A 57,671-nucleotide genomic window follows, 5' to 3' on the forward strand; every position below is an offset into this window, starting at 1 on the left:
GCCGAAACCATCTTTCAGCTTTTCTACATGTGTAGAAAAGAATTATCCGGTATTAGCCCCGGTTTCCCGGAGTTATCCCAGTCTCATAGGCAGGTTGCCCACGTGTTACTCACCCGTCCGCCGCTAATCTTTGGGAGCAAGCTCCCAAAGATCCGCTCGACTTGCATGTATTAGGCACGCCGCCAGCGTTCGTCCTGAGCCAGGATCAAACTCTCCAATAAAGAGTAAGATTAGCTCTTAAAAGTTAAAACTTAGAATAAAACGTTGACGTTTGTTGTTCTCTTGTTCAGTTTTCAAGGTTCAATTAAGCACTTGATTATCATACTATATCATTTCACCGTTGTCAACTTCTGCGAAAAAACTTTTTTAATCGTTATTTTCAAGTCGTTGTTGTCGGCTACATGTATTACTATATCATCTTGATTCGCAGAAGTCAACTTCTGTTTTAAAATTATTTTTTCAATAGGCTTCAACATCTGAAGCCAAGGATTACATATTACATAATTCTTTTATAAAAAACAAGAGGTTTATAATATATTTGTACAACTAAAATAATAAACCGCGAGAGTTATCAAATATAAAAGCAAGGCACGAATGGCCTTGCTAGTTAATTAACTATAACTTTTCCAACCATACCTTCCTTGACATGGTACCTACATATTAGTTCGTATGTACCGGTGTTTTTTGGATTTACAGTAATTGTTTTTTCTTTTCCCGGCTGAACTTCTGCGTCAATTCCGAGCTTTTCCACTGTAAAGGTATGCTCTTTCTTACCTTTGTTTTTCAATATCAACGTTGTCGTTTTTCCATTGGGAATAGTAATGGCTTTCGGATTAAAGTAATCATCGTTTAACTCGACCTCAATCGCTTTCTCCATCTCCATAGGTTGCGTCACATCACCGACTTTGGCAAACACACCGAATGGTGTTGTCATAACCAGAATCATCGAAAGCAAAACGACTAATAAGGTTAACTGCTTTTTCACAGACAATCCCTCCTTTCCTAAGAACTATTTTCTTCAAATTCATAAAATATTATCACTTTAAATTTGTTTCGAACGTCCTTTTAATAAAGCTTTTTACAAAGATTATAGATTAACCTATGAAATCAACTTCACACTGCACTTATTTCTGTAATAAATTGTCCTTATTTCGTTAAGTCAAACATCTAACAATACTATAAAATAATAATACAAGAACATTTGTTCTAGGTGGGGAGGGAAACTAATTGAAGGAGTGGGAAGCTTCGTACATAGCTGGAATTATTGATGGTGAAGGTTCTATAACTTTAACAAGAATGCATAAAGGAGAATTTAGGAGACCTTGTATATCAATTTCCTCAACTGATAAAGAATTATTAATTTACATAAAAAGCTTAACAGATGGAGTAATAAACAATAAAAAAAATTATAATCCTGCAAGACATAAAGACTCCTACACATTAACTATTAAGAAAAAAGAAAAGGTGTTTAATGTATTAGAAAAAATACATCCTACATTATTAAAACAAAAACTTCAATTTGAAGAGGAATTTTTTCGATTATAGCTTTTTAGACAAAATAAAAACCACCAAATATGTATTTGGTGGAGACGGTGGGACGTGCTATTCCATTCTTTCGAGATGGCACTGACTATATCTTGAACCTGTTAGTTACAGGTTCTTCGGCGTATTATGCAGATCGTAGTTTTGCTTGCTTCACAAGCAGGATGCTGCATCCTAGTACTACCATGTTGGTAGCCTATAAGTCGATACACGGCTGTTGAATTGCTTCACATACCGCTCGGCATTGCCTTATCGCCACAAGTGCGACTTAGGTTTCACCGATAAAGCCGAATTTTCACTTGTATGTTACCACACAAGGCGACTATGAACTAATCGAACCCACGTCCAAAGATATCGCCACTTAAGCGTCTACGAGTGTAGTCGACATATTCGTATTTCGCTGAGCCATCTGCCTATCGACAGGCGCCCGGTCAGCTAGTCTGGTTGTTCTCTTCCTTCACCCTCAGACGGTGGGATCCGGCGTAGTCCACTTAAAGTGAGTCCCTTACCCTACCACATGGACGATGGAGGGAGGAACAGCTACGCGCTATTAAGCAGCGAAAGCTAAGTTGTTGTTTGTTTTGCCAGTTATAGGCTTTGACGTTTTAACGAGGCCGATCCCCTCGACTCGCAACCTAAGCTCGAACTACCCCTGTCGAATCCGTAACGTCCCCTCATTGAAAGGTGCGCTATTGGTATTTCACGCTAGCGTACGTTAGGAAAGTCTGAAGGTAAGCTTCAGAGCTAAGATTATGTTTGTCAGTTACCCGACATAAGTTATTATAGCATACTTCTTCATGATTTCAATTGTAAGTTTTTGTAAGTAACTTACTTTTGTCTTTCTCGGAAAGCACGTTCGATATCACGCTTTGCTTCCTTCTTCTTCAGGTCTTCACGCTTATCGTAGTTCTTCTTCCCTTTTCCAAGACCTATTAAAATCTTTGCATAACCATTTTTCAAGTATACCTTCAAAGGAACTAGCGCGTAACCCGCTTCCTTTGTTTCGCCTAATAGTTTATCAATTTCTCTTTTATGAAGCAATAACTTGCGTTGGCGAAGAGGGTCGTGGTTATAGCGATTTCCTTGCTCATATGGGCTAATATGGGCATTTAATAGATAGATTTCTCCGTTTTGAATTCTTGCATACGAATCTTTTAAGTTTATACGACCATTACGAATCGACTTAATTTCTGTTCCTTGGAGAACCATTCCTGCCTCATATGTTTCTTCAATAAAGTAGTCGTGATTTGCCTTTTTGTTTTGGGCAACGACCTTCCCCATTCCTTTTGGCACGATATTCTCCTCCTTTCGTGCTCGTCTGTTTCTCTATTGTAGCAAAATTCCCCAATAGAGGGAAGAAGAGAGCCATGCTGAATGGCTCTCTCTGTATGTTTACCTTTTTTTCTTACGCTTTGCTTTTGGTGCATTTTCAAAATGCTTCTTTTTCTTACGGGCAGAACCAGGGCCAGAACCTGATCCACCACGCGGCTTCGAGCCACCAGATCCGCCTCTTGAATCCCCAGCACCTGCTTTTCTGCGAGGCTTTTTCTCGGTACTGCCTGTTTTAAATACCCTCGGCGTACGATCTCGATCAACTGGACGAGCCCCCTTCATACCAACGACTTCAAAGTCAATGGAACGCTCGTCTTTATCAACCTTTACGACACGTACAGTAATTTCGTCTCCAATTCGGTAGACTTTCCCGGTACGTTCACCGATCATCGCATAGTGACGCTCATCAAAGCGATAATAATCATCCGTCATATAGCTAACATGAACCAAACCTTCAATCGTATTCGGCAGCTCAACAAACATTCCAAAGTTTGTCACCGAACTAATCATGCCATCATATTCCTCACCGATTTTATCCATCATATATTCCGCTTTTTTCAACTCATCCGTCTCACGTTCGGCATCAACCGCACGACGTTCCATCTTAGACGTATGCTCTGCAATGTCTGGTAAGCGTGCATCCCATTTTTCACGCGTTGCTTGATCCAGCTTGCCCTCTATGAGATACGTCCGAATGAGACGGTGAACGATTAAGTCTGGATAACGACGGATTGGTGACGTAAAGTGCGTATAGAACTCCGTTGATAGTCCAAAGTGACCAAGACTTTCTGGATCGTACTTCGCCTGTTGCATCGAGCGAAGCATGACGGTTGAAACAACCATCTCTTCCGGCTTCCCTTGTACTTCTTCAATGATTTCTTGAAGCGCACGAGGGTGAACCGAATTCGCTGTTCCTTTTACGATATAGCCGAAATTCGTGATAAACTCGAAAAACTTACGTAGCTTATCTTCCTTTGGATCTTCGTGGATACGATAGATAAACGGCACGTCTAGCCAATGGAAATGCTCAGCAATTGTTTCGTTTGCTGCAAGCATGAATTCTTCTATTAACCTTTCAGCAACGGAACGCTCACGAAGGACCACATCAGTTGGTTTGCCATCCTCTTCAACAAGAACCTTTGCTTCTTTAAAGTCAAAGTCAATGGCTCCTCTGGTCATCCTCTTATTACGAAGGATAGCTGCCAGCTCTTCCATCATCTCAAACATTGGGATGAGTGGCTCATAACGCTTCAAGAGCTCCTCGTCTTTGTCGGTTAAGATTTTATTCACGTCACTATAGGTCATACGTTCTTTTGTTTTGATCACACTTTGGAAAATTTCGTGATTAACGACTTCCCCTGTCGATGTAATCTCCATTTCACAAGAAAGCGTCAGACGGTTAACCTGCGGGTTCAACGAGCAAATCCCGTTGGACAGACGATGTGGGATCATCGGAATGACTCGGTCCACTAAGTATACACTCGTCCCTCTATCTGCTGCTTCACGATCAATGGGAGACTCCTCAGTTACATAATGTGATACGTCAGCGATATGTACACCCAGCTTGTAATTTCCATTAGGAAGCTTTGTAACTGTTACAGCATCATCCAGGTCTTTTGCATCAGCACCGTCAATGGTAACAATATCTTGGTCACGAAGATCGCGTCGACCTACGAGATCTTTTTCATCTATATCATCTGGTGTCTCATTTGCTTGCTTGATGGCTTCTTCCGGAAATGGCCCTGGAAGTCCATGCTTATGAATGACAGAAAGAATATCAACCCCTGGATCATTTTTATGTCCCAGAATTTCAATAACTTCCCCTTCTGCACTTTTTCTTCCTTCTGGATACATCGTTAGATGCACAACAACCTTATGCCCTTCCACAGCCCCTTTTGCAGCAGCTTTAGGAATAAAAATATCACTTGTAAACTTTTTATCATCTGGAATAACAAAGCCAAAATGCTTGCTTTCTGTATAGGTTCCAACCACTTGCTGAATCCCACGTTCAAGAATTCTTACGATCGTTCCTTCTCGTCTCTGGCCAGATGTTTCTGAGTTTACACGCGCTAAGACTATATCACCGTGCATCGCATTATTTGTTTCATTTGGCGGGATAAAAATATCATCCATTCCTGGTTCTTCAGGAATAACGAATGCAAATCCCTTCGAGTGACCGGTTAATTTTCCTCTTATCAGGTTCATCTTGTCAGGCAAGCCGTAACGATTGCTTCTTGTTCGGACGACAAGTCCCTTTTCTTCCATATGTACAAGTGCTTTAACAAAATCTTTAAAATCACCAGAGTCCTGGATCCCAAATGCTTCTTCCAGCTCCTGTACGGTTAGAGGCTTGTAGGCTTCATCCTTCATATAATGAAGAAGTTTATCGACGTGTTGTTTAATACTTTCGTCCATAGTAAACCCTCCTTTTCATTTATTCTTCCCAATTTAAACTTTCTAAAAACTGAAAAATGTCTTCGTGTAACTGTTCCTTCTCTTTGTCTAAAGTGATGACGTGTCCAGATTCTTCGTACCATTTAATAGACTTTTCATCAGATTCAATTCCGTTGTAAATAATATTGGCACTGTCTGTATTGATCATATGATCATGGCGTGCTTGAACGACAAAGGTTGGAGCGTAAATATGATCAACATGATCACGAACATCAGCAATTAGGTTTTGCAGTGCCTTCAACGTGTTCATTGGCGTCTTTTTAAAGTCATCCATCTCTGCTTCGACTTGTTCAGCTGATTTTCCTTCACGTTTTTTGAATTCACGAGCGTAATCAAGAATTCCCTCATACATGACTTCTTCACTTTTTATGTACATCGGGGCACACATTGGAACAATTCCCTTAATAGGTACAGTGTAACCTAATTTCAGTGAAAATACGCCACCTAGAGAAAGCCCAGCCACAGCTATTTCCTTGTGTCCCTTATTTTTCAGATACTCATACGCCTCTGTCACGTCCTGCCACCAGTCTTCAGGTCCCGTATGGACAAGCTCTTCCGGTGGAACTCCATGTCCTTTGTAGTGCGGTGCATGACAGGTGTAGCCTCTTTTTTCTAAAAAACGCCCTAGCATTCGCACATCTGCACTGTTTCCTGTAAATCCATGCAGGAGAAGAACCGCTCGTGGTCCCCCTTCAAATGTAAATGGCTTTGGCATAGCAATTTTCATATGTAAAACTCCTTTAAACTGTTCATATCTATTTAGTTATTGTAATCATAGTTTGCAACTACATTCCAATGATATGTTTGAACTTGTCACAACACCACAAAAAAACCTGACCCCGAAAGTGGCCAGGTTTGTAGACTCTTAAAAAACGTACGCTAGTAAAATCGTTAAGATAAAGAAGAATACCGATAGAACGATTGTCGCACGGTGGAGGTATAGGTCAAGTCCACGTGCCTTTTGCTTCCCGAATAACTGTTCCGCTCCACCCGAGATAGCACCAGAAAGACCTGTACTTTTTCCAGACTGAAGAAGCACAACCACAATCAAAGCGATCGAAACGACCACAAGTAATACAGTAACTAATGTTTCCATAAAAAGTCCACCTCCTAAAACGCACATTGCAGTAGTTTAAATGTACCATAACACGAGTGTATAAACAATAGTTTTCCTTTTTGGAGGAAATGAGAGGATGGTAACAGAATTGGTAGAGGAGAAATTTTTGAAGGAGTCGTCTGATGTAACTAAAAGACTATTATCCAAATTAGTAATAGGCTTTTACGGCTCAAACAAAGGCAGAATTTATTACCTAATAGGAAGTATAGAAGATATATCGGCGACTTTTCCTACTATATCATTGACTTTTTGCATATATCAGATATTTTACTGATTATCAACGAAATCCAAGCACCTCATTAAAAAACCGCAACCCTCTTCAGGCTGCGGCCTCCTCTATATTTGAGCATTCATTTCTAATAATAATTTTTTTTGAGTTTTCAAACCAGAAATATGAGCAAATACCAGCACAATAACAATAAGTCCAATCGTAAAGAAAAACTGAGGAATCATTTTGCCAAGAAAAACGGCTTGATAAAAAAATCCTCCACAGCACCCTCCTAGAAGCGGTCCTATGACTGGAACCCAAGCATATTTCCAATTCGATGTCCCTTTTCCCGGAATCGGCAACAGAAAATGGACAATTCTTGGCCCTAGATCACGGGCTGGATTCATGGCGGATCCAGTTGTTCCACCAAAAGCCAAACCTAATGTAATAATCAAAAAGCCCACCATGATCGGTTGAAGGCCCTTCGTAAATTCGGTAGCTCCTAGTGAGAACAAGCCAAGAACTAAAACGAAGGTGGCAAAAATCTCGCTTAATACATTGGCAAACGAATGTGGAATAGCTGGTCCCGTAACAAATACACTAAGCTTTACATTCGGGTCTTCCGTTTCTTGCCAATGAGGCAAATAATGCAAAAACACCGCTATCGCGCCAATCATCGCTCCGATAAACTGAGCAACTATATAAGCCGGCACAAGAGCCCAGGAAAATGCTCCTGTAAAAGCAAAAGCTAAGGTAACAGCAGGATTTAAGTGAGCTCCACTATATTTTCCAACCGTAAAAATCGCTAACGCTACAGCAAATCCCCAAGCAAATTGAATGGAAAACAACCCCGGATTATAACTATATGTTTTTTTCAGTGAAGCACCCGCGCACACACTGCATCCTATAAAAATTAAAATAGCCGTACCTACTATTTCCCCAATAAAAGCAGTCATTTCTAACACCTCTTCTAGTAAATAAAACCATGAGCTTGATAGTTTTAATTTACTACATTAACAATTGGGTCTACAGATGTTCTTTTTCCTTATAATAACGGAAAAAATATTCGGCTCCAAAAACAAAAAAAGGAGCGGCACAAGGCCGCCCCCTAAATCGAATTACTTCTTCAAGTTATAAAGTGATTTCATTCCATCGTATACAGCTAGTTCGCCAAGCTCGTCTTCGATGCGAAGAAGTTGGTTGTACTTAGCAATACGGTCTGTACGGCTCATAGAACCTGTTTTGATTTGACCAGCGTTTGTTGCAACTGCGATGTCAGCGATTGTAGCATCTTCAGTTTCACCAGAACGGTGAGAAACAACTGCTGTGTAACCAGCACGCTTCGCCATTTCGATTGCTTCGAAAGTTTCAGTAAGTGTACCGATTTGGTTCACTTTGATAAGAATTGAGTTAGCAATTCCTTTTTCAATACCTTCAGCAAGCTTCTTTGTGTTTGTAACGAATAGGTCGTCACCAACTAATTGAACGCGGTCACCGATGCGCTCAGTTAATAGCTTGTGGCCTTCCCAGTCGTTTTCGTCTAAACCATCTTCGATTGAGATGATTGGGAATTCGTTTACTAATTCTTCGTAGAAGTTAACCATTGCTTCAGAAGATAAACCAGTACGTCCTTCTCCAGCTAGGTCATATTGCTTTGTTTCTTTGTTAAAGAACTCAGAAGACGCAACGTCCATACCTAAGAAAATGTCTTTTCCAGGCTCGTAACCAGCGTTTTTGATTGCTTCCATGATTACTTGTAGAGCTTCACGGTTAGAACCAAGGTTAGGAGCGAATCCACCTTCGTCACCTACAGCTGTGTTAAGACCTTTGTCAGAAAGAACTTTCTTTAAAGAATGGAAAATTTCAGCACCCATACGGATTGCTTCTTTGAAAGTAGGAGCTCCTACTGGTAAGATCATGAACTCTTGGAAGTCAACGTTGTTGTCAGCATGTGATCCACCGTTGATGATGTTCATCATTGGAGTTGGAAGTTGCTTCGCGTTGAATCCGCCAAGGTAACGGTATAATGGAAGACCTACAAATTCAGCAGCAGCGTGAGCAACAGCCATAGAAACACCTAGGATTGCGTTAGCACCTAGCTTGCCTTTGTTGTCCGTTCCGTCTAATTGGATCATCGTACGGTCGATTCCAACTTGGTCAGTTACGTCCATACCGATGATTTCTTCAGCGATGATGTTGTTTACGTTATCTACGGCTTTTTGAACACCTTTTCCAAGGTAGCGTGACTTGTCGCCATCACGTAGTTCTACTGCTTCGTGCTCACCAGTTGATGCACCAGATGGAACGATAGCGCGTCCGAATGAACCAGACTCAGTAATTACTTCTACTTCTACAGTTGGGTTTCCACGAGAATCTAATACTTCACGAGCGTATACATGTTGAATATATGGCATGATAAAATCTCTCCTTAAAAGTTAATTTTATAATTTTTTTATGGTCAGTTTCGCCAAAGGCGTAAACTGCCTTTTTTACTATTGAAAAATGGTCAGTAACGCTTGCTTCCACCATGTGCTAGCAGGTCCGGCTTCTACATGCGAACGTTTTACTTCTTTAATAATGTTTTTCCAGTCATTTCAGCTGGTTGTGCTACGTTTAATAGTTCAAGCATCGTTGGTGCAAGGTCGCCAAGGATTCCGTCTTCACGAAGCTCTACGCCTTCCTTTGTAACGATAACAGGAACAGGGTTAGTGGTGTGAGCAGTCATAGGGTTACCTTCTAAAGTGACTACTTCATCAGCATTCCCATGATCCGCCGTGATTATCGCAGTTCCACCTTTTTTAATGATGAGATCAACGACACGGCCTAGGCACTCATCCACCGTTTCAATCGCTTTAATTGTTGGTTCTAACATTCCAGAGTGTCCAACCATATCAGGGTTCGCATAGTTCAAGATAATCGCATCGAAGTTATCTTCCTCGATTTCTTTTACTAATGCGTCTGTTACTTCGTACGCACTCATTTCTGGTTGTAAATCGTATGTTGCCACCTTTGGTGAGTTGATCAAGATACGCTTTTCACCAGGGAACTCCGCCTCACGTCCACCGCTCATGAAGAACGTAACGTGTGGGTATTTCTCTGTTTCAGCGATACGAAGCTGAGACAGATTGTTTTGAGATAACACTTCACCGAGTGTGTTATCAAGGTTTGTAGGTTCGAAAGCCACATATCCATCAACCGTTTCACTAAAATGTGTTAAACACACAAAGTTTAAGTGTTGTGGATGCTTATCGCCGCGGTCGAACGAACGGAAATCTTTATTTGTGAACGTGTTAGAAATTTGGATGGCACGGTCTGGACGGAAGTTATAGAAAATAACTGCGTCGTTATCAGAAATCGTTGCAACCGGCTCACCGTTTTCCTTTTTCAAAACAGAAGGAAGAACGAATTCGTCGAAAATTCCGTTGTTGTAAGAGTCTTCTACCACATCCATAGCGCTTGAGTAGGCAGGACCTTCTCCGTACACCATTGCACGGTAAGACTTTTCTACACGCTCCCAACGCTTGTCACGGTCCATTGAGTAGTAACGACCAGAGATCGTTGCAAACTGACCTACACCGTATTCTTTCATCTTCTCTTCTGTTTGCTTGATAAAGTCACCAGCAGACTGAGGTGCTACGTCGCGGCCGTCTAAGAATGCGTGAACGTATACGTTCTTCACACCTTCCTCAGCAGCTAGCTTAAGTAGCGCAAATAAGTGCTGAATATGACTGTGAACTCCACCATCGGATAATAATCCAAATAAGTGTAGATTTGTTCCGTTCTTTTTCACGTGGTTGATTGCATTTAAAAATGTTTCATTACGCTCGAATTCACCTTCACGAATCGATACGTTTACACGTGTTAAGCTTTGGTACACAATACGTCCTGCACCGATGTTTAAGTGGCCCACTTCAGAATTACCCATTTGACCCTCAGGTAACCCTACCGCTTCCCCAGAAGCAATTAGCTGTGCGTGTGGATAGCTGTTCCAAAATCGATCAAAATTTGGTTTGTTCGATTGTGCAACTGCATTTCCCATACGCTCGCCACGAAGTGCGAAGCCGTCAAGGATGATTAACGCAACAGGAGACTTACTCATTCTTACCTGCCTCCAATAATTGTACAAACGAATCCGCTTCTAAGCTTGCTCCACCAACTAAAGCGCCGTCGATATCTGGCTGTGCCATGTACTCAGCGATGTTACCTGGTTTTACACTTCCGCCGTATTGAATGCGAACAGCTGCTGCAACTTCGTTAGAGTAGTTATCAGCAACTACTTGGCGAATATGTGCACATACTTCGTTTGCATCTTCAGCAGTGGAAGATTTACCTGTTCCAATTGCCCAGATTGGCTCATAAGCAATAACTGTTTGCTTTACTTGCTCATCTGTTAAGCCAACAAGTGCTTTTTTCACTTGATCGCCCACAAGTGCATTTGTTTCACCAGCTTCACGTTGCTCTAACGTTTCCCCACAGCAAACGATTGGTGTGATACCATGCTTGAATGCAGCAAGAGTTTTCTTATTTACAGACTCGTCTGTTTCATTGAACATTTCACGACGCTCAGAGTGACCAATGATTACATATTGAACACCGAGGTCAGCAAGAGCTGGTGCAGAAACTTCACCTGTGAATGCTCCGCTTTCTTCAAAGTGCATGTTTTGAGCACCGATTTTCACTTCTGTTCCTTTCGCTCCATCAACTAAACGCTCTAAAAATAAAGCTGGAGCACAAATGACAGAATCCACTTTTTCAGAAGAAGGAACGATTGACTTTACTTCATTCAAAAAGCTCGTTGCTTCTGAAAGAGTTTTATGCATTTTCCAGTTACCTGCAATAATAGGTTTACGCATGGTATTCATCCTCTCTAAAAATATTACTTATCGTTTAACGCAACGACTCCAGGAAGAACTTTTCCTTCCATGAACTCAAGAGAAGCTCCGCCACCAGTAGAAATATGGCTCATCTTGTCAGCAAGGTTGAATTTTTCAACAGCTGCAGCTGAATCTCCACCACCGATAACAGAATATGTACCTTCTGATGATGCTAATGCTTCTGCTACTGCCTTCGTTCCGTTTGCAAATGATTCTAATTCGAAAACACCCATTGGTCCGTTCCAAATAACAAGCTTAGACTCTTTAATTACATTGCTGTAAAGTTCAGCTGTTTTTGGTCCGATATCAAGCGCTTCCCAATCAGCAGGGATTTCATCAATTCCTACTTCTTTTTTGTTTGCACTATCTGAGAAGTCGTCAGCAACGATTGCATCAACTGGCATATAGAACTTAACGCCTTTTTCTTCCGCTTTCTTAATGAAAGAAAGAGCTAAATCGATTTTATCAGCTTCTAAAAGTGACTTACCAATCTCGTGACCTTGCGCTTTAATGAATGTGTAAGCTAAGCCACCACCGATGATTAAGTTGTCTACTTTATCTAAAAGATTGTCAATAACACCAATCTTGTCTTTTACTTTTGCTCCACCAATGATTGCAGTGAATGGTCTTTCCGGATTAGAAAGAGCTTTTCCAAGAACATCAAGTTCTTTTTCCATTAATAGACCCGATACAGCTGGTAGGTGGTGAGCGATTCCTTCTGTTGAAGCATGAGCACGGTGTGCAGCTCCGAATGCATCATTCACGTATACGTCAGCTAACTCAGCAAATGCTTTTGCTAATTCTGGATCATTCTTTTCTTCTCCAGCATAGAAACGAACATTTTCTAATAAAAGAACATCGCCTTCAGCCATTTCAGAAACTAAAGCTTTTACGCTCTCTCCATAAGCTTCGTCCGCCTTCTTCACATCTTTACCAAGAAGCTCAGATAAACGACCAGCCACAGGAGTTAAACGCATTTCTTCTACTACTGCACCCTTTGGACGACCAAGGTGGCTAGCAAGGATTACTTTTGCGCCTTGCTCAGTTAGGTATTGGATTGTTGGAAGAGCTGCACGAATACGAGTTTCGTCAGTAATCTGTCCATCCTTCATAGGTACGTTGAAATCCACACGGCAAAATACTCTTTTACCTTTTAAATCAATGTCTTTTACGCTTTTCTTGTTCATCGGAAAATCCTCCTATTTAGCATAAGCTTGAACATTAGAAAAGGAGGGGGATTTGTTCCCCTCTCCCCTTTTTACACCTATTTTGCTTCAAAATGGAAAGAGTTAAACCCAAAAACCATTTCTTGTCGCAATTGAAGATTTTATTCCTTTAGATTAAAGACCTTTAGAAGCGATGTATTCAGCAAGGTCAACTACGCGGTTAGAGTAACCAGACTCGTTGTCATACCAAGAGATAACTTTCGCCATATTGCCTTCCATAACCATAGTAGAAAGAGCATCGATTGTAGAAGAAGCTGGGCTACCGTTGTAGTCAGTAGAAACTAGTGGCTCTTCAGAGTAATCAAGAATTCCTTTTAAGTCACCTTCAGATGCTGCTTTAAGAGCTGCATTGATTTCGTCAACTGTTACATCTTTGTCAAGTTCAACAACTAAGTCTACTAAAGAAACGTTAGGAGTTGGAACACGCATAGCTCCACCGTTTAACTTACCTTTAAGTTCAGGAAGAACTAAAGATACAGCTTTAGCAGCACCAGTAGATGTAGGGATGATGTTTTCAGCTGCTGCACGAGCACGACGTAAATCTTTGTGTGGTAAGTCTAAGATTTGTTGGTCGTTTGTGTAAGAGTGAACTGTTGTCATCATACCACGACGAACACCGAAGTTGTCGTTAAGAACTTTAGCAAATGGAGCTAAACAGTTTGTAGTACAAGATGCGTTAGAGATAACGTGGTGGTTAGCTGCATCGTACTTGTCGTCGTTAACACCCATTACGATTGTGATATCTTCATCAGTTGCAGGAGCAGAGATGATTACTTTCTTTGCACCAGCTTCTAAGTGTAATGCTGCGTCAGAACGCTTTGTGAAACGTCCAGTAGATTCTACAACGATATCTACACCAAGATCTCCCCATCCAAGTTGTGCTGGGTCGCGCTCAGCTAGAACTTTTACTTTCTTTCCGCCAACTACTAGGTAGTCACCGTCAACAGTTACGTCTTCGTTAAGCTTTCCGTGAACTGTGTCATATTTTAAAAGGTGAGCAAGTGTGTTTGCATCTGTTAAATCGTTTACTGCTACAACCTCTACGTTAGAGTTTTTTAGTGCTGCGCGGAAAACATTACGTCCAATTCTACCAAATCCGTTAATACCTAATTTTACTGCCATGATTTGTTTCCTCCTTTGATTCAATAAGGATTATTTTTTATTTAAGGGCGTTAACCCTGTAATAACTTTGTTGCGGCTCCTTCATCCGTTATTAATACGGTGTTTTTTGGAGCTTGCTTCATATAAGAGCGAATTGCTTTTTCCTTTGAAGCCCCTCCAGCAACAGCGAGCACATGCCCTGTCTTTGCTAGATCATCGAGCTGAAGTCCAACTGTTCTTACTTTGTGAACCACTTCTCCTGCTTCGTTAAAGTAATACCCGAATGCTTCACCAACCGCTTGCCTTTCTTCGATTTTACTCAAGTCCTCCACGCTAGTCCGCCGGCGTTGGGCCATTGTCATAGCGTCTCCTACTCCGTGTAAAACCATGCTTGCAGATTTGATTAAACCAAGAACTTCTTTAATATGAGGTTCCTTCAACATCATGTGGTACGTTTCACTGCTTACTTGATCAGGGACATAGAGCACCTTGTGGCTTGATTTGGTTCTTTCAGCCATTTTGGCACAAATGGTATTGGCTTGATTTTGAACATCTTCCCCAATTCCTCCGCGTCCTGGTACAAAAAGTATATCTTTGCCGAGGTCTGGAGTTAGCATCTCTGCTACAGTTGCCATTGTTGTACCACCAGTAACTGCGATGATATTTTTTCCCTGCAACGAATTTTTCATACAAAGAGCACAAGCTCTTCCTAATTCGCTTTTTACCCATGGTGACTCATCACTGTTACCCGCTACAATGATCACTTGCTGAATACCAAGTTTCCTTCGGAGTCTTTCTTCCATTATGTCGATACCTGATATCTCACGCATAACCGCTTCTAATCCCTCTAGTAAATCCCTTCCATCTTCAGTAAGACTCATTCCTACACTTGATATAGTAATTAAATCTTGTTCTTTTAAGAAGGAAACTTCACTTCTGAGGACTCGTTCTGTTACACCGAGACTGACAGATAAGCTTCGACGACCAACTGGCTCCATGGAACCTATGTACTGTAAAATATGAAAACGTTCCTGCATAACAGAGAGCAAATCAGGTAATAATCTTTTTTGGATATCAATGATCGACTGCATATTGATGTCTCCTTCATCCTATATGGACATTATATGTCCCTCATAGACATAATGTGTCCCGCTGAAGGTAAAAAAAATCACCCCTGCTACAAAACTTATTCTAACAGGTGCGATTTCCCTTTTCAACTCATATACGGTGTATTTTTTTTGTAAGCGCTTCGTTTATGAACATTTTGTCTAACTGTCCATATTGAACTTCCTCCCCGTCCAACACCACGACAGGAATCATTAATCCATACTGCTCGTTCCATTCATCATTCGTATCAATATCCTTCTCGATGATTTCAAACCGCAAGCTTTCCTGGAGTTCGGTGAGAATCGCTTTTCCTTTTTCGCATAAAGGACATCTTTTTCTAGTATAAAACTCAATAATCATTAGACAATCCCCTTTTAAAATCTCTTTCGCTTTGACGAAGATGGAATTCCGAGCTGATCCCGGTATTTGGCCACCGTCCGTCTGGATATTACAAATCCATCGTTTTCTTTTAGTATATCTAAAATTTCCTGATCGGAATAAGGCTTTGCTTTATCTTCCCCATCCACCAATTTCTTAATGGCATCCTTCACCTGGTTGGAAGAAGTGGCCTCTGAGTTGGTCGTAGAAACCATGTTTGTAAAGAACGATTTCAGCTCAAATGTTCCAAACGGGGTTTGCATATACTTTTCACGGACCGCTCTACTAACAGTGGATTCATGCACTTCAATTTCCTCCGCAATTTCTCTCATCGTCATCGGTTTTAAGTGCAACGGCCCTTTTTCAAAAAAGTCTTGCTGTCTTTGTACGATCGCAAGCGACACCTTTGTAATGGTTTCTTTTCGTTGCTCTAAGCTTCTGACAATCCACGAATAGTCCTGTTGCTTTTCTTGCAAGTATTTGTTGAGACTTGCATCTTTAACGGATGAAAATTGCTGATAATACTCCTGTTGGAACGTAAGCTTAGGGAGCACGTCATCGAACACACTGATTTCAAAATGTTTCCCGTCCCATTTGACCGATACATCTGGAATCACATAGGACGGTGCTTCTTCATGAAAGCCAGCCCCTGGGCGCGGGTTTAATGTTTGAATCAAATCAAAAGCCGCTTGAATATCAGAAAGACTGACGTTTAGTTGTTTGGATAGTGTTTTCCATTTCTTTTCCGCAAACTCCACAAAATGATCACTGACCAATTTTTCCGCTAAAGGATTTCGGTTCGGAATACGGATGAGCTGTAAGAATAAACACTCCCCTAATGACCGCGCACCTACACCTACTGGTTCAAGGTCTTGGATAATAGCAACTAATGAGTCTACTTTCTCGTGTGAAATGCCCAATGAAGTAGCAAGTGTTACGTTGCTCACTACGATGTAACCGTTTCCATCAATATATTCTAAAAAAGTCTTAAGTAGCTTCACTTCCGAGTGGTTCACTACTTGAGCGTATAAATGGTCATAAAGGCTCGTGGCAGTTTTTCCTATTTGCTCAATCCAGTTTTGCTGATCTTTATCTATGACTCTCGTTTTTTTCGGTCGATCTTTGCGAGGATCCATCGTTTTAACATGGGAGGTTTCAATCTGAATAAGGGGATTTTCCAATGCTTTGCTTTCTAAAAAAGCCGTAAGCTCCTGGGAAGAATACTGAAGTAGCGTAATCGCCTGAGATAGTTCTTGCGTCATCTTTAATTTTAACGTCTGCTGTTGCCACAAACCTGCTTTTAAATTCATCTTCTCACCCCCACTATCTATTTTACATGAAGATAAGAGGGAATTGAATGGGTAGGTAATAAAAAAACACCTGTCTATAGTGACAAGTGTTTCTTCATATAAAAGACGCCCTCGGAGGGAATCGAACCCCCATTTCAAGAACCGGAATCTTACGTGCTATCCGTTGCACCACGAGGGCAGAAAAGTGCTTATATGTAAAATAAGCGCTCTTACATCATACTAGATGATTCGCAATGCTGTCAACGACTAGTCGTCCCCTGTTTCCGCTCTACTTCCTATACTTCTCTATAAATTTCTCTTCTTCTTTCATACTTAACAGGCCGGTCGCTTTTCCAACATTTCCGTCCTGTAATTCCCATATCGTATTATGGTCACTGACTGCCTGGGAAAAATCCCCTTCAAGCCATCTTTCGAGAATCTTGATGTACGTGTTCGCATATTTATATTCCATTTGATTGGCAACCACCACATCATAGAGACGCTTGACTCGTTCTTCCGTTATAAGAATGGCTCCCCATTTCTTTTCGGCTTCCACCTTTTGATGTGACATATGATGAATAGCAGATTGTACTTCGAATTCTTTTAAGTCACTTGGAAAGACTTGCTCCACGTTTTCGTCAATTTGAATCTCAAGTCCTCCACCTTCAACGGATGCCTCTGCTTCCTCTGCCTGCTTGAGAACCCTGTCCGTTCCACCGCTTGATGGAGTGGCATTTGTCCAATACGAAAATACTCCAAAACCAGCCATGATCACTAGGCCTGTACTAATTGCTGCGATTTGTATTTTGTTAAGTTTGAAGGTCTTTTTCGTTTCCACGTTTCCCACTCCCTTTGCTAACTTTTTGGCATTTGTGATGTTGATTTGCTCGATTTTTTTGGGTTAAGGGTGCTTGGGGTGGCTTTTACGGATGTTTCTTGCAGATTCATAGAGTTTGTTTGTTGATTCTTTGAATTTATTTGCGATTTTGAGATTTTATTTGTGATTCTGGGATTTTATTTGCGATCCTCAAACTTCACCTGCGATTACCAACTCTCATTCGCGTTCAACCGATCCCACTACCTCAAACCCATCCACCACTATGTAAATCCCCCATTATTATTACCCTACATTTTACAACAGTTCCCATTTCCAGTATAGCGGAAAAGCTCAATTTCTTGTTTAAAAAACTGCCCAGTGGGTATGATGGAAAGTGGGTTTAAAAGTACATAGCAATTTGTGTCGAACAATTCTGCAGCTATTTGTTTGACCTTTATTGACCATGAGTGTATCATGAAAATACATACAGTTATACTTTAAACATACTTAATCAATTGTATGTTTGACTCTCAATTAAAGGAGGAAAAAGAAATGAATTTAATCCCTACAGTTATTGAGCAAACGAACCGTGGAGAGCGTGCATACGATATTTACTCACGCCTATTAAAAGACCGCATTATCATGCTTGGAAGTGGAATTGACGATAATGTGGCTAATTCAATCGTCGCTCAGTTATTATTCTTAGAAGCGGAAAATCCTGAAAAAGACATATCCATCTACATTAACTCACCAGGCGGAAGCATTACGGCTGGTATGGCAATTTACGACACCATGCAGTTCATTAAGCCTGACGTTCAAACCATTTGTATCGGTATGGCAGCATCAATGGGTGCATTCCTTCTTGCTGCTGGTACAAAAGGTAAGCGTTACGCTCTTCCAAACGCAGAAGTAATGATTCACCAACCACTAGGTGGAGCACAAGGTCAAGCAACGGAAATCGAAATCGCTGCGAAGCGTATCCTTTTCCTTCGTGAAAAGTTAAATGGCATTCTTGCTGAGCGTACTGGTCAGCCAATCGAAGTCATTTCTAAAGACACAGACCGCGACAACTTCATGACAGCTGAACGTGCAAAGGAATATGGCCTAGTTGACCATATCATTTCACGCAACACGCTTGAAACGAAGAAGGAAGAAAAATAATATTTCAACATTAAAAAACTCGCTCTCATACTGGAGCGAGTTTTCTTTATTATGCTTCTTTTTGAACGTATTTTTCTAATGCTTCAAGTGCTGCATCTTCATCCGTTCCATTAACGATTAAATTTACAGATGAACCTGAGCTAACAGCTAAACTCATAAGCCCCATGATGCTCTTTGCATTTACCTTCTTGCCGTCTTTTTCTAAAAACACTTCTGACGAAAAACGATTTGCTTCTTGTACAAACAACGCTGCAGGGCGTGCCTGTAAACCAGTCTTCAACTTTACTACCACTTGTTTCTCCACCATACTTGCTTTCCTCCCCTATCCATATCTTTTATCTATATCATTACATGGTTTTACTCACATTTTCCCCGACTCGGAGCTTTTCAGCAATTTCGTCAATTTTACGAAGACGATGATTGATACCTGATTTACTAATATTCCCTCCAGATACCATTTCCCCTAGTTCCTTTAACGTGACATCTTGGTAAGCAATACGAAGCTCTGCTATTTCTCTAAGCTTTTCAGGTAGAATATGAAGACCTACGGTATCTTGTATAAACCGGATATTTTCAACCTGTCGTAAAGACGCACCAATCGTCTTGTTTAAGTTCGCAGTTTCACAATTGACCAACCGGTTCACCGAGTTACGCATGTCACGTACAATCCGAATGTCTTCAAACCTTAGCAGTGCATTATGGGCACCGATAATATTTAGAAATTCGGTGATTTTTTCAGCTTCCTTTAAATACGTAATGAAGCCCTTTTTTCTTTCTAGCGTTTTGCTGTTTAAACCAAATGTATTCATCAATTCACATAAAGAGTCGTTATGCTCTTTATAAAGTGAAAAAATTTCGAGATGATAAGAGGAAGTTTCCGGATTATTCACCGAACCCCCTGCTAAAAATGCTCCACGTAAATAGGAGCGCTTACAGCATTTCTTTTTAATAAGTACCTCAGCAATATTGTGAGCAAACACAAATCCTTCTTCTAGGATAAATAAATCCTCTAAGATACTCTTTGCATCCTGTGAAAGTCTTACAATATACACATTGTTCTTTTTCAATCTCATTTTCTTTCGAACTAGGAGTTCTACTTGAACGTCGTAATATTTTTTTACCAACGTATAAATTCTTCGTGCAATCGCAGCATTTTCCGTTTGGATATCGACCACTAGTTTTCGATTAGAGAAGGACAATGAGCCATTCATTCGAATCAAAGCGGACAACTCCGCTTTCCCGCAGCATTCTTTTCCTTCAATGTTCGTTAACTCTTTTTTCGTTTCCGAAGCGAATGACACATCTTCACCTCCTACACAAACGGTTGCTTATGTTCTTCTACGCTTTAGACCGCTTGCGGGTTTCATTTATTAATAGAGAATATAAAATATTTGCTACTTCCCTTGTGTCATGGCGAATCACTCCATTTTCAAGGCTCATGATTTCTCCCTCTACCACTTCGAGTCCTAAATCATATAGAGTAGTTAAATCAAAGTGTACAGGTTTTGCTAGCTCTTCGCTATAGCGAGTAAGAACCTCTTCTGGGATATGTTCCCTATTTACTAAAATAGTGTTCATAAACTCGCTCTTCATATGTTCGTAAATCGCTTTCACATGGTCGCTTGCGGAATAATCAAGCGTCTCACCCGCTTGAGTCATTAAGTTGCAAATATATACCTTCTTTGCCTTTGCACGACACACTTCCTCGCCAAGCTTTGGTACAAGAAGATTAGGCAAGATACTAGTATATAAGCTTCCTGGTCCAATTACGATCAAGTCCGCTTTTCGAATAGCTTGAAGAGTCTCTGGAAGCGGAGTCGCATCACCAGGTGTTAAAAACACTCGCTTAATCCGTTTTCCGGAATAAGGAATTTTCGATTCCCCTGAAACGATTGTGCCGTCCTCCATTTCTGCATGCAACACCACACTTTGTGTAGCAGCAGGAAGCACCTTCCCACGCACGTTCAATACCTTGCTCATCTCTTGGATAGCATGAGTGAAATTCCCTGTAATGGATGTCATCGCTGCTAAAATCAAATTACCAAGCGAATGACCAGATAATTCATTAGCAGTCGCAAAACGGTGCTGAAACATTTCCTCAATTAACGGTTCTACATCTGATAATGCCGCTAGCACATTGCGCACATCTCCCGGAGGAGGAATGTCCATTTCATCTCGAAGGCGTCCAGAGCTACCGCCATCGTCAGCAACCGTAACGATGGCCGTAATATCAACGGGAAACTTCTTTAAACCGCGAAGCAACACCGGTAGCCCTGTTCCGCCCCCAATAATCACAATTCGAGGCTGTCGAATCTTCGTCATGTAGTTTGTTCCTTTCTCCTTTCGATGTCACGATGAGTGATTCGAGTTTCATAGTCTTTTTCAAAGTGGTGCGCAATGGTTTCAGTCAATGCGACCGAGCGATGCTGCCCACCAGTACATCCGATGGCTACCACAAGCTGAGCTTTCCCCTCACGTTTGTAATGTGGAAGCATAAACGCTAACAACTCTGTTACTTTTTCTAAGAACTTCGTCGTTTCATTCCACTTTAATACATACTTTGAAACGTCCTCATCAAGACCCGTCTTTGGTCTCATCGACTCAATATAGTGCGGGTTCGGTAAAAAGCGAACATCGAAAACTAAGTCTGCGTCAATCGGAATTCCGTACTTAAATCCAAAGCTCATCACATTGACTGTAAAGATCGTTTGCTTATTCGCTGAAAACTCCGTTAAGATTTTCTCGCGCAATTCTTTCGGTTTCATTTGTGAGCTATTGTAGATTAGCTGTGCTCTTCCCTTTAATTCTTCTAGCAGCTCTCGCTCCAGCTGAATGCCTTCTAATGGAAGTCCGGACGGAGCAAGCGGGTGAGTACGTCGAGTTTCCTTGTAGCGACGAACAAGCGTGGAATCATCCGCATCTAAGTATAGAATTTGCGGTGTCACCCATGATGTTTCTGCAAGATCATCGAGCGCTTTGAATAAGTGGTCGAAAAACTCTCTCCCCCTTAAATCCATTACAAGCGCTACCTTATTCATCTTATTTCCGGACTCTTTCATAAGTTCAAGAAATTTTGGCAATAAGGTTGGTGGCAGGTTATCCACACAGAAAAAACCTAGATCTTCAAAACTTTGAATGGCGACTGTTTTCCCTGCACCAGACATCCCTGTAATAATCACCATTTGTGTATCTTGTGTCGCTCCAGTACTCATAAAAATTCCTCCTTAGCTAGGATCAAGACGATATTGAATTAACTGAAAATCGGTTGTATATGTAAAAGTGCCATAGATGATTCCTTGACCGTGGATCATGTAGTCCAATATATGATAATCCCCTTCTGCCATCGGTAAATCTTTAATCTGATGAAAGTCATGCCAAGCAAGCTTTCCTTCCTCTGACTCATCCAGATTGATTCCATCAGCTTCTGTTCCGAAGAAGGTGAACATCATCCATTCTGAAACAACTTGGTCTCCATCTTTCATGATAAATGTAAATATGCCCTTAATATTGGGGTTTCTCAAGTAAATACCCGTCTCTTCACGGTACTCTCGAATACAGCAGTCTCTCACTGATTCACCGGGCTCCATTTTTCCACCGGGAGCCACCCACCAGCCACGTCTAGGCTTTTGGAGCAGCAAGACTTTATTATCCTTTACCAATACACAATTTGTCACTCGTTGCACGCTTCAATCACCTCAGGGACTAGAATTAACGACTTTTATTCTTACTATTATACTATTTTTACAAAGGGCTCACAATGAATAGGAAATGGACATATATAAAAAAAGAGCACAGGACATGTTCCTGTGCCAAAGATATATATCTTAAAAGGGGGTCAATTTCAATTCTTATTCTACACGAACAATGTTTCACTACTGTTACAGTATAATTAATTGCAGATTACGTTTTGTTAAGAATCGATGAAGTGATGCACTTATAAGAAAAAGCTAACCCAAACAGGCTAGCTTTTCCATTGTTATGCTTTTTGCTTTAATGATTCCATTAGTTCTTCTACATAGTGTTGCGCAGCTTGAGCAGCGATACTTCCGTCACCTGTTGCAGTAACAATTTGACGAAGTGTTTTTTCACGAATATCTCCAGCAGCAAAAATACCAGGAACTTTCGTTTCCATACGGTCATTGGTTTCAATGTATCCGTCGCTGTTAGTAATGCCAAGGTTTGCAAACGGTTTTGATAGAGGAACCATTCCAATATAGATGAATACGCCATCTGCTTGGAATTCCTGCTCAGCTCCATCTTGTGTTGACACAAGAGTAACACTTCCAACCTTGCCATCTTTGTCATTGATTTGCTTCACTGTGTGATTCCAGATGAAATCAATTTTCTCATTGTCAAACGCACGTTGTTGAAGAATTTTTTGGGCACGAAGCTCGTCACGACGGTGAACGATCGTTACTTTAGAAGCGAAGCGTGTTAAGTACACTCCTTCTTCCACCGCAGAGTCTCCTCCACCCACAACAACAAGTTCTTTTCCTTTGAAAAATGCGCCATCACAAACCGCACAGTAAGAAACTCCACGGCCACCAAGCTCTTTTTCACCAGGAACGCCAATTTTCTTATATTCAGCACCAGTTGTAATAATCACTGCACGAGCTTTGTACTGCTTCGAACCAGCTACAACCGTCTTATACTCTTCACCATCAATTACTTCTTTTATATCACCATACGCGTACTCAGCACCAAACTTTTTTGCGTGATCAAACATTTTTGTAGAAAGTTCAGGTCCTAAAATATGGTCAAAACCTGGATAGTTTTCAACCTCTTCTGTGTTCGCCATTTGTCCACCCGGCACACCGCGCTCAATCATTAATGTAGAAAGATTCGCACGTGATGTATACACAGCAGCCGTCATCCCAGCAGGACCAGCACCGGCAATAATGACATCGTAAATTTTTTCTTCAGACACGTTTTTTCACTCCTTTTAAAAAAGAAAACAATACTTGGATTTAGTATTTCCTTGTTACCCTTATCCTATAAAACAAAGTGAGTGGAGTCCAAATATATGCTCACTAAATGAGCCCTTTTACAATTTTGACATATTTCTGAAGGGTGGAGCTAGATAGACTGTACAGCTTAGCTACCTGCTGCTGTGATGTTCGTTCGCCTCGTTGCTTTCTCCACATATATTCGGTCGCAGCTGCCAACGCCTTTGAGTTGTTTGCTTGCACATTTTCTTTCATAAGACCTGGCAAAATGGTAAACCATAATAGAAACAAGCTCGATTGTGTCGTTCCAATTGGTTGATGTTGCTTGTAAAGTTCCATTGCTGTCTCATGCCCTGAACGCATGATAGGTTTTTCACAAGTTTCCATGCTTAAAAGATCGACGTATTCCTTTTCAATCGAGAACTTCGGCTTCATAGAAGTTAAAAGTTTATCTTTTTCTCCCGATAATGAAGCAAGGAATAACCCGAATAAACGCTCTTCTATAAAGCTGCTTTCTAGCTTTTGATGAATCGCTTTTGGAATATGCTCAAAGCCAGCTGCTTCTGGCTTATTTTTTTCCCATGGTTCATGCCCTTCTTTTTCAGGGCTAAATTCAAGAACTCTTTTCCAGGCTTGCTCAGCCATAGATTGACGATCTGTATGATACGCAGAGTAGGATAGCCAGTAATAAAACGGTCCATCTCCTTCAAAACCTACTCGTTGAAGCTTTCTTAGCCAACCGTAAGCGAGTTCATACTCTCCAACTAGCGCAAAGCTTGCACCAAGTTTGAATTGATGTTCGTGCAGCATTGGCTTAATCTTTTTCAACACTTCTTTCAAGCTGTTTACTTTCTCTTTATCCTTCAGATAAAAAGCAAACACAAGCTTGTTGCACAGCGCATGCAGGTTGCCTGGATTTTTCGAGAGTACATCCTCAAGAATGCTGTCCGCCTTGTCTGTTTCTCCTAGATAGAAATAAGCAAGGGCTAGATTGTTGTAAGCTGACCAATATTCAGGAAATTCCTCGATCACCTCTTCTAAAAGGTCAACCGCTCTTGGAAAATGTCCCGACTCTAATAAACGGCGCGCCTCATCCTGTTTTACGATTAAGTCATCCTCTTCGTACAGGTCCTCTTCAAGCTCCTCCGCTTCAAGAGTTAGTAAGTCGATTAATTCTTCCGTATCCTCGACAAACTCTCCGTCCTGATCCAACTTTAAATAGAGCGACGCGTGTGTGTATGCATCTTTAAAAAGACCGAGATGTGCGTAGTTGTTAGCCAAGAAATAATGGCACTCTAGCATATGCTCATCCAGTTCTTCTAAAATTTCGTGCAAATAGCGATTAGACTGCTGATAGTCACCCAGCTCTGTACAAACAATCGCCAGCTGACAATAAATCATCGGTTCGCCCGGCTCTAGCTGAATCGCACGCTCCAAATATTTTTTTGATTTATAAAAATCCCTCCGTTGATACGCCTTTAAGCCTTTCGCAAAGTAGTATTCACCAGTTGGATGAAAAGACAACAATTTACCTTTAGGTTGATATGCTTTAGAGTCTTTGCTCATGAAATCCTCCATTTAACGTGTTTACAAGCACTTCTTAGATGTAATGAAGTAAATTATAAAAAAATATGTTTAACCTAATTATTATATCATAAGTCCTATGTGGCTGAAACCATGAATGTGGAAAGGTTAACAGGGAAGCTTTGTCCAAAAACAAATAACCAGCCCCACGGCTGGTTATTTTGTTGCTGATTTTTCATGTCGCTTATTCAATACGGACAATACGTCTCGAGCTGGCAAGCCTTGCTCCACCAACAATACGTATAAGTGGTACAGTAGATCGGCTGCTTCCCACTTTAGCTCCTCGGCATCACGGTTTTTTGCAGCGATGATGACTTCAGATGCTTCTTCGCCGACCTTTTTCAAAATCTTATCGACGCCTTTTTCAAACAGGTACGTCGTGTAGGCACCTTCTGGACGTTCTTTTTCACGGTTGCGAATCAATTGCTCAAGTTCAAACAAAATTTGATAGTCTGCTAGGCTTTCCGCACCAGACACTGCATCCTCACCTGTGAACACACTCTCTGTAAAACAGCTTGTTGTTCCGTTGTGGCAGGCAGGACCAGCTGGTTCTACCAATACAACCACTGCATCTTGGTCACAATCGAACTTCATATCAACGATTTTCTGTGTATTCCCGCTTGTTGCCCCTTTATGCCAAAGCTCCTGACGCGAGCGGCTGTAAAACCATGTCTCTCGCGTTTCGATAGATTTATCTAAAGATTCCTTATTCATATACGCAAGTGTTAAAACTTCCTTCGTCACTGCATCCTGAACAATTGCCGGTAACAAACCGTTTTCATCAAATTTTACATTCATCGTACGTTCACCCCTTTTTCTTTTAAAAATGATTTCACTTCTTCAACAGATGTTTCCTTGTAGTGGAAAATCGACGCTGCTAAAGCTGCATCTGCCTTTGCTTCTAAAAAGGCTTCCGCAAAATGCTCGGAGTTTCCAGCACCACCAGACGCAATAACCGGTACCGATACCGCCTCACTTACGGCACGAGTTAACGCCACATCAAAGCCCTTCTTTTCTCCATCACTATCCATACTTGTTAACAGAATCTCCCCTGCCCCGCGGAGAACTGCTTCTTTTGCCCATTGGATAACTTCATATTCGGTCGCTTTTCGACCACCATGAGTGAATACTCGCCACGAACCAAGCTCTTCATCGTACTTTGCGTCAATAGCAACAACGATACATTGTGTCCCGAAGAAGTTCGCTCCTTCAGTAATAAGCTCCGGATTTAGCACAGCAGCTGTATTCAATGACACTTTATCCGCACCGGCACGTAAAATCCGCTTCATATCTTCAAGGGAATTGATCCCTCCACCTACTGTAAACGGAATCGCTAGCTCGGAGGCAACAGATTTCACCACATCCACCATTGTACCGCGCCCTTCATGTGAAGCCGAAATATCTAAAAAGACTAACTCATCCGCTCCCTGCTCATCGTAAAAACGAGCCAGTTCCACTGGGTCTCCTGCATCGCGCAGCTGTACGAATTGGATTCCTTTTACCACACGACCGTCCTTGACATCTAGGCATGGAATAATACGCTTTGTTAGCATGTTACTTCACCTCTTTCAATGCTTCAGGAACAGAGAATCGTCCTTCATAAATCGCTTTTCCGACAATTGCACCGCTCACGCCTTTTCCTACAAGCTCCTTCAAAGCTCGCAAATCAGCCAACTCACTTACTCCACCAGAAGCGATGACGCTTTTTCCTGTCTCAACCGCCAGTTTCTCTACAGCCAATAAGTTCGGGCCAGAAAGCATCCCATCTGTTGCGATGTCTGTAAAAATAAACGTCTCTGCTCCCGCCTCAGCAAGTCGCTTTCCAAGCTCAACCGCTTTAACAGAAGAAGTATCGAGCCAACCATGTGTTGCTACATAGCCATCCTTCGCATCGAGACCAATCGCGATCTTTTCTCCGTACTTTTGAATCATTTCAATGGCAAACTTAGGGTTAGACACGGCCACACTCCCGATAATGACACGTGATACACCATTATTTAAGTAATGAAGAATATCTTCCTCGGTACGAATACCTCCACCAATTTGCACTTTCGCATCAAGCTTTTGAGCAGCCTCGATCACAAAGCGGTCGTTCACACGCTTTCCATCCTTTGCTCCGTCAAGGTCGACCATATGTATCCACTCGGCTCCTGCGTCAGCAAAGCTTTTTGCCATATCAAATGGGGAATCTCCATATACGGTTTCTTGATTATAATCACCTTGTAAAAGGCGGACGCATTTGCCTCCGCGCATATCAATCGCTGGATAAATAGTAAAGCTCATCGTGCCACCCTTTCTTTCGTTAGCTCAGTAAAATTACGTAATAGCTCCATGCCTAGCTTGCTGCTTTTTTCCGGGTGAAACTGCATTCCGAATACATTTCCACGGCCTACTACAGCAGGGACTTCAACGTCATAATCGCAACTAGCGATCACAACCTCATGATCCGACGTATTCACATAGTACGAGTGAACAAAATACACAAAATCTTCATGGATATTTTCTAAAATTGGCGACGAGCGGAAGAAGTGAATATTGTTCCAGCCCATATGCGGAACCTTGTACGCCTCTCCCTCGGGAGTTTCTCCTGGAAAACGAACTACGTTTCCTGGTAGTAACGCCAACCCCTTTGTTAATCCGTTCTCTTCACTTTCCTCAAATAATAGCTGCATCCCAAGGCAAATACCTAGCAAAGGCTTTCCAGTATTCACGTATTCCTTGATCATTGCAGTGAGGCCTGATTCGTTCAGCTTCTCCATGGCATCTTTAAACGATCCAACCCCTGGTAAGATTAAGCTATCAGCTTCTAGCAGTTCGCTAGCATCTTCTGAAATGAAGTAAGGAGCTTCGAGCCGTTCGAGGGCCTTCGAAACGCTGAATAAATTCCCCATTCCGTAATCAATAATTCCGATCATTTACAACATTCCTTTCGTTGATGGAACGCCCTTTATCCTTGGGTCAATCGTTGTTGCCTCATCCAATGCTCTAGCCAATGCTTTAAAAATCGCTTCGATGATATGGTGCGTATTTTGACCATAGTGAACGATCACATGGAGGTTCATTCGTGCTTCAAGGGCAAGCTTCCAAAGAAATTCGTGAACTAACTCGGTATCAAAGGTTCCTACCTTTTGACTTGGAAAGTGTGCGCGCATTTCTAGATGCGGACGGTTGCTTAAGTCAACGACTACTTGTGCAAGTGTCTCATCCATTGGTACAAAGGCATTCCCATAGCGCTTGATTCCTTTTTTATCGCCTAAAGCTTCACGAAGGACTTGTCCTAAGCAGATGCCGATGTCTTCTGTTGTGTGGTGATCATCCACCTCTGTGTCACCTTTGGCGTTGATGGATAAATCAAATTGACCGTGCTTTGTAAATAAATCAAGCATATGCGTCATGAAAGGAACGCCCGTCTCTAGTTCTGATTTCCCTTCTCCATCAATCGTTAAAGCAAGTTCTATATTTGTTTCACCTGTTTTTCTTGTAATGCTTGCTGACCTTGTCATCCCGAATCCTCCTGTTCATAAAACTAGTTTCGTGGGTGGGGTGCATTTTCCCTTTCGTAAGCTGTTGTTGCTGCGCAACAAAGCTTCTTCGGGTGGAAACGCCCCATATTCCTTTTATTTAAATCGCGATTCCACCGCTCTTGCGTGGGCTTCTAGACCTTCGAGTCTTGCGAAGGCGGCAATTTTCTCGACATTTTGTTGTAATGCTTTTTCACTGTATGAGATAATGCTCGATTTTTTTTGGAAATCGTCTACGTTTAATGGGCTTGAGAAACGGGCCGTTCCGTTTGTTGGTAGCACGTGGTTGGGACCTGCGAAATAGTCTCCGACTGGTTCGGAACTATATCGACCGATAAAAATCGCACCCGCATGTTTGATTTGCCCTAAAAGCTCCATTGGATTAGCCGTCATTACTTCTAAATGCTCTGGTGCCAATGTATTAATGGTGGCAATCGCTTCTTCTAATGTGTCTGCCACATAGATCGCTCCGTAATCAGCGATGGATTGTTCGGCAATCGCCTTACGCGGAAGTGTTTCTAACTGACGAAGAACCTCCTCCGAAACCTGTTCCGCTAATTTTTGCGATGTGGTAACAAGCACACAGCACGCTCTTTCGTCATGTTCCGCCTGAGATAGAAGATCGGCTGCCACTTCACTTGCACGAGCCGTATCATCTGCTAAAATAGCAATTTCACTCGGACCTGCAATCATATCAATGTCGACGTCACCGAACACTTCACGCTTGGCTAAGGCCACATAGATGTTTCCCGGACCTACGATTTTATCAACCGGCTTAATCGCATCTGTTCCGTAAGCAAGAGCGGCGACTGCTTGTGCTCCCCCTACTTTGAAAATTTCCTTCACACCGGCTTCTTGGGCCGCAACAACAACGGCAGCTGGTAACCTTCCATTGGCACCTGGAGGAGACACCATGACAATGCGTTCAACCCCAGCCACTTTTGCCGGCATCACATTCATTAGAACAGAAGATGGGTATGCAGCCGTTCCACCTGGCACGTACACGCCAACGGAATCAAGCGGTGTTACCTTTTGACCAAGAATCGTTCCGTTCGCTTCAGTTGTCAGCCAAGAATTGCGAACCTGCTTTTCGTGAAACGAGCGAATATTCTCAGCTGCTTCCATGATAATCGCCACATATTCCGCACCTGTTGTGTCGTATGCTTCACGAATTTCTTCTTCCGAAACCTGCATCGATGTTAGCGTGGCTCGATCAAACTTTTCTGTATAAGCAAATAGTGCTGTATCTCCATTTTTTCGTACATCTTCAATAATCGCCTTCACCGTTTGGCGTTGCTCCTCGGTTCCTGCGTCCACTGAACGCTTAATGGAAACCGCCTCACTCACCTTTTGAATGTTCATCCTGTTCAGCTCCTTACACCGTGTATCACGTCTGTTAACTTATCAACGATCTCACTAATTCGCTCATCCTTTGTTCGATAGCTGACCGGATTTACAATCAGACGAGAGGTAATATCAGCAATGCGCTCATACTCTACAAGTCCATTTTCGACCAATGTTTTTCCAGTAGACACGATATCTACAATGCGATCAGATAATCCGATAATCGGTGCCAGTTCGATCGAACCATTCAGCTTGATGATCTCCACCTGTTCCCCTTGTTCACGGAAATAGGCTGCTGCCACATTCGGATACTTGCTCGCCACCTTTGGAGCCACATCGTTCATCTTTGTATTTGGTAAACCTGCAACCGCCAAGTAGCAGGCACTAATTTTCAAATCTAATAGTTCATACACGTCACGCTCTTCTTCAAGCATAACATCTTTCCCTGCAATTCCTAAATCAGCTACTCCGTGTTCTACATATGTGGGGACGTCCATCGGCTTCGCTAAAATAAAGCGAAATTGCTCTTGTTCCACATCAATAATGAGCTTGCGAGAGTCTTCAAACTCTGGTGGAAGATTGAAGCCCGCTTGACGCAGAAGCTCGACTGCTTCGTCAAAAATCCGCCCCTTCGGCATTGCAATTGTTAGCATTTCCTTCACTGTTAAGACCCCCTGCCTGCTTTTCCGATTAAAAAGACGATATCTGTATATTGATTCGTGCATGCATCAATATTTTTCACTCCATTGATATCTTGTAACACGACTTTTTCTCCGATGGCGCGTCTTTCTTTTGCCACCGTGTATGCTTCCTGTCTTCGTTCATCACTGAATAAAATACATGTCATTGGTGTTTCTTCTGATAGTCCACCAAGCGCTTCGATTAAACGGTCTAAGTATAGTGCAAATCCGGTCGCTCCCGTTGCCTTCCCGAACTTTTCTAAAAGAAGATCGTATCTGCCGCCATTTCCAATCGGTGTACCTACCGCATGAGAGTATACTTCAAATACAATTCCCGTGTAGTAGCTCATATGACTGATTAATGTGAGGTCAAACTTCAGCTTATCTTCCTCACCGAAGGCTACGACAATCTCCCACAATTGTTGAAGCTGAGAAAGTGCTTCACGACCACTTTCGTTTTCAATAATATCATTGGCAAAGCTTAAAACCTCTTCGCCTCCGCGAAGCTTTAGGAAATCTAATAATCTTTGCTTATCAATGGAAGATAACGCGAGGTTTTTCACATGTTCACGATATCCTACGTAATTTTTTTCATATAAAAATTTCGTTAAGGCTTGTGCACGCTCTTCCGTTCCAAGAATCTGCTGGAACAAGGTTTGTACAAAGCCGATATGACCTACGGAAATTTGGAACTTTGGTAGTCCAACCTCACGTAATGACGAGATTAATAGAGCGATGACCTCTCCGTCTGCGCTAATCGTATGGTCACCAATACACTCCACACCGATTTGCTCAAACTCTGCAGGTCTACCGCCTTCTCTTTGCTGTGCTCTGTATACATTTGCCGAGTAGGCTAAACGTAGTGGCAAGTCTTCCTTCAGCAATTTAGATGCTGCAACACGTGCAATTGGTGCCGTCATATCCGGTCTCAGGACAAGAGTATGTCCTTGTGAATCTAATAATTTAAACAATTGCTGGTCAAGAATAGCTGAAGCTGTTCCAACCGTTTCATAATATTCTAGTGCGGGTGTTTCAATAAACTGAAAACCCCAACGTTTCATTTCTGATTGTATCGCATTTCTAGCACTGCTTTTCATTTCATACAATCCTGGAAGGGTATCTCTCATTCCAAGCGGTTTTTCGAACATAAATAAACGACTCAAGACAATCACCTCTATATCTAAATGTTCCGAATCCTTTAGTTCGCTAATATGTTAGCAAATTGAAGTTATATGTAGTTTACTCCTTTCACAAGGAGGTCGTCAACTGAAAAATTGGTCAAAGTGTCGATTGGTGCCCATTCTCTTCGCTGTTATTGCTAGCGCAATAATGGCTCGATCATAGACCCCAAACGACCATTGAATATACAAAAAAGCCTCACTAACTTGCGTTAATGAAGCTTATTATTTCCGTAAATCGCATCCTCTTCCCATCTTTCTGCGAGTTCTTCCTTTGTGTAAATTACTCGCATGGGGTTGCCACCAACGAACGCTCCTGCTGGAACATCCTTATGAACGAGCGTTCCTGCTGACACAATGGCCCCATCCCCAATGGTGATGCCCGGTAAAATCGTCGTATTTGCTCCGATCATTACTTCGCTGCCGATTTGCACTTCTCCTAACCGATACTCTTTGATTAAGTATTCGTGTGCAAGAATCGTGGTGTTATAACCGATGACCGTGTTTTTACCCACACTGATTTTTTCCGGAAACATAATATCGAGCATCACCATAAGAGCAAACGAGGTTTGGTCACCAATATTCATTTTGAGAAATGTTCGATACAGCCAATTTTTCATTCCTAAAAACGGTGTATAACGTGCAAGTTGGATGACAATGAAGTTTTTAACCACTTTTACAAATGGGACGGTTTTGTATACATGCCAGAGAGAGTTCGCTCCTTCAACGGGGTAGCGAGTCGTCCTTCTCATTGACCTTCTGCCTCTAAAACGGCCAGTAAATCGGTCATGTTTTCAAGCATATAGTCTGGGTTGTACTTGGCTAAGTAGTCGCGGCCTTTAATTGACCAGGCAACCGCAGCCGTTCTGACTCCCGCATTTTTCCCTCCTAAAATATCATGGTGGTTATCTCCAACCATGATGGCTTCTTCTGGAGAAGAATGCAGTTTTTCTAAAGCCATACGTACTGGACCTGGGTCTGGCTTTGCTTTTTCGACATGATCAAGTGCAACGACAATTTCAAAATAAGGATCTAGCTTAGTTAGCTTCAACCCTTTCATCACGACGTCAGACATTTTCGACGTCACGATTCCAATCTTATACCCTTTTTCCTTTAAGGCCATAACCGTTTCTTTTACACCCTCGAACTCTTTCACGAGAGAATCATGATTGCTAATGTTAAAGGTACGATAGGTCTTAATCATTTCCTCGACATTTTCCGGATTCATCGCACCAAATGTTTCTACAAGCGTTGGTCCCATGAACGGGATCACATCTTCTCGCTTGTACTGGTCAGGATAGTAGTGTTGCAAGGTGTGTAGAAAGGATTGAATAATCAGTTCGTTTGTATCAATTAATGTTCCGTCTAAATCAAATAAGATGGTTGTCGTTTTAGTGGTCATAGACTGTTTCCTTTCGTTTTGAGAACTCAACTCGATTCCAGATTTTTACCACAATGGCGGTCAATATGATTGCCAACACCAAACGGATGAGTAGCAATGGAAGGACAGGAATTCCTAATGGTATAAAGATGAGGGTATCTTCCACAACTGCGTGGCAGGCTGCGAGGAAAATAAACGCAATCGTTACGTCCTTTTTACTCACTCCATCTTCTTTTACGGCCTGAATCATGACGCCTGCTCCATACGCAAGGCCAAAAATCAATCCTGCCGCAAGAGTAGTTGACGTATTTTCCTTCATTCCTAATGCTTTTGTCACTGGAGCCATCCATCGCGAAAACACTTGAAGCCATTGTAAGTCCTTTAATACTTGAATCACAATCATTAACGGCATGACAATCATGGCTAACTGAACAATTCCAAGTGCGGCTGTTTGCAAAGCTTCGAAAAGGATCGGAATGACTCCACTCACACTTTCTTCTTTCGCAGCCACTAGTCCATATTGGGCACGTTCACTTCCACCTTGCCATACTAGATTAATAATCATTCCTGAAAAAATCGCCAACCCAATTCTCACGGCTAGTGCTATCCAAAGCTTCACTCCTACTTTAATCGCAACACTCGATTCCACAAACATATTGTGTGAAAAAGAAAGCATGACTGCGATGATAAACACTTCTTTTATCGTTAAATCAATCGTTAGCATGGCACCGATTGCCGCGTACAGATTTAGAAAGTTTCCTAGTACGAGTGGAATCGCTGCATCACCAGATAGTCCAAAAATCCCCATCAAAGGGGTAATTAACTTAATCACCCATGGCAGAACAGGGGTGTGCTGCAGCAAAGCAACAATAAGGGCCACCGGAAATATAATCTTCCCCAATGCCCAAACGGTCTTCAAACCGACGAAAAACCCTGTTTTCGTAGATTGTAGCATCTTCTCTCCGTGCTCCCTTTTGTATAAGGATGGGGGTAGTTTCACCTGAAGTAAGCCTTTGTTGTGTGGCAACACCAGCTTTCGTAAGGAGAAATTGCACCCTTTATCTCTATGTTTTACACACTCTGGTCCAAATAGCGAACCTTTGCGTATCCTTTTATTCTTCGATAAACGATTAAGCCCACAGCTAAAAGTATTAACGCGATCGAAATCGTTTGAGCAATACGTAAAGATTCTGTCAGCATCAAGCTGTCCGTACGCATTCCTTCCACAAAGAAGCGACCGATCGAATACCAAATCACATACGAAAGGAAAATCTCTCCTTGTCGTAGATTCACCCTTCTTAATGACATTAATAAAACGAATCCTACAAGATTCCAGATCGATTCATATAAGAAAGTTGGATGGTAATAGGCCCCATCAATATACATCTGATTAATGATGAACTCTGGTAAGAATAATCCTTCTAAAAAGCTTCTTGTCACCTCGCCACCATGTGCCTCTTGGTTGATAAAATTCCCCCAACGTCCAATGGCTTGCCCAAGAATAATACTCGGTGCTGCGATATCTGCAAGCTTCCAAAATGAAATGTTTTTCTTCCTTGAAAACACAATCGCTGTAATAACCGATCCGATTAGTGCTCCATGAATCGCAATACCGCCGTTCCAAATCTTGATAATATCACCTGGATTTTGCGAGTAATAATCCCACTCAAATGCCACATAATAAATTCGTGCCGAAATGATCGCAATAGGTATCGCCCAAAGCATCAAATCAGGGAAAATATCTTTATGTAGACCCCTTCTTTCTCCTTCTCGCATTGCTAAAAATAAAGCAAGTGCAATACCCAACCCAATGATCACACCATACCAATGGATTTGGATTGGACCGAGTGATACCGCGATCGGGTCAATCGGTTGAATAGTTGATTCCATTACAGCTCATCCCCCTTAGGATTAATGTTCTTCGTCATGATCGCCTTCTTCAATCACATCAGCCAGGCGATTCGTAAACTGCTCTGCTGCGTTCACTCCCATTCGTTTTAGACGGAAGTTCATTGCAGCTACTTCTATAATAACGGCTAAGTTCCGACCAGGTCGAACGGGAACGGTTAATTTGGTTATATCTGTGTCAATAATACGCAATTTTTCTTCATCTAATCCTAAGCGGTCGTACTGCTTGTTTTGGTCCCATAACTCTAGGTTAATGACTAGGGTAATCCGTTTATGACTTCGAACCGCTCCTGCTCCGAACAGCGTCATCACGTTAATAATCCCTAACCCGCGAATTTCAAGTAAATGCTCAATCAATTCCGGAGAATTACCAATGAGTGTATCTTCATCCTCTTGACGAATCTCTACGCAATCGTCTGCGACCAATCGATGTCCACGTTTGACAAGTTCAAGAGCTGTTTCACTTTTTCCGACTCCACTTTTCCCCGTGATCAGAACCCCTACACCATAAATATCAATAAGAACACCATGAACAGCGGTTGTAGGCGCAAGCTTACTTTCTAAAAAGTTCGTCAAACGTCCAGAAAAACGAGTCGTCTTTTGTCTAGAACGCATAAGTGGCACAGCCTCACGTTCACACGCTTCGATCAGCTCTTCAGGTACCTCAAGCTCCCTTGTTACAATGATTCCAGGTGTGACATCCGTACAAAGCTTTTCCATACGAATGGCACGCTCAGTTGGCGACAATTTTTCCGCAAAGGTTAGCTCTGTTTTCCCAAGCAGTTGAATCCGCTCGGCTGGATAATAATCGAAAAAGCCCGCTATTTCAATACCCGGTCTAGAGATATCACTCATCGTGATCGGGCGATTTATTCCTTCTTCTCCACTAATTAACTCAAGGTCAAATTTTTCAATAATATCTTTTGTACGAACTTTCGCCATGGTCGTCTTCCTCCTCTATATGTAAAGAGACAATTCCTATCTATTTTACCATCTTTTTTTAAAGAACCAAATTTGATCCTCTTATTTTGTCAAAAAAATGACCCTCCTCAAAATTGAGAAGGGCTGAAATTAAGGGAGAAACTCTTTTACTTGTTCACTTACAAAAAAGTCTCTTCCATTGAAAATCGAAACCCCATCCAGCGAATGTGACTTTCCGTTCACCGTGATGATATTTTTATTAGCAGGAATTTCAATGGATGCTCCTTTTTTAGTTGCTACAAATACAGGATTATATTTTTTCGATTGATCAATTTTTGTGACGAAGCCTTGTTTCTCGAAGGTTTCCTTTGCATTAATAAATAATGACTGGCTTAACTTTTCTAAGTTAACTCCCATGAACTCTGCCATTTTTTCAGGTAACGCCGTGTTCTCCAGGTAGCCTGATGGATGTGAGGGACCGTAAGCGTATAGAAATACATCTTCTCCCGTATGCCCCCATGTTGTAAATCCAAGATTCGCTTCTTTCGCTAACATAGCAGCCAGAACCGCACCTACATGATCGGAGTTTATTAGCATTCTTACTTCGTTGTTTGATAAATCATCCAGACCATACTGCTTCGCCACTTGTTTGATATTGGAGCGATCTTGCTTTAGATCCTGTAATGCCCCCTCGACCGTTCGCTTGGCTTTTTTCAGTGGCTGAATGAAGTTTTCGACAGGAGTATGTGCATACGATCTTGATGTTTGCTGATTTCCTATCGAGATTCCACTATTTCCATGATCGGTCACGGCAATCACCATCGTATTTCCATCTCTTTCAGCAAACGTGACTGCTTCCTTTACCGCCTCGTCGAAAGCTAACACATCGCTAATCATGCCAACAATATCATTTTTGTGAGCAGCCCAGTCAATCTTGCTTCCTTCAACAAACAGGAAAAATCCATCTTCATCTTTCGAAAGGGTTTGAATTGCCTTGTTTGTCATTTCGGCAAGAGTGGGCTCAGAAGGTTGGGTTGCCGGACGATCAATATCATACGCAAGTGACTTCTCCGCAAAGCTCCCCCATATCTTTGAACCGTTCGCCTTTTGTAATTCACTTCTTGTGTTGACCATTTGATAGCCTTTTTCTTTAATCACCTTTTGTAGATCTTCCTGATCTTTACGATTTGTTAAATGAACGTTCCCACCGCCAAGGACAATATCGATTCCTTGATACACCTGTTGTTCAGCAATATCTTCTTCTTGCTTTCGGCTCATAACATGTGTGGAAAATCCAGCCGGTGTGGCGTGTTGAATTTCAGAGGTGGCAACGATCCCCGTCGCTTTTCCTACTTGTTTTGCTCCTTCTAGAACATTGGCTACCGGCATGAGCGCATGCTTCGGATTCTCGTCCTGCTTACCTGGTGTCGTAATTTTCGATGGAAGAAGACCAATATAATGCTCATCCGTTTTGTTTCCAGTCGCCAGAGCGGTTGCCGCAGCGGCAGAGTCTGTAATGGCAGATTCTGCCGAATACGTTCGCACGCCCCCCGTCAAGATCTGATCTAGCGCAAGATCTCTTCCTTTATACCAGCGGGCTAATGTGACCGCTCCCGAACTCGTTCCGTCCATCACCATCATAATGACATTCCTCGGGGACTCGGTATGGAGCTGCTGGGCTTTCATCTCTGTACAACCTACACTTCCAAGTGAAAAAATACAGGCTAAGGTTGTGATTAAAAGTTTCTTGCTCATAAACGCCTCCTTTCCCAATCGTTGTTTATTTTACTCATGTTGTTGGAAAGTAAACGGGAAAATGGAAATTCGTGTTGGAATAAGCCAATAAAAAACCCTCCTTTGCTTTAAAAAGGAGGGTTAAAATTAGTTATTTTCTTTCTTATCTCGAAACACGGTTTTCTGAAGGATGACATTTACGATCGACATGATGAGTGCGATGAAGAAAGCCATCCAGAATCCTTCGATTTCAAAGGAGGAACCGACCAATTCATCGGTGAGCAGGAGAGTCAATGCATTGATGACTAGCAAGAACGCACCAAGCGTCACAATCGTGATCGGCAAAGTTAATATAATTAAAATAGGCCTTACCAGCATATTTAGTATCGCTAATATGAAACTCGCGGCCAATGCAGCCCCAAAGCCTTCTATATAAAAGGAGTTTTCAAAATAGCCTGCCAGTGCGATAAATAAAATTGCATTAATTCCTATTCCTATTAGCCATCTCATCGCAATCATCCATTCTTATTTCACTTTTTTCAACGAAATTGAACCGGTCTTTGTATCTGCAAGAATCGTTGTAAAGGCATCTAATGGTCTTGTAGATTTAAAACTAAATATTTTTTGAACAACTTCACTTTTATTTTCTACAACTGAAATATCATCAACATCTACTTGAAAGCCACCCAGATTAGACTTAAGCTCTCCGCTTAATGCCCATGAAGAGGGTACCTTCACTTTGATGGAGCCTGTTGTTGCTTTGGCTACCACCACATCACTTTGGTCTCCAGCCAACTCACATTCAATATTACCGTTAAAGGACTGAAGGTCGAGCTTTTTATAGGTACCGTCCACTCTGATCGCTCCATTTATCGTTTCTGCTTCAAAGTCTAGGATTTGGCTTTGTTGCACGTTTATTTGCCCATTGGCTGTTTCCAGTTCTGCTTTTGACCCCTTAATGTTCGACACATCCACTTTTCCATTTGCTGTTTTTGCTTTAAACGACGCCACTACAAGGTTTTCACCTGTGATCGGTCCGTTAAACATGCGAATACGAATATGGTCGAAGTCCGTTGAAGGCACGTATACCTTTGCCTGAACCTTCATCCATTTTTGTTGTGCTCCGAAACGTAGTTTATCCCCTTCTACCGAAAATAACACATCTTTGATAAAAAGGCTTTTTGCTTCCTCAGGTGATTCCACACGATACACCTTTGCCTCACATTCGACGCGAACATCTGATTGGTCCCACGGAATAAGGGTCACTGATCCATTGGCCACGTCAATATCAATATCCTTTACTCTTGCGTGGGTTTGTTGATAAATATGTGATACATCTACCGATTGACCAAAATTCCAATCAAGATCAAAATCTTTAATCTTTTTAAATGCTACATCAACAAACTCTAGTATTTTTTCTTTAGCAGACTGAGCCTTTTGATATGAAAAACCTGACGACTTTTTCCCTTCCTCAAAATTCACGACCGTTGAAAGCTCACTGTATAATTTTTGTTGCTTTTCTTCCATAGAAGTATTGGATTTCTCCAACTCTTCTAACAGTAGCAATGCTTCATCTACCTTAAGCTTTCCTTCCTCTACCATCTGTAAAATTCGTTTTCTCTCTTCTTTCATATTAATACCCTCCCCAATGGACTAGTAATCTTCATTTGCAAAGACTTTAATCGCTTTTACAAGATTCCAAATCGTAACGATGATGGCGATTAATCCCGTTAAAAGCGCGCCAACAATAATCGCAATCGGTGCTGTGTCTGTTAATTGATTAGTCATATCTAGGTAAACCGCTGAACCGACTAGAAACGGAACGGGAACAATTGGGATTAAATGCGACAAAAAAGCTTTCTTCGCATGCTGTTTGACATAAGAACTAGATGAAACCAAAAATACGACCAATGGAAAAATAAACCCAGCGAAAAAGATACTCAAGTAGCTCATACCGGCCAAAACTTTATTCGTATTCATTTTTCTTCATCTCCTCTGCTCATATGTACGTACATAATAAATAAAAGTTTCATGAATTTTTCAGAGAGTGATACAAAAAGGAGCAATTCCCTATTGGGAACTGCTCCTACTATTTACGCATTAGTTACTTGCTCTTCCTTTTGCTGAATTTGCTTCTTCATTCGCTCACGGTCACGGTCGAGAATCGGCTTTAAGTATTTCCCTGTATACGATAGGGGTACTTCTGAAACTTGTTCCGGAGTTCCCATCGCAATAATGGTCCCACCCTTATCGCCACCCTCCGGTCCTAGGTCGATGATATAGTCAGCCGCTTTAATAACATCGAGATTATGCTCAATGACCAACACCGTATCTCCGTTTTCCACCAGGCGCTGTAGGACGACAAGCAATCTTGAAATATCATCCACGTGTAACCCTGTGGTCGGCTCATCGAGAATATAGAACGAGCGACCAGTTGAACGCCGATGAAGCTCAGACGCAAGTTTCACCCTTTGCGCTTCCCCACCAGATAAAGTCGTAGCAGGTTGACCGAGCGTAATATAACCGAGACCCACATCATAGATCGTCTGAAGCTTCCTCTTAATTTTCGGGATATTTTCGAAATAAACGAGTGCATCTTCTACCGTCATATCTAGTACATCCGAAATGTTCTTGCCTTTATATTTTACTTCAAGCGTTTCACGGTTGTAGCGTTTGCCATGACACACTTCACATGGGACATATACATCCGGTAAAAAGTGCATTTCGATTTTGATAATTCCGTCCCCACGGCATGCCTCACAACGACCACCTTTGACATTAAAGCTAAAGCGCCCTTTTTTATACCCTCGAACCTTCGCTTCATTGGTCGTTGCAAACACATCACGAACATCGTCGAAGACCCCAGTGTAAGTCGCTGGGTTTGATCTTGGAGTTCGACCAATTGGTGATTGATCAATATCAATAACTTTATCCAAGTGTTCAATCCCTTTGATTTCACGATGCTGTCCAGGCTTTGTTTTTGCATGATTTAGCTTTTGAGCTAATGATTTATGAAGTATTTCATTGATCAATGTACTTTTTCCCGAACCAGAAACACCGGTTACCGCAATGAACATGCCAAGTGGGAACTTTACGTTCACATTGTTCAAGTTATTTTCCTTAGCACCCTTAATCTCAACGTATCTACCATCACTTTTTCTCCGCTCAATAGGTAGCGGAATAAATTTCTTACCTGCTAAATACTGACCAGTTAGCGAGTTTGGATCGTCCATCACCTCTTGCGGTGTTCCAGCAGAAACAATTTGGCCACCATGAACTCCTGCTCCTGGACCAACATCAATTAAGTAATCAGCAGCAAGCATCGTATCTTCATCGTGCTCAACAACAATTAAAGTGTTTCCAATATCACGCATATTTTTTAACGTATCAATTAATCGGTCATTGTCTCGTTGGTGAAGACCAATCGAGGGCTCATCTAGAATGTAAAGCACACCCGTTAATCTCGAACCAATTTGTGTGGCTAACCGAATTCGTTGTGCCTCTCCACCAGATAGAGTTCCCGCCGCACGGTTCAAATTTAAATAATCAAGGCCGACATTGATTAAGAAACCTAGACGCTCTTTTATTTCACGAAGAATTAAGTTGGCAATTTTTGTTTCTTTTTCCGTTAAATCGAGATGGTCAAAGAAATGATAAGCTTCTTGAATCGAGAAGGACGTCACTTTCCCAATATGGTGGTTGTTGATTAGCACCGCTAATGTTTCCTTTTTCAGACGGTCGCCTTTACAAGTCGGACAGTGATGTTGAGCCATGTACTTTTCCATTTGCTCACGAATAAAATCAGAGCTTGTCTCCTTGTACCGGCGCTCCACATTTCGAATGACACCTTCGAATTGGATATAGCCTTCGCGGATTTGACCGAAGTCATTTTCGTAACGGAAATATATATCATCTTCTTTTGATCCATATAGCACTTTTTCAAACAAATGCTTTGGAATATCCTTCACAGGAATATTCATATCCACTCCAAAGTGGTTACACACCGCTTCTAATAGCTGTGGATAATACTGAGAGCTTGTTGGCTCCCACGGTGCAATGGCATGCTGTTTTAACGATAACTCTTTATTCGGAACAACAAGATCCACATCCACTTCCAGCTTAGATCCTAATCCATCACAGTCGGGACAAGCGCCGAACGGACTGTTGAAGGAGAACATACGAGGTTCAAGCTCCGTGATCGAAAAGCCACATAATGGACAGGCATGGTGTTCACTGAAAAGCAACTCCTCTTCACCGATGACATCAATAATCACTTTTCCTTCACCAAGGCCAAGAGCAGTTTCAAGGGAATCCGCGAGACGGGCAGTGACTCCCTCCTTAACGACAATTCGGTCGACAACCACTTCAATCGTATGCTTTTTGTTTTTCTCCAGCTCGATTTCGTCTGAAAGATCGAGCATTTCTCCGTCTACACGTACGCGAACAAAGCCTTGCTTTTTAATATCTTCAAACACTTTTACATGTGTCCCTTTGCGACCCGAAACAATGGGGGCAAGTACCTGGAGCTTGGTTCGTTCAGGATACTCCATAATTCGATCGACCATTTGCTCGATCGTTTGTGAGCTAATTTCAATTCCGTGGTTCGGACAGGTCGGTCGACCTACTCTCGCATATAATAATCGTAAATAATCATAAATTTCCGTAACCGTTCCGACGGTCGAACGAGGGTTACGACTCGTTGTTTTCTGATCAATTGAAATAGCAGGTGAAAGTCCTTCAATAGTGTCCACATCCGGCTTATCCATTTGCCCTAAAAACTGTCTTGCGTACGCAGATAATGATTCCACATACCGCCTTTGCCCCTCTGCATAAATGGTATCAAATGCAAGAGAGGATTTCCCCGAGCCTGAAAGTCCTGTTAGTACGACGAGCTTATCTCGCGGAATGGTCACGTCGATATTCTTTAAATTATGAGCTCTAGCCCCTTTAACTATGAGCTTTTCCATTGCCATTGATTCGTCATCCTTCCGCTTTCAACTCTAATATTAAATCGCGAAGCTCTGCCGCTCTTTCGAAGTTTAGCGCCTTTGCAGCTTCTTTCATTTCCTTCTCCATATCCTCAATCAGCTTATCTCGCTCTTTTTTCGTAAGCTTTGTAAGCTTTTCTGTAGTCTTGTACTCTGCCTCGTCCTCCGCCGCATGTGTTGCACGTATGACGTCACGAATATCTTTTTGAATGGTCATCGGTGTGATGCCATGCTTTTCGTTGTATTCTTCCTGAATAGCACGACGGCGTTTCGTTTCAGATATAGCGAGCTCCATTGAATTGGTCATTCGATCCGCATACATGACCACATGACCTCGTGAATTACGCGCAGCACGGCCAATGGTTTGGATCAACGAACGCTCTGAACGAAGGAACCCTTCCTTGTCTGCATCCAAAATCGCCACTAACGAAACCTCAGGAATATCGAGTCCTTCTCTTAACAGGTTAATCCCTATGAGAACATCATATTTTCCTAGTCGTAACTCTCGGATGATTTCAATTCTTTCAAGTGTCTTGACCTCTGAGTGTAGATATTGTACCTTGATACCGATTTCTTTCAAGTAATCTGTTAAATCCTCGGACATCTTTTTGGTTAACGTTGTGACTAGAACACGTTCATTCCTCTTAATCCGATCATGAATTTCGCCAATGAGGTCATCAATTTGCCCTTCAATCGGACGAACGTCTATCGTAGGATCAAGCAATCCTGTTGGACGAATGATTTGTTGAACCATTTCTGGTGTGTGTTCAAGCTCATATGGTCCCGGTGTTGCCGAAACAAACACAATTTGATTGATCTTTTCCTCAAATTCTGTAAACGTTAATGGTCGGTTATCCATCGCTGAAGGCAGACGAAACCCATGATCCACGAGAACCTGCTTACGCGCTTGGTCACCGTTAAACATTCCACGAATTTGCGGAAGCGTAACATGCGACTCGTCGATAACAATTAAGAAGTCTTCTGGAAAATAATCGATCAATGTATACGGTGTTGACCCAGGTGGTCTTAGAGTTAGATGACGGGAGTAGTTCTCAATTCCCGAACAGAAGCCCATCTCCCTCATCATTTCTAAATCGTAACGCGTTCGTTGCTCTAAACGTTGGGCCTCAAGAAGCTTTCCATTTTCGCGCATGTCCGCTAAACGTTCTTCGAGCTCCTTCTCGATATTTTCTATAGCAACAAGGAGCTTTTCTTCGCGTGTAACGAAGTGGGAAGCCGGGAAGATAGCAACATGCTCTCTTTCTCCGAGAATTTCCCCTGTTAACGCATCAACCTCTCGAATGCGATCAATTTCATCACCAAATAGCTCCACACGCAAGCAATGCTCATCACGTGAAGCCGGGAAAATCTCGACCACATCGCCACGAACACGGAATGTTCCGCGCTGAAAGTTAATATCGTTTCTTTCATATTGAATATCTACTAAGCGATGCAAGAGCTGATTTCGCTCAATTTCCATTCCCGTTCTTAGTGAAAGTACAAGATCTCGATATTCCTCAGGAGAACCGAGACCGTAAATGCAAGAAACACTCGCAATGATGATGACATCTTTTCTTTCAAACAAAGAGGATGTAGCTGAGTGACGAAGTTTATCAATTTCATCATTGATGCTAGCATCTTTTTCAATAAACGTATCCGTTGAAGGAACATACGCTTCTGGTTGATAGTAATCGTAATAGCTAACAAAATACTCAACCGCATTATTCGGAAAAAAATCCTTAAACTCACTATAAAGCTGGCCAGCAAGTGTTTTATTGTGAGCGATCACAAGTGTCGGTTTATTCACTTCTTTAATCACATTGGAGATCGTGAATGTTTTTCCAGTCCCTGTTGCTCCGAGCAACGTCTGACGTTTTTCACCGTTATGTATTCCATCAGCAATCCTTTGAATGGCTGCAGGCTGATCTCCTTGTGGTGAGTATTTTGAGACTAATTCAAATTGGTCCTTCACAAGTACTCCTCCTATTAAAAGTATCAATTAGAATTTCATCTATAGTAACTAGCTTCGACGGACCTAGCTGAGCAAATTTCCATAATTTCATATTAATCATTCTACCACAAATCAGGGAAAACAAACCAATAATATACGAACAAATATTCGATGTTTTTTCTTTTTAGCGTTGAAGTCTGTCAGTCTCAGTCGAAAAAAGGTCAATCAAACGTTTGATTGAATTGATCCAAACACCCTCCATAAGTAAAATACGCATAAAAAAACTTGTCGAAAATTTCATCGACAAGCTTCTACCTACGATCGTTTTTTTGCTCTCTCTCGAACCATCTTCGAGTACGCGAACCCAACCGTTAATGACAATGCATCTACAATAATGAGCGATAAGGAATCGGTATAACCCTTATAAACCGATGCAGCTATTAATGCAACTGTAAGCAATAAACCAATTACATGACTGTATGTAACTCTTGTGAAAAAAATAACGAGAGCACCAGGGATAAAAAGACCCAATACATACTTCATCTCGTTCAACCCCTCTTTGTTCCCACTTATATTATTAGAATATATCGTCAACTCCTGTTGCACAAGTATATCACTTAAGGAAAGTGCATACTAAGAAAAAAATGAAAGGGGTATGACGAAGATGGCAAGAAAAAGACGTCCATTAATCCCAGAGGCGAGAGAGGCATTAGATTCGTTAAAAGCAGATGTAATGAAACAGAGAGGTTATGTGGTGTCTAAGGATCACCCGGATCAAGTTAAATACGAAGTGGCAGCGGATATGCATATACCACTAAGTAGAGGCAATAACGGAAATCTCACCTCCCATCAAGCCGGGAAGATCGGTGGTCAGATTGGTGGAAGCATGGTCAAAGAAATGGTCCGACTTGCACAAGAAAGAATGAGAAATCAATCCTCAGAATAAAAACACGAACGAATAAAAAATGCCTCTATAATTAGAGGCATTTTTTAGCTAGCGGCACCGTATTTCGTTAAAATATCTTCATAGTTAGAACGCTCTACGGGAGGTGAGTAGAAATAACCTTGCACCTCAAAGCAGTTCATGTTTTGCAGGAAACCGATTTGATTTGACGTTTCCACACCTTCCGCAATTACCTTTAAATTTAGGTTATGAGACATTGAAATGATAGCAGAAATAATTTCTTTATTGCTTTCATAATCAGCGATAAAGGATTGGTCAATTTTCAAACGATCAACAGATAGCTTCTGCAAATAGCTTAAGGAGCTATACCCTGTACCAAAATCATCAACACTGATTTCAACCCCAACTTCTCTTAGGGCAAGCAGATTTCGATTGACTCGTTCCTCTCCACGCATAATAACACTTTCCGTAATTTCAATCTCAATATCACTACCGTCAATCTTATAGGAGGCTAAGTTTTTAATAATAAAATCGACAAAGTCTTCTTGGTAAAAATGAATGACGGAAATATTAATAGAAGTTCTCGGCACTGGCATCCCTTTCCGCTTCCACTCCCCAATCGTCTCAAAAACTTCCGTAATCACAAATCTCTCAAGATCAATAATTAAATTGCTTTCTTCAGCGATAGGAATAAACTTACTCGGAGGGATAAATCCGTTCTCTTCATGTTTCCAACGAATAAGTGCCTCTGACCCAACCAAGAGGTTTGAACCCGTATCAAATTTCGGTTGATAATACACCGTTAGCTTGCGATTCGCAATATCTCTGCGAAGATCACTTTCTATCTTTATTTTATTTAGTGATTGCTCCTTCATGGTCGCTTCATACACAACATATCGATTGGAGCCTTGATTTTTCGCTCGATACATCGCAAGATCTGCTGCCTTTAATAATTCCAAAATCGACTCTCCATCTTTTGGAAAGTAAGCCACACCGATACTCGCTGTAAGTAAAAAGTCAAAGCCATCTAGTACAATGGGCGTGCGAAACCCTTCAATAATTTTTTGAGCAATCTCATCATAATCTGCTGGATGAGGTAGTAAAGCTGCAAACTCATCTCCCCCAAGCCTTGCGATCGTACAATTTTCAGGCATGAGCTCCTCAAGTTTTTTCCCGGTTTCTTGAAGAATTTTATCACCGAAAAAATGACCAAATGTATCATTAATCCGTTTAAAACGATCAAAATCAATATAAAAAAGATAAAAAGGTTTATTTTCACCAATCGCCTCTGCTGCGACTTTTTCAAGCTTCCGTTTATTCGGTAAGTTGGTTAAATCATCGTGATAGGCAAGGTAGCGAATCGTCTCCTCGGCATGCGTCTTCTCCGTAATATCTCGGACAATTCCATATACCCCAATCAGTTCTTCTTTCACAATGATTCGAACAGGCGTAATTCTAACGTCAATAAAAAAGCCATCTCGATGTTGTAGTTTTACTTCTACCGATTGTATTTCTCCTTGAAGAACACTTTGTAAATAACGGTTAATTTCCTCTTCATCATAGATGAGTAGCTCTTTGAAATGCATACCCTTTATCGCTTCCTGATTATAGCCTGTAAGCATAAAAGCTTCTTTATTCGCATGCATGATGTTCCCTGACAAGTTTACGGCAAATACGGCATCTGGATTATGATTAAATAGCGATAAATACGATTGAATGTTACGCATCAATAAACGTTCGCCAAATAAGTCAGGAACAAGCATTAAGGCAAGGTTTGTAATAACACTATATGTAAACGGCAAAAGCATAACCAATGGTTCTGTATTACCCGCACCAATTTCTTCAAGGTTCAGCATGGATACAACGACCATAAAAGGTATACCCGCAAAAGCAGCTCCACCAAGAATACCTCCAACAAGCTTCCAACGAGACAGAAATTGATAAATATCTGAATTCGTTATTTGAATAAGGAATCGAAGCAAGGAAAACATCGTTGCTAATGTGAGAAAAGCAGTCATGATTGAAAGTATCGGCTTAATATCAAGATGGTCCGAGTAAAGAAGATAAAAACCAAGGCCCAGTGTACCTAAAATACAAAGCGTAATGAACAGTCCTGCAAATAGGTATTGAATCGAGCTATTTAGTCGCTGCTTCGTTACACCAAGAGCAATATAAGATCCGATAAAGCAGAAATAAAAGCTTAATTGAAAGTATAAATTGATATCCCCTGTTGAGTAAGGTAATTCTATTGAAAAACAAACCAATAACAATGCTAACCAAAAAGTAAAAGCTAGCATTAACGAGTATAATAATCTTCTAGTAAGCGCATAATTTTCTAGCTTCAACCGACGACAAAATTCTGCCCCTAATGTACAGCATATTATCGAAATGAAGATAGCAATCAACACATCGCTTAAATTGAACACATAAAATGTGGCAGACCCAAGCAAAGCAACCCCTCATCCCAGAGCAAAATTCAGTAGACTGCCTCTTTCTGAGCTACTGTGGACTCCATTTTACCATGATTCGACAGTAATATCCTACTATTTTCGCAGGGAAAAAGGATTATTTATTCATTCTACGAATAAAAGACCCACCTGATTAGAGGAGAGCCTTTTTCTTGTATTTATGATTCTTGAAATCGAGATAGTTTAAAAAATAAATGCGTCGATGGCGTATGCTCCAGGACCTGTCAATGCAACACCAATCGCTACAACTAATAATGTTAGGTTGTATTCATATCCATTTGCTGTTGACCATAACCCATTGGCACCGTGAACTTTTACAATGGCCATGACCATTGTTGCAGCAATAAGTAGACCTGCAAGTGGAGTTAAGAATCCAACAGCAAAGAATAATCCTCCTACCAACTCAGCTAACCCAGCAAGAAGAGCCATCGTTACACCTGGCTTTAATCCAAGTGACTCCATCCAGCCCCCTGTCCCTTTCAGTCCGTAACCGCCGAACCAACCAAACAATTTTTGTGCACCATGACCAATAAATAATAACCCGATAACGACACGAATCAATAATAAACCTAAATCTAACATCTTGTAATTCCTCCTAGTTGTTTGTCAATTTGATTGTTCTTCTACTTTCTTCTTCGTTTTTCTTAGCACATCTATTAAACTGTTTACCTCATGATGATCCAACGAAGCAAACATGGAATCAATCAGTACTTGATGCTCCGGAATAAGGGCATCCATTAATATTTTCCCTTTATCCGACAAAGAAATATGAATAGCTCGTCGATCTCCTGGACAAATATTTCGCTCTAAAAAACCCTTTTGTACTAGCTTATCAACTACATACGTCATCGAACCGCTAGCCACAAGGATTCTACTCCCCACTTGATGAATCGTCTGAGTCCCCTTATGGTAAAGAACTTCAAGAACCGAAAACTCTGTTATGCTTAGATCATGTTTTGTCACATTAGCCTTTATACATTCTTGAATTGCCTTTGTTGTTTGCATGAGGAGCAGAAAAGGTTCATTAGAACAAATCTTATCCATATGCTCACCCCCTTGTCTCTTTATCTTTGATTCAAATATCTTGAATATGAGATAATAATATTATGAATTCGAGATATTGTCAATGGTCGAGTATCAATTTTTTTTGTAGTGGTAATTTTATTTGATGAAATGAGGTTTGGATGGTTGGGTTTTGTTAAAAATGAGATTTTGATGCATCTTAGCATTTGTATACCGGCTCAAGGCTAACTGAGGGTATTTAAGTGTCGTTTTGGTTACCGTTCAGTTGTTTTTTGGGGGCTCACTGGCATCTATGCACCTGTTTGGTTACCGTTCCCTTGTTTTTCTTGGGCCCACGGGCATCTATGCACCTGTTTGGTTACCGTTCCCTTGTTTTTCTTGGGCCCACGGGCATCTAAGTACCCGTTTGGTTACCGTTCCCTTGTTTTTCTTGGGTCCGCGGGCATCTATGCACCTGTTTGGTTACCGTTCCCCTTTTTTTCTTGGGCCCACGGGCATCTAAGTACCCGTTTGGTTACCGTTCCCTTGTTTTTCTTGGGCTCACGGGCATCTATGCACCTGTTTGGTTACCGTTCCCTTGTTTTTTTGGGGCCCACGGGCACCTATGCACCTGTTTGGTTACGCTTCTCCAATTATTAAAGGGTCCGCGGCAACTATGCAATTGATTAATGTCAACAATTTTCCGAAGGCATACAAGGAAACTCCTTCAGCATGGGTCACTCCCCACTCCCAATTCCCTTAATCTGCATGATTCCTTCTTCCAATCGCTGATCAACAATGAGAGCATCGTCAATATGTTGTAAAATCGCTTCGTTTACCGTATTGAATACTTCTTTTGTCATGCTGATTTCCTCAATAACTTCACCACTAAACGCTTTTTGTTCATGAATGGTATAGAGAACCAATTTTACTTCGGTTTGTACAGTCTCCATAACTTTAAGGATATGATTAATTTTCCCCGTTGTTTCCGTGCTAAGCTGAATTCCTTCAGTAACAACTGAAAGACTGGTTTGGGTTTCGGTGAGTGCTTTGTTAATTTCTTGCTGAATGCTTCTCGTGAGTGCGTCAATGGCCATGGTACTTTTTGCTGTGCTTTCCGCCAGTTTTCTCACCTCACTTGCGACCACAGCAAAGCCTTTTCCATGCTCTCCTGCTCGCGCCGCCTCAATCGATGCATTCAAGGCAAGCAAATGGGTCTGTTCTGCAATGGCATGAATAACCTTCACAATGTCTTCGATTTCTTTTGAACGTATGTTTAATTGATTCATACTCTTTGCTGCTAGACTCGATTGCTCCCCAAGCTTTATGATCATCGTTTCCACTCTTCCAACAGACTCTCTTCCCTCCTTTGACTCTCTCACCATCTCATCCGTCGAATCAATCAGCTTCTGTCCCATCACAAGCATCTTGGTTGAAATTTGATTAGAGTGTTGACTGATTTCTTCCACCTTATCGAACCGATTTTTAATTTTTCCAACGAGTTATGCTAGGTCATGGTGCTGTCCATTTACGACCTCGTGCTGGTTCACTATTGACAGCAAGTCCCTGTACAGACTATGTAAAAAATCTTTCATTCGGTTCTCCATCTCCTGATTTTCCTGTTTTACTTTCATATATTTAGCTTTGAAAAAGTCTATTTCACTTTGTAATCTTTTGTTTTCACTTATTGACCTAAACATATAGAGATGCCCCTTTATAAAATGATAGTAAAATCATATCGCATTCAGATATCTCTTTTTGTGATATATGTCATAGGTACAAAAAAACACCAAGCATTTTACATGCTTGATGCTCATTTTACGATTAACACCGGACAGTTTGCTCTTTTGGCAACTTTATGACTCACACTTCCGAGAACAAATTCCTGTAAGCCGCTTAATCCTCTGCTGCCAATCACGATTATGTCAGCGTGATGATTGTTTGCATATTCAACAATCGCTGGGCCCGGATCACCTTGAAGAATCGTGACCTTGTAGGATACCTCATATGTTCTGGCCATTTTTTCGACTTCTCGTATTCGTTCCTTGCGCTTTCCGTCTAAGTCTGCTGAATTCCAATGGCTCAGCACTTCTGATTTCACCTTATCAGCATCAACAACAAAAACAATCTCTACTAATGATCCTGGAGTGCATTTCGCAATATGCATGGCGTTTTCTGACGCTCTTTTCGCATGATCCGATCCGTCCGTAGCTAAGATGATATTTTTATACAATCGATGACCTCCTCCTTTAAAAAAACAATCTAATATGTTAATTATGCGTGAAAAACCTCATTATCGCAGTGATGTTCCTCACCGCACCTTTTTCGTTATTCACATACAGGTCATTCAAAAAAGGGTGACATATTCCCATGTACAAGCCCATATAGTTTAAGGTAGAATATAAAACGTAATTGTTACGGTTTAACCAATACATAGGAGGGACATATGAATCGTATTGTTCGAACGAACCTGTTTGATATTACTGGATTAATTTTATTAGCTGCTGCTTTTCTTCTACTATCTTTAAAATTAGACGTTGGGGACGTTCTTCCCTCCTCATTTTTAAATCTTAATACCATTTTTCTAAGTATATTAATAGAAGCTTTTCCTTTTGTACTTATTGGTGTTCTGATTGCAGGTGTGATTCAAATATTTGTAACTGAAGAACATATTCAGCGGTGGATACCTCAAAGCAGGACAAAGGCGATTATCATGAGTTGTGTAGTCGGCGCATTGTTTCCTGCCTGCGAATGTGGAATTGTCCCGATTGTTAGACGACTTGTTTCTAAAGGGGTTCCTCTATATGCGGCCATTGGTTTCATGCTAACGGGACCACTGATTAACCCGATCGTAATTGCATCTACGTATATGGCGTTTGGAAATAACACGGCCATTGCGGGGTGGAGAATGGGACTTGGCTTTGCGGTTGCTCTCATTGTTGCGTTTCTAGTGAGCTTTTTCTTTAGAGGCCATCAATTCAAGGAGGCTTTAACAAACACAGAAACTCTAACAGCAAGTAGAAAAAAAGAACCTTTTACGAAGCGTTTCTTCTCGATGCTTACCCACTCCATCGATGAGTTTTTTGATATGGCAAAATTTTTAATTTTTGGAGCCTTTCTTGCTGCCGCTGTTCAAACCTATATGCCAGCAAAATCCCTTTTGGAAGCAGGAGATGGTCCTTTTTCCTCCATTGCTGTTATGATGGGTCTTGCTTATGTTTTATCTCTTTGCTCGGAAGCAGATGCTTTTATCGGCTCATCTTTTAATAGCATTTTTCCAACACCATCTGTTCTAGCTTTTCTAATTTTCGGACCGATGATTGATTTAAAAAACACGCTTATGATGCTAAGTGTGTTCCGTGCAAAATTTGTGTTTAGTGTTCTGTTCTTTGTTGCAACGACGGTGTTTCTATCCATTGTGCTCGTGCAGAGCTTTTTATAAGGAGGGATTATAGATGGTCTTCCAAGCGCAACAAGCTGTACGTGCAGCCATATTGCTTTTTTTCACCATATTAATTTTTAAATTTCACTATACAGGTGAGATTACTAAATTTATTAATCCAAAATACATCGGTCTCAGTCAGATTGCATCTGTTCTGTTCCTTGTTTTGTTCTTTATCCAAATTACACGAATTTGGGAGAAAAAGACTCATCACCATCATCATAACCATGAGTGCAGTCATAATCATGATTGTGATCACAATCATGACCATGGAAATACACCGATGACACTAAAAAAAGTCATCTCGTACGTGATCATAGCCTTTCCTCTCGTAACGGGTTTTACCATACCAGCTAAAGTACTCGATTCTTCTATCGCAGAGAAAAAAGGTGGTATGGCGGTGATTACAGGAAAAAGCGAAAAATCTTCAACTAATGAGTCAACAAATGAAGAAGTAGCTCAATCATCCGACACGGAGGTCCTTCCAAATCCGTATGGAGAAATCTCTCAAGATGAGATGAATTCTCTCGTGCAAAAACTAAAGCAAAGTGACCCGATTAACATGGATGATTATGTGTATTATCTAAACTATGAAGAAATTAGTAAGGACGTAGCAACTTTTAAAGGAAGAGAAATTACCTTAAAGGGCTTCGTTTATAAAGAGGATGGCTTCCAACAGGATCAGCTCGTTATCTCCCGTTTCTTGATCACTCACTGTGTAGCAGATGCTAGCATTATCGGGTTTTTAACACAATTTGAGGAAGCAGCTACACTTGAAAAAGACACATGGGTGGAAGCCACTGGTGTACTTGATGTGACGACCTACAACGGGACGGAGATGCCTTTTATCAAAATTACCGACTGGAAAACGATTGAGGAACCATCCGAACCATATCTATTTCCGTTAAATGTGAGAATTCTATAATAAACAAAAGGGGAGAATGGCATCGATTAGTCATTCTCCCCTCCTTTTATGTTATTCATCTTTTTCATCATAGGCGATTAACACGATATTTTCGTTGGTTTCCTTCCGTAATTCCTGTTCAAGTGAGGTAATTTTGTCCAATTGGCTTTTCTCTAGATTGGCTACAGGGAAATTTTCATACACGCTCATCTAAGTACCCCTTTCTATGGTGATAATTAGATTTTTTCCATGTAGAATCTCAATTATGCAATTAACGGTTCACCACTCGTTGTATATGAATAATCAGGTATAATTTCTCGTTATTCGTAAGGCTGTAATCAAATTGATTTTCGATATATTCATTAATTTTCTCCGTACATTCAAAAGCTGCTCGATGTTTCTCACGCACCGTTTCGAATAAAAACGGATCATCATCCTCGATATATGTTTTGCTGTATAATCGTTGTGCAAAGAACTTCAAATGCGTAATAAATCGAAAATAATTTAATGATTCCTCGTCAAAGTCAATTTTAAAATGATATTTAACAATATTTAAAATATCCTGCATGACTTTAGTGATATTAGCAACGTTCGGCATTTCTTGATTAAGCTCAGCATTAACGATATGCATGGCGATAAAGCTTGCTTCATCTTCTGGTAAAAGAACCCCAAGTTTCTCCTGAATGATCTTTAAGGCTTCCATCCCAATGACAAACTCTTGCTTATAAAATCTCTTAATTTCCCATAAAAGAGCATTTTTTATGTCGTAGCCATTTTGATTACGCTCGACCGCAAAGTGAATATGATCGGTTAAGGAAATATAGATACTATCGTTTAGGTTTCTTCCTAGTCTACTTTTAGCAATCTTGATAATATCCTCAGTTACTTCCATATATTCGATCGGAACTTCATATAAAAGCGTTTTAAATTTTTCTGACATATCATTATTTTTGAGAGCAAAAATCTTTTCAATCTTGTCTTCGTCTACAGAATCTCCTGGCTTTTTTTGAAAGGCCAGTCCTCTCCCCATAACCACTAACTCTTCCTTTTTTTCATTAAACGCACTAATGACGTTGTTATTGTACACTTTGGCTATTTTCATTTGACCACCTATAAGTTTATTATGGTTCTCTTACTTTTATTATAATGGAAATAGTACGCGTTATAAAATCTTTTAGGCATTCAAAAGAAGGAAAGCTAATTGAAGCTTTCCCACTTTTATCCAACTTATAGTTTTTCCCCGTTTGAAGCAATTACTTCTTTATACCAGTCAAAGCTCTTCTTCTTCGAACGGGTTAATGTACCATTGCCTTCATTGTCCTTGTCCACATAAATATAGCCATAGCGTTTTTTCATTTCACCCGTTGATGCACTCACAAGGTCGATTGGACCCCAGCTCGTATAACCAAGGATTTCCACACCGTCTTCAATGGCTTCTGACATTTCAGACACGTGCTTACGTAAGTATTCAATACGGTAATCGTCGTTCACTTCACCATTTTCATCTGGATTGTCAACTGCACCAAGACCATTTTCTACAACGAAAAGAGGTTTTTGATAACGATCGTATAATTGGTTCGCTGTAATACGGAAGCCCTTTGGATCAATCGTCCAGCCCCATTCAGACTTCTCTAAATATGGATTTTCAATCGAACCAAATACGTTTCCAGATGTTGTCTTGTTGATTTCTGGATCTTTACTTGTTGTACGACTTGCATAGTAACTAAAGCCAAGATAATCTACCGTATGATCTTTAAGAAGCTCTTCATCTCCTGCTTCCATCACAATGTTCAAGTTATGGTCTCTAAAGAATCTCTTCGCATAACCAGGATATTTACCTCGAGATTGAACATCGATAAAGAAGAACGAATCACGATCCTTTTCCATTGCATCAAACACATCATCTGGGTTACAAGAGTATGGATACGTCTGACCAGCCGCTAACATACAGCCAATTTTCATATCTGGATTGATTTCATGACCCGCTTTTACCGCCAAAGCACTGGCAACCAATTGATGGTGTGCTGCTTGGTACTTCACTTGCTTCTTATCTTCGCCTTCTTCAAAAACAAGTCCGGCTCCAACGAATGGCAAGTGCAGGAGCATATTAATTTCGTTAAATGTCATCCAGTACTTTACTTTTTCCTTATATCGTTTGAAAAGAGTCGTCGCATAGTTTTCAAAGAAAGTAACAAGCTTGCGGTTTCTCCAGCTGCCGTAATTTTTCACCAAGTTCACTGGTACGTCAAAGTGAGCAATCGTTACAACGGGCTCAATGCTATATTTTAATAATTCATCAAACACATTGTCGTAAAATTGTAGGCCATCTTCGTTTGGTTCTGCATCGTCACCATTTGGAAAAATTCTCGCCCAAGAGACTGATAAACGTAAGGCTTTAAAGCCCATTTCTGCAAATAGCGCGATATCCTCTTTGTAACGATTGTAAAAATCAATCGCTTCATGCGAAGGGTAAAATTCGCCTTCTAACGGCTCATATGAAGGAAGTTTTCCAAACATGATTTCCCAGCGTTTTTCCCCTGTTGGTAGTAAATCTACCGTTGTTAAACCCTTACCATCTGCTAAATAAGCACCTTCAGCTTGGTTAGCGGCGATTGCGCCACCCCATAAAAATCCTTGAGGAAAAGCCATAATATCCTCCCTTTCTTAAAACAGCAGGAGAGAAAGGAAACGTATTCCTTTCTCCTGACATGTTGATTACTTACTATCTAGTGTAAATAATGGTGCGCCAATTTTCACTTGTTTTGAATCAGCAAGTTGTAAATCGAACTCTTTATGGTTGGTTACAACGATTGGAGTTGTTAACGGCTTTCCTGCTTCTTTAATTTGCTCCATATCAAACTCGATTAGTAATTGACCTGCTTTCACGTAATCACCTTGAGACACATGAGCGGTGAAAAACTTTCCTTCTAATTGAACGGTATCCATACCGATGTGGATTAACAGATCAGCACCTGCATCCGTAGTAATACCAATCGCATGCTTTGTTGGGAAAAGTGCTGATACTGTTCCTGCTACTGGAGCAACTAATTTTCCTTCACTTGGCTCAATTGCTACACCATGACCTAATGCACCAGATGAAAATGCTGCGTCTTTTACTTCAGATAAGGCAATTACTTCACCATTTAATGGACTTACTACTTCTTCATTTTGAACCTTTGTTGCGGCTACTTCCTTAGAAGCTGTAGTTATATCATTTGTGTCTTTTGAAGATTTCTCTTGATTAATCCCGCCAAATAAATACGTTAACACAAATGCAACTGCAAAACCTGCGATCATTGCAATAATGGCTCCCCAGAAAGTCATATCAAGTCCTGAACCTGGTTGGATAAAAGCTGGAAGAACGAATACACCCATTCCACCAAACATCCATAATTTACCTGCAGTAGCACCGATGATCGCTCCACCGACTCCACCACCGATACAGCTCATGATAAATGGCTTTTTAAGCGGTAATGTAATACCGTAAATAGCTGGTTCTGTAACACCGAAAATACCTGAAATGAACGCTGGAACGCTTAGTGATTTTAATGATTTATTATTAGTTTTCAGCATAATGGCTAATACTGCACCGATTTGTGCAAAACATACCATAACAGTTGTTGCTAATACTGGGTCGTTACCCATCGTAGTTAAGTTGTTCATTGCGATTGGAACAAGACCCCAATGAAGTCCGAAGATAACAAACACTTGCCAGAATCCACCTAGAATTAAACCTGCTACAAGAGGACTTAACTCATAAATCCATATAGTCGCTGCACCTAGCAAACTACCAGCCCATGTTGAGATAGGTCCGATGACTAGGAATGTTAAAGGCACCATGATACCAATCGTACAGAATGGAACTAAGAATGTTTTTACAACATCTGGAATAACTTTCTTTAAACTCTTTTCTAATCTTGAAGCTACAAAGCTTGAAAGAATGATTGGAATAACGCTTGATGCATAACTCATCATGATTACTGGTATTCCTAAGAATGTAATGTGTATTGGCGATTCAAAGATTGTACCTTGGAAAAGTACCTTTGAAGTCTCTCCTGTAGTTAATGTTGCTAATGTAGGATGAACTAACGCTGCTGCGATCGCCATACCGACAAACGGCGTACCGCCAAACTTCTTCATCGCTGTATATCCTAAAAAGATTGGCAAGAAGTTAAATAACCCATCACCGGCAATATTCAATAGTTGGTA

General features: G+C 41.2%; 57 protein-coding genes, 1 tRNA gene, 1 rRNA gene and 1 other RNA gene (1 of these 60 running past the window's edge). 5 read left to right on the plus strand and 55 right to left on the minus strand.

What is annotated here, in order from left to right:
- Positions 1-221, minus strand: a 16S ribosomal RNA gene (locus M3175_RS17280); the annotation flags it as partial.
- A gap of 386 nt (positions 222-607) precedes the next feature.
- Positions 608-991, minus strand: coding sequence for a cupredoxin domain-containing protein (locus tag M3175_RS17285; RefSeq protein ID WP_251521615.1), 384 nt, complete (start codon positions 989-991; stop codon positions 608-610).
- 236 nt (positions 992-1,227) lie between these two features.
- Between M3175_RS17285 and M3175_RS17290 the strand changes: the two genes are divergently transcribed.
- Positions 1,228-1,545: an LAGLIDADG family homing endonuclease gene (locus M3175_RS17290; RefSeq protein WP_251521635.1), complete on the plus strand. Its 318-nt coding sequence runs from the start codon at positions 1,228-1,230 to the stop codon at positions 1,543-1,545.
- A 327-nt stretch (positions 1,546-1,872) separates the two neighbouring features.
- Here M3175_RS17290 and ssrA read toward each other — a convergent pair.
- The 16 genes from ssrA to M3175_RS25085 form a co-directional block, all read right to left on the minus strand.
- Positions 1,873-2,208: a transfer-messenger RNA gene (gene ssrA / locus M3175_RS17295) on the minus strand.
- Between the two features lie 162 nt (positions 2,209-2,370).
- On the minus strand, positions 2,371-2,835 hold the full coding sequence (gene smpB / locus M3175_RS17300) for an SsrA-binding protein SmpB (protein WP_119709954.1): 465 nt from the start codon (positions 2,833-2,835) through the stop codon (positions 2,371-2,373).
- Positions 2,836-2,934: 99 nt separating this feature from the next.
- Positions 2,935-5,289, minus strand: coding sequence for a ribonuclease R (gene rnr, locus M3175_RS17305; protein WP_251521671.1), 2,355 nt, complete (start codon positions 5,287-5,289; stop codon positions 2,935-2,937).
- Between the two features lie 19 nt (positions 5,290-5,308).
- Positions 5,309-6,055, minus strand: a complete 747-nt coding sequence (locus M3175_RS17310) for an alpha/beta hydrolase (protein WP_251521674.1) — start codon at positions 6,053-6,055, stop codon at positions 5,309-5,311.
- Between the two features lie 138 nt (positions 6,056-6,193).
- The gene (secG, locus tag M3175_RS17315) at positions 6,194-6,424 is read right to left on the minus strand and encodes a preprotein translocase subunit SecG (protein ID WP_251521678.1); all 231 of its coding nucleotides are present in this window, start codon (positions 6,422-6,424) and stop codon (positions 6,194-6,196) included.
- A 357-nt stretch (positions 6,425-6,781) separates the two neighbouring features.
- Positions 6,782-7,609, minus strand: coding sequence for an MIP/aquaporin family protein (locus M3175_RS17320; protein ID WP_251521680.1), 828 nt, complete (start codon positions 7,607-7,609; stop codon positions 6,782-6,784).
- Positions 7,610-7,771: 162 nt separating this feature from the next.
- Complete coding sequence (eno, locus tag M3175_RS17325) at positions 7,772-9,067, minus strand: phosphopyruvate hydratase (RefSeq protein WP_119709959.1); 1,296 nt, start codon at positions 9,065-9,067, stop codon at positions 7,772-7,774.
- A 149-nt stretch (positions 9,068-9,216) separates the two neighbouring features.
- On the minus strand, positions 9,217-10,752 hold the full coding sequence (gene gpmI / locus M3175_RS17330; protein ID WP_251521683.1) for a 2,3-bisphosphoglycerate-independent phosphoglycerate mutase: 1,536 nt from the start codon (positions 10,750-10,752) through the stop codon (positions 9,217-9,219).
- A complete protein-coding gene (gene tpiA / locus M3175_RS17335; RefSeq protein WP_160549599.1) occupies positions 10,745-11,506 on the minus strand; it encodes a triose-phosphate isomerase in 762 nt (253 codons plus the stop codon). Before tpiA ends, gpmI begins: the two co-directional genes overlap by 8 nt.
- A gap of 23 nt (positions 11,507-11,529) precedes the next feature.
- Positions 11,530-12,714, minus strand: coding sequence for a phosphoglycerate kinase (locus M3175_RS17340; protein ID WP_251521686.1), 1,185 nt, complete (start codon positions 12,712-12,714; stop codon positions 11,530-11,532).
- 153 nt (positions 12,715-12,867) lie between these two features.
- Complete coding sequence (gene gap, locus M3175_RS17345) at positions 12,868-13,875, minus strand: type I glyceraldehyde-3-phosphate dehydrogenase (RefSeq protein ID WP_251521690.1); 1,008 nt, start codon at positions 13,873-13,875, stop codon at positions 12,868-12,870.
- A gap of 50 nt (positions 13,876-13,925) precedes the next feature.
- The gene (locus M3175_RS17350; RefSeq protein ID WP_251521692.1) at positions 13,926-14,945 is read right to left on the minus strand and encodes a sugar-binding transcriptional regulator; all 1,020 of its coding nucleotides are present in this window, start codon (positions 14,943-14,945) and stop codon (positions 13,926-13,928) included.
- 127 nt (positions 14,946-15,072) lie between these two features.
- The gene (locus tag M3175_RS17355) at positions 15,073-15,321 is read right to left on the minus strand and encodes a glutaredoxin family protein (RefSeq protein WP_251521695.1); all 249 of its coding nucleotides are present in this window, start codon (positions 15,319-15,321) and stop codon (positions 15,073-15,075) included.
- Between the two features lie 14 nt (positions 15,322-15,335).
- Positions 15,336-16,649, minus strand: coding sequence for an RNA polymerase factor sigma-54 (gene rpoN, locus M3175_RS17360; RefSeq protein ID WP_251521697.1), 1,314 nt, complete (start codon positions 16,647-16,649; stop codon positions 15,336-15,338).
- Positions 16,650-16,755: 106 nt separating this feature from the next.
- Positions 16,756-16,827: transfer RNA gene (locus M3175_RS17365), tRNA-Arg, on the minus strand.
- 90 nt (positions 16,828-16,917) lie between these two features.
- Positions 16,918-17,466: a DUF6241 domain-containing protein gene (locus tag M3175_RS25085; RefSeq protein ID WP_251521700.1), complete on the minus strand. Its 549-nt coding sequence runs from the start codon at positions 17,464-17,466 to the stop codon at positions 16,918-16,920.
- A 498-nt stretch (positions 17,467-17,964) separates the two neighbouring features.
- Here M3175_RS25085 and clpP point away from each other — a divergent pair, with 498 nt between their 5' ends.
- Positions 17,965-18,606: an ATP-dependent Clp endopeptidase proteolytic subunit ClpP gene (gene clpP / locus M3175_RS17375; RefSeq protein WP_285852332.1), complete on the plus strand. Its 642-nt coding sequence runs from the start codon at positions 17,965-17,967 to the stop codon at positions 18,604-18,606.
- A 49-nt stretch (positions 18,607-18,655) separates the two neighbouring features.
- On the opposite strand, the gene M3175_RS17380 is transcribed toward clpP, so the two are convergent.
- The 27 genes from M3175_RS17380 to M3175_RS17510 form a co-directional block, all read right to left on the minus strand.
- Positions 18,656-18,913: an HPr family phosphocarrier protein gene (locus M3175_RS17380; RefSeq protein WP_251521706.1), complete on the minus strand. Its 258-nt coding sequence runs from the start codon at positions 18,911-18,913 to the stop codon at positions 18,656-18,658.
- A gap of 40 nt (positions 18,914-18,953) precedes the next feature.
- Positions 18,954-19,907 carry a DNA-binding protein WhiA gene (whiA, locus tag M3175_RS17385; RefSeq protein WP_251521710.1) on the minus strand — a complete coding sequence of 318 codons (954 nt, stop codon included), beginning with the start codon at positions 19,905-19,907 and terminating at the stop codon, positions 18,954-18,956.
- Positions 19,908-19,944: 37 nt separating this feature from the next.
- The gene (gene mgfK / locus M3175_RS17390; RefSeq protein ID WP_251521713.1) at positions 19,945-20,928 is read right to left on the minus strand and encodes a gluconeogenesis morphogenetic factor MgfK; all 984 of its coding nucleotides are present in this window, start codon (positions 20,926-20,928) and stop codon (positions 19,945-19,947) included.
- Positions 20,925-21,818, minus strand: a complete 894-nt coding sequence (gene rapZ, locus M3175_RS17395; protein ID WP_160548677.1) for an RNase adapter RapZ — start codon at positions 21,816-21,818, stop codon at positions 20,925-20,927. The genes mgfK and rapZ overlap by 4 nt, the downstream gene beginning before the upstream one ends.
- A gap of 12 nt (positions 21,819-21,830) precedes the next feature.
- Positions 21,831-22,289: an NUDIX hydrolase gene (locus M3175_RS17400; RefSeq protein WP_066058777.1), complete on the minus strand. Its 459-nt coding sequence runs from the start codon at positions 22,287-22,289 to the stop codon at positions 21,831-21,833.
- Between the two features lie 293 nt (positions 22,290-22,582).
- Positions 22,583-23,533, minus strand: a complete 951-nt coding sequence (gene trxB, locus M3175_RS17405; RefSeq protein WP_119709974.1) for a thioredoxin-disulfide reductase — start codon at positions 23,531-23,533, stop codon at positions 22,583-22,585.
- 103 nt (positions 23,534-23,636) lie between these two features.
- Complete coding sequence (locus tag M3175_RS17410) at positions 23,637-25,118, minus strand: tetratricopeptide repeat protein (RefSeq protein WP_251521716.1); 1,482 nt, start codon at positions 25,116-25,118, stop codon at positions 23,637-23,639.
- Between the two features lie 174 nt (positions 25,119-25,292).
- Positions 25,293-25,934 carry a bifunctional phosphoribosyl-AMP cyclohydrolase/phosphoribosyl-ATP diphosphatase HisIE gene (hisIE, locus tag M3175_RS17415; protein WP_251521719.1) on the minus strand — a complete coding sequence of 214 codons (642 nt, stop codon included), beginning with the start codon at positions 25,932-25,934 and terminating at the stop codon, positions 25,293-25,295.
- On the minus strand, positions 25,931-26,689 hold the full coding sequence (gene hisF / locus M3175_RS17420; RefSeq protein ID WP_251521722.1) for an imidazole glycerol phosphate synthase subunit HisF: 759 nt from the start codon (positions 26,687-26,689) through the stop codon (positions 25,931-25,933). The genes hisIE and hisF overlap by 4 nt, the downstream gene beginning before the upstream one ends.
- A gap of 1 nt (position 26,690) precedes the next feature.
- Positions 26,691-27,419: a 1-(5-phosphoribosyl)-5-[(5-phosphoribosylamino)methylideneamino]imidazole-4-carboxamide isomerase gene (gene hisA / locus M3175_RS17425; protein WP_251521724.1), complete on the minus strand. Its 729-nt coding sequence runs from the start codon at positions 27,417-27,419 to the stop codon at positions 26,691-26,693.
- On the minus strand, positions 27,416-28,051 hold the full coding sequence (gene hisH / locus M3175_RS17430; protein ID WP_251521729.1) for an imidazole glycerol phosphate synthase subunit HisH: 636 nt from the start codon (positions 28,049-28,051) through the stop codon (positions 27,416-27,418). The genes hisA and hisH overlap by 4 nt, the downstream gene beginning before the upstream one ends.
- Entirely contained in the window at positions 28,052-28,639 is a 588-nt protein-coding gene (gene hisB, locus M3175_RS17435) for an imidazoleglycerol-phosphate dehydratase HisB (RefSeq protein ID WP_251521732.1), read from the minus strand.
- A gap of 114 nt (positions 28,640-28,753) precedes the next feature.
- Positions 28,754-30,019, minus strand: coding sequence for a histidinol dehydrogenase (hisD, locus tag M3175_RS17440; RefSeq protein WP_251521735.1), 1,266 nt, complete (start codon positions 30,017-30,019; stop codon positions 28,754-28,756).
- Positions 30,020-30,024: 5 nt separating this feature from the next.
- The gene (hisG, locus tag M3175_RS17445) at positions 30,025-30,663 is read right to left on the minus strand and encodes an ATP phosphoribosyltransferase (RefSeq protein WP_119709982.1); all 639 of its coding nucleotides are present in this window, start codon (positions 30,661-30,663) and stop codon (positions 30,025-30,027) included.
- Positions 30,664-30,665: 2 nt separating this feature from the next.
- Positions 30,666-31,844: an ATP phosphoribosyltransferase regulatory subunit gene (locus M3175_RS17450; RefSeq protein ID WP_251521738.1), complete on the minus strand. Its 1,179-nt coding sequence runs from the start codon at positions 31,842-31,844 to the stop codon at positions 30,666-30,668.
- A 227-nt stretch (positions 31,845-32,071) separates the two neighbouring features.
- The gene (locus M3175_RS17455; RefSeq protein ID WP_251521741.1) at positions 32,072-32,611 is read right to left on the minus strand and encodes an acyltransferase; all 540 of its coding nucleotides are present in this window, start codon (positions 32,609-32,611) and stop codon (positions 32,072-32,074) included.
- Entirely contained in the window at positions 32,608-33,261 is a 654-nt protein-coding gene (gene ppaX / locus M3175_RS17460; protein WP_251521745.1) for a pyrophosphatase PpaX, read from the minus strand. Before ppaX ends, M3175_RS17455 begins: the two co-directional genes overlap by 4 nt.
- Positions 33,251-34,195: a nucleoside recognition domain-containing protein gene (locus M3175_RS17465; protein WP_251522201.1), complete on the minus strand. Its 945-nt coding sequence runs from the start codon at positions 34,193-34,195 to the stop codon at positions 33,251-33,253. The genes ppaX and M3175_RS17465 overlap by 11 nt, the downstream gene beginning before the upstream one ends.
- Positions 34,196-34,311: 116 nt before the next feature.
- Entirely contained in the window at positions 34,312-35,130 is an 819-nt protein-coding gene (gene lgt, locus M3175_RS17470) for a prolipoprotein diacylglyceryl transferase (protein ID WP_251521748.1), read from the minus strand.
- Positions 35,131-35,151: 21 nt separating this feature from the next.
- On the minus strand, positions 35,152-36,090 hold the full coding sequence (gene hprK / locus M3175_RS17475) for an HPr(Ser) kinase/phosphatase (protein ID WP_251521751.1): 939 nt from the start codon (positions 36,088-36,090) through the stop codon (positions 35,152-35,154).
- 129 nt (positions 36,091-36,219) lie between these two features.
- Positions 36,220-37,824, minus strand: coding sequence for an alkaline phosphatase (locus M3175_RS17480; protein ID WP_251521754.1), 1,605 nt, complete (start codon positions 37,822-37,824; stop codon positions 36,220-36,222).
- A gap of 126 nt (positions 37,825-37,950) precedes the next feature.
- Entirely contained in the window at positions 37,951-38,313 is a 363-nt protein-coding gene (locus tag M3175_RS17485; protein WP_251521757.1) for a phage holin family protein, read from the minus strand.
- A 15-nt stretch (positions 38,314-38,328) separates the two neighbouring features.
- The gene (locus M3175_RS17490; RefSeq protein ID WP_251521760.1) at positions 38,329-39,435 is read right to left on the minus strand and encodes a DUF4097 family beta strand repeat-containing protein; all 1,107 of its coding nucleotides are present in this window, start codon (positions 39,433-39,435) and stop codon (positions 38,329-38,331) included.
- 21 nt (positions 39,436-39,456) lie between these two features.
- A complete protein-coding gene (locus tag M3175_RS17495; protein WP_119709992.1) occupies positions 39,457-39,783 on the minus strand; it encodes a magnetosome magnetite crystal formation protein family in 327 nt (108 codons plus the stop codon).
- Positions 39,784-39,896: 113 nt separating this feature from the next.
- Positions 39,897-42,776, minus strand: coding sequence for an excinuclease ABC subunit UvrA (gene uvrA / locus M3175_RS17500; RefSeq protein ID WP_251521763.1), 2,880 nt, complete (start codon positions 42,774-42,776; stop codon positions 39,897-39,899).
- 7 nt (positions 42,777-42,783) lie between these two features.
- Complete coding sequence (uvrB, locus tag M3175_RS17505) at positions 42,784-44,763, minus strand: excinuclease ABC subunit UvrB (protein ID WP_251521766.1); 1,980 nt, start codon at positions 44,761-44,763, stop codon at positions 42,784-42,786.
- Between the two features lie 294 nt (positions 44,764-45,057).
- Positions 45,058-45,285, minus strand: a complete 228-nt coding sequence (locus M3175_RS17510; protein ID WP_119709995.1) for a CsbA family protein — start codon at positions 45,283-45,285, stop codon at positions 45,058-45,060.
- A gap of 121 nt (positions 45,286-45,406) precedes the next feature.
- Between M3175_RS17510 and M3175_RS17515 the strand changes: the two genes are divergently transcribed.
- The gene (locus M3175_RS17515; protein WP_251521769.1) at positions 45,407-45,688 is read left to right on the plus strand and encodes an alpha/beta-type small acid-soluble spore protein; all 282 of its coding nucleotides are present in this window, start codon (positions 45,407-45,409) and stop codon (positions 45,686-45,688) included.
- A 44-nt stretch (positions 45,689-45,732) separates the two neighbouring features.
- Here M3175_RS17515 and M3175_RS17520 read toward each other — a convergent pair whose 3' ends face one another.
- The 6 genes from M3175_RS17520 to M3175_RS17545 all read right to left on the minus strand — a co-directional run bounded on the left by M3175_RS17520 (position 45,733) and on the right by M3175_RS17545 (position 51,349).
- Positions 45,733-48,072: an EAL domain-containing protein gene (locus M3175_RS17520; RefSeq protein WP_251521772.1), complete on the minus strand. Its 2,340-nt coding sequence runs from the start codon at positions 48,070-48,072 to the stop codon at positions 45,733-45,735.
- Positions 48,073-48,297: 225 nt separating this feature from the next.
- Positions 48,298-48,696, minus strand: coding sequence for a DoxX family protein (locus M3175_RS17525; protein ID WP_251521775.1), 399 nt, complete (start codon positions 48,694-48,696; stop codon positions 48,298-48,300).
- 24 nt (positions 48,697-48,720) lie between these two features.
- Positions 48,721-49,158 carry a MarR family winged helix-turn-helix transcriptional regulator gene (locus M3175_RS17530; protein ID WP_251521778.1) on the minus strand — a complete coding sequence of 146 codons (438 nt, stop codon included), beginning with the start codon at positions 49,156-49,158 and terminating at the stop codon, positions 48,721-48,723.
- A gap of 695 nt (positions 49,159-49,853) precedes the next feature.
- Positions 49,854-50,585, minus strand: a complete 732-nt coding sequence (locus M3175_RS17535; RefSeq protein ID WP_251521781.1) for a methyl-accepting chemotaxis protein — start codon at positions 50,583-50,585, stop codon at positions 49,854-49,856.
- Positions 50,586-50,618: 33 nt separating this feature from the next.
- The gene (locus M3175_RS17540; RefSeq protein WP_251521786.1) at positions 50,619-50,816 is read right to left on the minus strand and encodes a hypothetical protein; all 198 of its coding nucleotides are present in this window, start codon (positions 50,814-50,816) and stop codon (positions 50,619-50,621) included.
- A gap of 113 nt (positions 50,817-50,929) precedes the next feature.
- The gene (locus M3175_RS17545; protein ID WP_251521789.1) at positions 50,930-51,349 is read right to left on the minus strand and encodes a universal stress protein; all 420 of its coding nucleotides are present in this window, start codon (positions 51,347-51,349) and stop codon (positions 50,930-50,932) included.
- A 213-nt stretch (positions 51,350-51,562) separates the two neighbouring features.
- Between M3175_RS17545 and M3175_RS17550 the strand changes: the two genes are divergently transcribed.
- Both M3175_RS17550 and M3175_RS17555 read left to right on the plus strand, forming a co-directional pair.
- On the plus strand, positions 51,563-52,558 hold the full coding sequence (locus M3175_RS17550) for a permease (protein ID WP_251521792.1): 996 nt from the start codon (positions 51,563-51,565) through the stop codon (positions 52,556-52,558).
- A gap of 13 nt (positions 52,559-52,571) precedes the next feature.
- Positions 52,572-53,483 (plus strand): TIGR03943 family putative permease subunit, encoded by a 912-nt coding sequence (locus M3175_RS17555; protein ID WP_251521794.1) that lies wholly within the window; start codon positions 52,572-52,574, stop codon positions 53,481-53,483.
- Positions 53,484-53,534: 51 nt separating this feature from the next.
- Here the strand turns inward: M3175_RS17555 and M3175_RS17560 are convergent, their stop codons facing one another.
- The 4 genes from M3175_RS17560 to M3175_RS17575 form a co-directional block, all read right to left on the minus strand.
- A complete protein-coding gene (locus M3175_RS17560; protein WP_251521797.1) occupies positions 53,535-53,672 on the minus strand; it encodes a hypothetical protein in 138 nt (45 codons plus the stop codon).
- A gap of 61 nt (positions 53,673-53,733) precedes the next feature.
- On the minus strand, positions 53,734-54,564 hold the full coding sequence (licT, locus tag M3175_RS17565) for a BglG family transcription antiterminator LicT (protein WP_251521800.1): 831 nt from the start codon (positions 54,562-54,564) through the stop codon (positions 53,734-53,736).
- Between the two features lie 125 nt (positions 54,565-54,689).
- A complete protein-coding gene (locus M3175_RS17570) occupies positions 54,690-56,111 on the minus strand; it encodes a 6-phospho-beta-glucosidase (protein ID WP_251521803.1) in 1,422 nt (473 codons plus the stop codon).
- A gap of 66 nt (positions 56,112-56,177) precedes the next feature.
- Positions 56,178-57,671 carry the 3' portion of a beta-glucoside-specific PTS transporter subunit IIABC gene (locus tag M3175_RS17575; protein ID WP_251521806.1) on the minus strand. The gene runs 429 nt beyond the window's last position, so only the last 1,494 of its 1,923 coding nucleotides appear in the window; its start codon lies off the right edge, out of view; it ends in the stop codon at positions 56,178-56,180.

This window comes from Robertmurraya korlensis, from assembly GCF_023715225.1.
Lineage (GTDB): Bacteria > Bacillota > Bacilli > Bacillales > Cytobacillaceae > Robertmurraya_A.

Bases quoted from the DNA above. Each gene is read 5' to 3' on its own strand.
- hisD (WP_251521735.1), bottom strand. From the start codon at position 30,019: ATGAACATTCAAAAGGTGAGTGAGGCGGTTTCCATTAAGCGTTCAGTG.
- hisF (WP_251521722.1), bottom strand. From the start codon at position 26,689: ATGCTAACAAAGCGTATTATTCCATGCCTAGATGTCAAGGACGGTCGT.
- M3175_RS17530 (WP_251521778.1), bottom strand. From the start codon at position 49,158: ATGGATAAGATTTGTTCTAATGAACCTTTTCTGCTCCTCATGCAAACA.
- M3175_RS17495 (WP_119709992.1), bottom strand. From the start codon at position 39,783: ATGAATACGAATAAAGTTTTGGCCGGTATGAGCTACTTGAGTATCTTT.
- M3175_RS17525 (WP_251521775.1), bottom strand. From the start codon at position 48,696: ATGTTAGATTTAGGTTTATTATTGATTCGTGTCGTTATCGGGTTATTA.
- M3175_RS17455 (WP_251521741.1), bottom strand. From the start codon at position 32,611: ATGAGAAGGACGACTCGCTACCCCGTTGAAGGAGCGAACTCTCTCTGG.
- M3175_RS17515 (WP_251521769.1), top strand. From the start codon at position 45,407: ATGGCAAGAAAAAGACGTCCATTAATCCCAGAGGCGAGAGAGGCATTA.
- M3175_RS17560 (WP_251521797.1), bottom strand. From the start codon at position 53,672: ATGAGCGTGTATGAAAATTTCCCTGTAGCCAATCTAGAGAAAAGCCAA.
- M3175_RS17510 (WP_119709995.1), bottom strand. From the start codon at position 45,285: ATGAAGTATGTATTGGGTCTTTTTATCCCTGGTGCTCTCGTTATTTTT.
- hisB (WP_251521732.1), bottom strand. From the start codon at position 28,639: ATGACAAGGTCAGCAAGCATTACAAGAAAAACAGGTGAAACAAATATA.
- M3175_RS17350 (WP_251521692.1), bottom strand. From the start codon at position 14,945: ATGCAGTCGATCATTGATATCCAAAAAAGATTATTACCTGATTTGCTC.
- eno (WP_119709959.1), bottom strand. From the start codon at position 9,067: ATGCCATATATTCAACATGTATACGCTCGTGAAGTATTAGATTCTCGT.
- M3175_RS17320 (WP_251521680.1), bottom strand. From the start codon at position 7,609: ATGACTGCTTTTATTGGGGAAATAGTAGGTACGGCTATTTTAATTTTT.
- M3175_RS17550 (WP_251521792.1), top strand. From the start codon at position 51,563: ATGAATCGTATTGTTCGAACGAACCTGTTTGATATTACTGGATTAATT.
- M3175_RS17380 (WP_251521706.1), bottom strand. From the start codon at position 18,913: ATGGTGGAGAAACAAGTGGTAGTAAAGTTGAAGACTGGTTTACAGGCA.
- M3175_RS17570 (WP_251521803.1), bottom strand. From the start codon at position 56,111: ATGGCTTTTCCTCAAGGATTTTTATGGGGTGGCGCAATCGCCGCTAAC.
- M3175_RS17480 (WP_251521754.1), bottom strand. From the start codon at position 37,824: ATGAGCAAGAAACTTTTAATCACAACCTTAGCCTGTATTTTTTCACTT.
- M3175_RS17485 (WP_251521757.1), bottom strand. From the start codon at position 38,313: ATGAGATGGCTAATAGGAATAGGAATTAATGCAATTTTATTTATCGCA.
- M3175_RS17465 (WP_251522201.1), bottom strand. From the start codon at position 34,195: ATGCTACAATCTACGAAAACAGGGTTTTTCGTCGGTTTGAAGACCGTT.
- hisH (WP_251521729.1), bottom strand. From the start codon at position 28,051: ATGATCGGAATTATTGATTACGGAATGGGGAATTTATTCAGCGTTTCG.
- rnr (WP_251521671.1), bottom strand. From the start codon at position 5,289: ATGGACGAAAGTATTAAACAACACGTCGATAAACTTCTTCATTATATG.
- licT (WP_251521800.1), bottom strand. From the start codon at position 54,564: ATGAAAATAGCCAAAGTGTACAATAACAACGTCATTAGTGCGTTTAAT.
- M3175_RS17410 (WP_251521716.1), bottom strand. From the start codon at position 25,118: ATGAGCAAAGACTCTAAAGCATATCAACCTAAAGGTAAATTGTTGTCT.
- rpoN (WP_251521697.1), bottom strand. From the start codon at position 16,649: ATGAATTTAAAAGCAGGTTTGTGGCAACAGCAGACGTTAAAATTAAAG.
- M3175_RS17555 (WP_251521794.1), top strand. From the start codon at position 52,572: ATGGTCTTCCAAGCGCAACAAGCTGTACGTGCAGCCATATTGCTTTTT.
- hprK (WP_251521751.1), bottom strand. From the start codon at position 36,090: ATGGCGAAAGTTCGTACAAAAGATATTATTGAAAAATTTGACCTTGAG.
- uvrA (WP_251521763.1), bottom strand. From the start codon at position 42,776: ATGGCAATGGAAAAGCTCATAGTTAAAGGGGCTAGAGCTCATAATTTA.
- mgfK (WP_251521713.1), bottom strand. From the start codon at position 20,928: ATGACGAAGATTCGACAGCCTCGAATTGTGATTATTGGGGGCGGAACA.
- tpiA (WP_160549599.1), bottom strand. From the start codon at position 11,506: ATGCGTAAACCTATTATTGCAGGTAACTGGAAAATGCATAAAACTCTT.
- M3175_RS17540 (WP_251521786.1), bottom strand. From the start codon at position 50,816: ATGTTTAGGTCAATAAGTGAAAACAAAAGATTACAAAGTGAAATAGAC.
- M3175_RS17310 (WP_251521674.1), bottom strand. From the start codon at position 6,055: ATGAAAATTGCTATGCCAAAGCCATTTACATTTGAAGGGGGACCACGA.
- gap (WP_251521690.1), bottom strand. From the start codon at position 13,875: ATGGCAGTAAAATTAGGTATTAACGGATTTGGTAGAATTGGACGTAAT.
- ppaX (WP_251521745.1), bottom strand. From the start codon at position 33,261: ATGACCACTAAAACGACAACCATCTTATTTGATTTAGACGGAACATTA.
- hisIE (WP_251521719.1), bottom strand. From the start codon at position 25,934: ATGAATGTAAAATTTGATGAAAACGGTTTGTTACCGGCAATTGTTCAG.
- M3175_RS17490 (WP_251521760.1), bottom strand. From the start codon at position 39,435: ATGAAAGAAGAGAGAAAACGAATTTTACAGATGGTAGAGGAAGGAAAG.
- hisA (WP_251521724.1), bottom strand. From the start codon at position 27,419: ATGAGCTTTACTATTTATCCAGCGATTGATATGCGCGGAGGCAAATGC.
- clpP (WP_285852332.1), top strand. From the start codon at position 17,965: ATGTTTGACTCTCAATTAAAGGAGGAAAAAGAAATGAATTTAATCCCT.
- M3175_RS17355 (WP_251521695.1), bottom strand. From the start codon at position 15,321: ATGATTATTGAGTTTTATACTAGAAAAAGATGTCCTTTATGCGAAAAA.
- M3175_RS17340 (WP_251521686.1), bottom strand. From the start codon at position 12,714: ATGAACAAGAAAAGCGTAAAAGACATTGATTTAAAAGGTAAAAGAGTA.
- gpmI (WP_251521683.1), bottom strand. From the start codon at position 10,752: ATGAGTAAGTCTCCTGTTGCGTTAATCATCCTTGACGGCTTCGCACTT.
- lgt (WP_251521748.1), bottom strand. From the start codon at position 35,130: ATGGAATCAACTATTCAACCGATTGACCCGATCGCGGTATCACTCGGT.
- rapZ (WP_160548677.1), bottom strand. From the start codon at position 21,818: ATGAGTACTGGAGCGACACAAGATACACAAATGGTGATTATTACAGGG.
- secG (WP_251521678.1), bottom strand. From the start codon at position 6,424: ATGGAAACATTAGTTACTGTATTACTTGTGGTCGTTTCGATCGCTTTG.